At 35.6% G+C, this 57,671-nt stretch carries 46 protein-coding genes and 1 tRNA gene (1 of these 47 running past the window's edge); 16 read left to right on the top strand and 31 right to left on the bottom strand.

Annotated features, from left to right (window positions below; genetic code table 11):
* Positions 1-76: 76 nt before the first annotated feature.
* Positions 77-166: transfer RNA gene (locus NPX99_RS05635), tRNA-Ser, on the bottom strand.
* 658 nt (positions 167-824) lie between these two features.
* Between NPX99_RS05635 and NPX99_RS05640 the strand changes: the two genes are divergently transcribed.
* The 8 genes from NPX99_RS05640 (at position 825) to NPX99_RS05675 (ending at position 8,597) form a co-directional block, all read left to right on the top strand.
* Complete coding sequence (locus tag NPX99_RS05640) at positions 825-1,706, top strand: septal ring lytic transglycosylase RlpA family protein (RefSeq protein WP_269030912.1); 882 nt, start codon at positions 825-827, stop codon at positions 1,704-1,706.
* A gap of 322 nt (positions 1,707-2,028) precedes the next feature.
* Positions 2,029-3,192, top strand: a complete 1,164-nt coding sequence (locus NPX99_RS05645; RefSeq protein WP_269030913.1) for a D-alanyl-D-alanine carboxypeptidase family protein — start codon at positions 2,029-2,031, stop codon at positions 3,190-3,192.
* A 32-nt stretch (positions 3,193-3,224) separates the two neighbouring features.
* Positions 3,225-3,869, top strand: coding sequence for a dTMP kinase (gene tmk / locus NPX99_RS05650; RefSeq protein WP_269030914.1), 645 nt, complete (start codon positions 3,225-3,227; stop codon positions 3,867-3,869).
* Positions 3,866-4,921 (top strand): DNA polymerase III subunit delta', encoded by a 1,056-nt coding sequence (locus NPX99_RS05655; protein WP_269030915.1) that lies wholly within the window; start codon positions 3,866-3,868, stop codon positions 4,919-4,921. The genes tmk and NPX99_RS05655 overlap by 4 nt, the downstream gene beginning before the upstream one ends.
* A gap of 61 nt (positions 4,922-4,982) precedes the next feature.
* The gene (gene metG, locus NPX99_RS05660; RefSeq protein WP_269030916.1) at positions 4,983-6,542 is read left to right on the top strand and encodes a methionine--tRNA ligase; all 1,560 of its coding nucleotides are present in this window, start codon (positions 4,983-4,985) and stop codon (positions 6,540-6,542) included.
* Positions 6,532-7,305: a TatD family hydrolase gene (locus NPX99_RS05665; RefSeq protein ID WP_269030917.1), complete on the top strand. Its 774-nt coding sequence runs from the start codon at positions 6,532-6,534 to the stop codon at positions 7,303-7,305. Before metG ends, NPX99_RS05665 begins: the two co-directional genes overlap by 11 nt.
* A gap of 12 nt (positions 7,306-7,317) precedes the next feature.
* Positions 7,318-8,133: an MBL fold metallo-hydrolase gene (locus tag NPX99_RS05670; RefSeq protein ID WP_269030918.1), complete on the top strand. Its 816-nt coding sequence runs from the start codon at positions 7,318-7,320 to the stop codon at positions 8,131-8,133.
* Between the two features lie 104 nt (positions 8,134-8,237).
* Entirely contained in the window at positions 8,238-8,597 is a 360-nt protein-coding gene (locus tag NPX99_RS05675; protein ID WP_269030919.1) for a hypothetical protein, read from the top strand.
* A gap of 550 nt (positions 8,598-9,147) precedes the next feature.
* Here the strand turns inward: NPX99_RS05675 and NPX99_RS05680 are convergent.
* From NPX99_RS05680 to pcsA, 3 genes are read right to left on the bottom strand one after another with little or no spacing between them, the layout of a single operon-like run.
* A complete protein-coding gene (locus NPX99_RS05680; RefSeq protein ID WP_269030920.1) occupies positions 9,148-9,555 on the bottom strand; it encodes a DUF6163 family protein in 408 nt (135 codons plus the stop codon).
* Complete coding sequence (locus NPX99_RS05685; RefSeq protein ID WP_269030921.1) at positions 9,552-10,598, bottom strand: enoyl-CoA hydratase/isomerase family protein; 1,047 nt, start codon at positions 10,596-10,598, stop codon at positions 9,552-9,554. Before NPX99_RS05685 ends, NPX99_RS05680 begins: the two co-directional genes overlap by 4 nt.
* Before the next feature lie 21 nt (positions 10,599-10,619).
* Positions 10,620-11,429: a phosphatidylcholine synthase gene (gene pcsA, locus NPX99_RS05690; protein ID WP_269030974.1), complete on the bottom strand. Its 810-nt coding sequence runs from the start codon at positions 11,427-11,429 to the stop codon at positions 10,620-10,622.
* A 173-nt stretch (positions 11,430-11,602) separates the two neighbouring features.
* Here pcsA and NPX99_RS05695 point away from each other — a divergent pair, with 173 nt between their 5' ends.
* The 4 genes from NPX99_RS05695 (at position 11,603) to sodC (ending at position 14,721) form a co-directional block, all read left to right on the top strand.
* Complete coding sequence (locus NPX99_RS05695; protein WP_269030922.1) at positions 11,603-12,811, top strand: UbiH/UbiF family hydroxylase; 1,209 nt, start codon at positions 11,603-11,605, stop codon at positions 12,809-12,811.
* Between the two features lie 416 nt (positions 12,812-13,227).
* Complete coding sequence (locus NPX99_RS05700; protein ID WP_269030923.1) at positions 13,228-13,572, top strand: hypothetical protein; 345 nt, start codon at positions 13,228-13,230, stop codon at positions 13,570-13,572.
* On the top strand, positions 13,550-13,873 hold the full coding sequence (locus NPX99_RS05705; protein WP_269030924.1) for a hypothetical protein: 324 nt from the start codon (positions 13,550-13,552) through the stop codon (positions 13,871-13,873). Before NPX99_RS05700 ends, NPX99_RS05705 begins: the two co-directional genes overlap by 23 nt.
* Positions 13,874-14,193: 320 nt before the next feature.
* The gene (gene sodC / locus NPX99_RS05710) at positions 14,194-14,721 is read left to right on the top strand and encodes a superoxide dismutase [Cu-Zn] SodC (protein ID WP_269030925.1); all 528 of its coding nucleotides are present in this window, start codon (positions 14,194-14,196) and stop codon (positions 14,719-14,721) included.
* Positions 14,722-15,092: 371 nt separating this feature from the next.
* Here the strand turns inward: sodC and NPX99_RS05715 are convergent, their stop codons facing one another.
* The 11 genes from NPX99_RS05715 to NPX99_RS05765 all read right to left on the bottom strand — a co-directional run bounded on the left by NPX99_RS05715 (position 15,093) and on the right by NPX99_RS05765 (position 28,969).
* Positions 15,093-15,491: a hypothetical protein gene (locus NPX99_RS05715; RefSeq protein ID WP_269030926.1), complete on the bottom strand. Its 399-nt coding sequence runs from the start codon at positions 15,489-15,491 to the stop codon at positions 15,093-15,095.
* A gap of 216 nt (positions 15,492-15,707) precedes the next feature.
* The gene (locus NPX99_RS05720) at positions 15,708-16,040 is read right to left on the bottom strand and encodes a hypothetical protein (RefSeq protein WP_269030927.1); all 333 of its coding nucleotides are present in this window, start codon (positions 16,038-16,040) and stop codon (positions 15,708-15,710) included.
* A 186-nt stretch (positions 16,041-16,226) separates the two neighbouring features.
* Positions 16,227-19,010, bottom strand: a complete 2,784-nt coding sequence (locus tag NPX99_RS05725) for a DEAD/DEAH box helicase (protein WP_269030928.1) — start codon at positions 19,008-19,010, stop codon at positions 16,227-16,229.
* Between the two features lie 22 nt (positions 19,011-19,032).
* Complete coding sequence (locus NPX99_RS05730) at positions 19,033-20,673, bottom strand: site-specific DNA-methyltransferase (protein ID WP_269030929.1); 1,641 nt, start codon at positions 20,671-20,673, stop codon at positions 19,033-19,035.
* A gap of 22 nt (positions 20,674-20,695) precedes the next feature.
* On the bottom strand, positions 20,696-22,336 hold the full coding sequence (locus tag NPX99_RS05735) for a site-specific DNA-methyltransferase (RefSeq protein WP_269030930.1): 1,641 nt from the start codon (positions 22,334-22,336) through the stop codon (positions 20,696-20,698).
* A 74-nt stretch (positions 22,337-22,410) separates the two neighbouring features.
* Positions 22,411-22,812 carry an SUF system Fe-S cluster assembly protein gene (locus NPX99_RS05740; protein ID WP_269030931.1) on the bottom strand — a complete coding sequence of 134 codons (402 nt, stop codon included), beginning with the start codon at positions 22,810-22,812 and terminating at the stop codon, positions 22,411-22,413.
* Positions 22,805-24,049 carry a cysteine desulfurase gene (locus NPX99_RS05745; protein WP_269030932.1) on the bottom strand — a complete coding sequence of 415 codons (1,245 nt, stop codon included), beginning with the start codon at positions 24,047-24,049 and terminating at the stop codon, positions 22,805-22,807. The genes NPX99_RS05740 and NPX99_RS05745 overlap by 8 nt, the downstream gene beginning before the upstream one ends.
* A gap of 9 nt (positions 24,050-24,058) precedes the next feature.
* Positions 24,059-25,324: a Fe-S cluster assembly protein SufD gene (sufD, locus tag NPX99_RS05750; RefSeq protein WP_269030933.1), complete on the bottom strand. Its 1,266-nt coding sequence runs from the start codon at positions 25,322-25,324 to the stop codon at positions 24,059-24,061.
* Positions 25,325-25,335: 11 nt separating this feature from the next.
* Positions 25,336-26,091 (bottom strand): Fe-S cluster assembly ATPase SufC, encoded by a 756-nt coding sequence (gene sufC, locus NPX99_RS05755; RefSeq protein WP_269030934.1) that lies wholly within the window; start codon positions 26,089-26,091, stop codon positions 25,336-25,338.
* 54 nt (positions 26,092-26,145) lie between these two features.
* Positions 26,146-27,657 (bottom strand): Fe-S cluster assembly protein SufB, encoded by a 1,512-nt coding sequence (sufB, locus tag NPX99_RS05760; RefSeq protein ID WP_269030935.1) that lies wholly within the window; start codon positions 27,655-27,657, stop codon positions 26,146-26,148.
* A gap of 166 nt (positions 27,658-27,823) precedes the next feature.
* Positions 27,824-28,969, bottom strand: coding sequence for a cysteine desulfurase family protein (locus NPX99_RS05765; RefSeq protein WP_269030936.1), 1,146 nt, complete (start codon positions 28,967-28,969; stop codon positions 27,824-27,826).
* Positions 28,970-29,132: 163 nt separating this feature from the next.
* Between NPX99_RS05765 and NPX99_RS05770 the strand changes: the two genes are divergently transcribed.
* The 3 genes from NPX99_RS05770 (at position 29,133) to NPX99_RS05780 (ending at position 31,992) form a co-directional block, all read left to right on the top strand.
* Positions 29,133-29,822, top strand: coding sequence for an alpha/beta hydrolase (locus NPX99_RS05770; RefSeq protein WP_269030937.1), 690 nt, complete (start codon positions 29,133-29,135; stop codon positions 29,820-29,822).
* A gap of 266 nt (positions 29,823-30,088) precedes the next feature.
* Positions 30,089-31,342: a tyrosine--tRNA ligase gene (tyrS, locus tag NPX99_RS05775; RefSeq protein ID WP_269030938.1), complete on the top strand. Its 1,254-nt coding sequence runs from the start codon at positions 30,089-30,091 to the stop codon at positions 31,340-31,342.
* A gap of 167 nt (positions 31,343-31,509) precedes the next feature.
* Entirely contained in the window at positions 31,510-31,992 is a 483-nt protein-coding gene (locus NPX99_RS05780) for a peroxiredoxin (RefSeq protein WP_269030939.1), read from the top strand.
* A gap of 128 nt (positions 31,993-32,120) precedes the next feature.
* Here NPX99_RS05780 and prfB read toward each other — a convergent pair.
* The 3 genes from prfB to NPX99_RS05795 form a co-directional block, all read right to left on the bottom strand.
* Positions 32,121-33,249 (bottom strand): peptide chain release factor 2 gene (gene prfB / locus NPX99_RS05785; protein ID WP_269030940.1). Its coding sequence is split into 2 segments (ribosomal slippage): positions 32,121-33,179 and positions 33,181-33,249, totalling 1,128 coding nucleotides; the frame shifts between segments, so codons are not numbered across the junction.
* A 190-nt stretch (positions 33,250-33,439) separates the two neighbouring features.
* Positions 33,440-35,902 carry a penicillin-binding protein 1A gene (locus NPX99_RS05790; protein ID WP_269030975.1) on the bottom strand — a complete coding sequence of 821 codons (2,463 nt, stop codon included), beginning with the start codon at positions 35,900-35,902 and terminating at the stop codon, positions 33,440-33,442.
* 157 nt (positions 35,903-36,059) lie between these two features.
* Positions 36,060-37,289, bottom strand: a complete 1,230-nt coding sequence (locus tag NPX99_RS05795) for an N-acetylmuramoyl-L-alanine amidase (RefSeq protein ID WP_269030941.1) — start codon at positions 37,287-37,289, stop codon at positions 36,060-36,062.
* A gap of 595 nt (positions 37,290-37,884) precedes the next feature.
* Between NPX99_RS05795 and NPX99_RS05800 the strand changes: the two genes are divergently transcribed.
* Positions 37,885-40,515, top strand: coding sequence for an Rne/Rng family ribonuclease (locus NPX99_RS05800; protein WP_269030942.1), 2,631 nt, complete (start codon positions 37,885-37,887; stop codon positions 40,513-40,515).
* A 72-nt stretch (positions 40,516-40,587) separates the two neighbouring features.
* Here the strand turns inward: NPX99_RS05800 and NPX99_RS05805 are convergent, their stop codons facing one another.
* The 13 genes from NPX99_RS05805 to nuoL all read right to left on the bottom strand — a co-directional run.
* On the bottom strand, positions 40,588-41,199 hold the full coding sequence (locus NPX99_RS05805; RefSeq protein WP_269030943.1) for an invasion associated locus B family protein: 612 nt from the start codon (positions 41,197-41,199) through the stop codon (positions 40,588-40,590).
* Between the two features lie 1,215 nt (positions 41,200-42,414).
* Entirely contained in the window at positions 42,415-42,693 is a 279-nt protein-coding gene (locus tag NPX99_RS05810; protein WP_269030944.1) for a hypothetical protein, read from the bottom strand.
* Between the two features lie 206 nt (positions 42,694-42,899).
* Positions 42,900-43,292 carry a hypothetical protein gene (locus NPX99_RS05815; protein ID WP_269030945.1) on the bottom strand — a complete coding sequence of 131 codons (393 nt, stop codon included), beginning with the start codon at positions 43,290-43,292 and terminating at the stop codon, positions 42,900-42,902.
* 191 nt (positions 43,293-43,483) lie between these two features.
* Entirely contained in the window at positions 43,484-46,984 is a 3,501-nt protein-coding gene (gene mfd, locus NPX99_RS05820) for a transcription-repair coupling factor (protein WP_269030946.1), read from the bottom strand.
* Between the two features lie 5 nt (positions 46,985-46,989).
* The gene (locus NPX99_RS05825; protein ID WP_269030947.1) at positions 46,990-47,280 is read right to left on the bottom strand and encodes an FAD assembly factor SdhE; all 291 of its coding nucleotides are present in this window, start codon (positions 47,278-47,280) and stop codon (positions 46,990-46,992) included.
* Between the two features lie 74 nt (positions 47,281-47,354).
* Positions 47,355-48,035 (bottom strand): ABC transporter ATP-binding protein, encoded by a 681-nt coding sequence (locus tag NPX99_RS05830; protein ID WP_269030948.1) that lies wholly within the window; start codon positions 48,033-48,035, stop codon positions 47,355-47,357.
* A complete protein-coding gene (locus NPX99_RS05835) occupies positions 48,035-49,303 on the bottom strand; it encodes a lipoprotein-releasing ABC transporter permease subunit (RefSeq protein ID WP_269030949.1) in 1,269 nt (422 codons plus the stop codon). Before NPX99_RS05835 ends, NPX99_RS05830 begins: the two co-directional genes overlap by 1 nt.
* An 8-nt stretch (positions 49,304-49,311) precedes the next feature.
* Positions 49,312-50,640, bottom strand: coding sequence for a proline--tRNA ligase (gene proS / locus NPX99_RS05840; protein ID WP_269030950.1), 1,329 nt, complete (start codon positions 50,638-50,640; stop codon positions 49,312-49,314).
* A 223-nt stretch (positions 50,641-50,863) separates the two neighbouring features.
* Positions 50,864-52,540 carry a ribonuclease J gene (locus NPX99_RS05845; RefSeq protein ID WP_269030951.1) on the bottom strand — a complete coding sequence of 559 codons (1,677 nt, stop codon included), beginning with the start codon at positions 52,538-52,540 and terminating at the stop codon, positions 50,864-50,866.
* A 54-nt stretch (positions 52,541-52,594) separates the two neighbouring features.
* Positions 52,595-53,404, bottom strand: a complete 810-nt coding sequence (locus NPX99_RS05850) for a biotin--[acetyl-CoA-carboxylase] ligase (protein ID WP_269030976.1) — start codon at positions 53,402-53,404, stop codon at positions 52,595-52,597.
* A complete protein-coding gene (nuoN, locus tag NPX99_RS05855) occupies positions 53,404-54,858 on the bottom strand; it encodes an NADH-quinone oxidoreductase subunit NuoN (protein ID WP_269030952.1) in 1,455 nt (484 codons plus the stop codon). Before nuoN ends, NPX99_RS05850 begins: the two co-directional genes overlap by 1 nt.
* Positions 54,859-54,875: 17 nt before the next feature.
* Positions 54,876-56,345, bottom strand: a complete 1,470-nt coding sequence (locus NPX99_RS05860; RefSeq protein WP_269030977.1) for an NADH-quinone oxidoreductase subunit M — start codon at positions 56,343-56,345, stop codon at positions 54,876-54,878.
* A protein-coding gene (gene nuoL, locus NPX99_RS05865) for an NADH-quinone oxidoreductase subunit L (RefSeq protein ID WP_269030953.1) crosses the window boundary here: on the bottom strand, positions 56,345-57,671 show its 3' portion. The gene runs 638 nt beyond the window's last position; the window shows 1,327 of its 1,965 coding nt (coding positions 639-1,965); the start codon falls outside the window, past its right edge; its stop codon occupies positions 56,345-56,347. Before nuoL ends, NPX99_RS05860 begins: the two co-directional genes overlap by 1 nt.

Here is a 57,671-nt window from a genome sequence, read left to right on the forward strand (position 1 = left end):
GAACCTTTGTTTACACATCCCGAACCTTAAAAAAACATATGTGAAATCAATAAGTTATTGGTTAGAAAAAACTAAGTGGCGGAGGGGGTGGGATTCGAACCCACGGTACAGTCTCCTGCACGCCGGTTTTCAAGACCGGTGCCTTAAACCGCTCGGCCACCCCTCCAAACTAAATATGCCTTTTTACAAAGTTCTTGCAAAAGGTCAATCATTTAAATGGGATTCTAAACGTTTTTAATAAAACTGCTTGAATCTAAATCAAATAATTTTTAAGTTCGACGCTTTCTCAAAAGAGCACTAAAACCAGTAATCTTATTTTAAAGTGAATATTTTTCCGAAAGAAATGAAAAGTTGATATAATATCCAATGAAATGATTTATTTTAGAACTATCTTTCATTGAGGGCGACTTTTAGAAATTTCTGCGTATCACTCTATCTTGAAGTCTAGTTTCTCATATTATTTCAGAGCAGAATAGCTCACATATTAATATCTCAAAATTTAAAAAAACGATGTCTAATTATTGAGAGTCATTTAACATTTGTAATGTAGAATTATCTTACTTATTCACAATTTATATTACGAGATCATATCTTTTATTAAGATGTTGATTTACTTATTTTTTAATTCATTTACACTGCATTTTTTTCTTGCAAAAACTCACAAAATAGTTAATATTGTATTAATTTCTTGATTAAGGTTAATTTTTCGAGATAGCGTGGGCGCGCGAGGGGAATCATCTAAAATATGAATTTCCCTATCGCATACAGCAAGGTGGGGTGTGTTTTTTGCAGTATATACTCAATAGAAATAAGCGGGCTGACAGATGCTTTTAATTAGCAAAAAAAAATTTACTTCCATTCTTAATTCGGCATTTCAATTCGTTTCTGTAATAGCTGTTTCTCAGTTATTGGTGTCTTGTTGTGCAAGTGAAACAGCACATTTGGGAGTGAAAAGTTTTTATCATAATAATAAGCCAACGGATGTAAAAACTGCTGTTCTTTCTAAAAAAACTTCAAGTGGAAAAAATCAATCAAAAGAAAAGAAAAGCGGGCGCTTCATTATCGGTAAACCTTACCAAATCAAAGGAAAGTGGTATTATCCCCAACATGACTCAGCTTATAAACGTATTGGAGAAGCATCATGGTATGGTTCAGATTTTCATGGACGTTTAACTGCAAACGGTGAAATCTATGATATGAATCTCTTGACGGCCGCTCATCCCACAATGCCTTTACCCAGTTATGCTCGTGTTACTAATCTAAAAAATGGATCTTCTATTATTGTTAGAGTGAACGATCGTGGTCCTTTTATGAAAGAAAGAATCATTGATTTATCAAAACAAGCCGCGGAGATACTTGGTTATGCAAATGCAGGTGTGACAAATGTTAAAGTGGAATATATTTCTGAAGCACCAGTGGGATATTATGATGCTGCTTATTTAATGGCTTCTTATACGTCAGGAAATAACACTCCATCTTCATTAGTATTGGCAAATCTCCAGAAAGAAACAGAAAACATCATGCCAACAAAATTTGATGCAGTGCGACAAAAACGGCTAGACGAGATTGCAATTGAACAAAAAAAATTCAGCAAAACACTTTCAATAAAATTACCGGAAATTGGTCCTGTTTTGGTTGATAAGCCGATTTTACTTGATCAAGTAGCTTTTATGAATAAGCCGAGTAAAAAAATAACAATCAACTGATTAAAGCTATTATGAGTGAAAGAAATTTTATTTCTGGAATGTGTAATTTTCGAATTACAGACAATTAGTGAAAGTTGTTGTTTTTATTTTAAAGGTAGATGGGCTTGGAAAGCTTGTTACGCTTTACCTAACTAAAATTAAAAATAAATTCTACGTATTAAGTGAAAAAAGAAGTGTAGAATGTTGGTTTGTTTTGGGGCGGCTGAGTGAAAGGGCAACTGCTTCTAAGTTTGTGCTGTTTCTTAGCTTGTAGAAACAAAAAAATCTTTCCTTATATAAGAAGATTTTTTATGCTTCTCCTTTAGATATGGGAGAAGCGGTTATGCACGGTGCATTGAGGGTTTTATTTACGTTATTTTGGATGTTAATATTGGATGGGGGAGGGAGAGCACAAAATTTTCAAACTTCTGCATCGCAATTACTCCTATTAGATAGTGATACGGATACAATACTTTTTGAAAAACAGAGTGATATGACTTTTCCCCCTGCATCATTAGCAAAATTGATGACGGCTGAAGTCATATTTTATCAATTAAAAAAAGGATTATTAAACAGTACACAAACATTTATAGTAAGTGAAAATGCTTGGCGCAAGGGGGGGGCACCTTCTGGTACAACAACGATGTTTGCGAAAGTGAAGTCAGAAATTAGTGTTTCTGATCTTTTACGTGGTTTAATTGTTGTCAATGGAAATGATGCCGCGATTATCCTTGCTGAAGGAATAGCGGGAAGCGAAGCTGATTTTGCAAAACTCATGAATCAGAGAGCTAAAACACTCGGATTGTTGCATAGCCACTTTGTTAACGCAACGGGACTTCCTGAAGAAGGACAATTTGTGACATTGCGTGATATGATTACATTAGCGCGTCATATTGTTCATGAATATCCCGATTACTACGCGCTTTATCGTGAACCTGATTTTACTTGGAATAAGATTTTTCAACGGAACAAAAATCCTCTTATTTCTACGGAAATTGGTGTAGAAGGATTTGGGTTCGGTTATAGCAAAGAAGAAGGCTTTTCAATGGTTATTACCGCCTATAAAAATCATCAACGTCTTTTTTTAGCAATAAATGGTTTGCAAGATGGTAAAGAACACACAAAAGAAGTAGAACGCATTCTTCAATGGGGAATGACAGCTTTTGATCTAAAAACGATTTTCACAAAAGGAGAAAAAATTGGTTATGCTTCTGTTTATGGTGGAGTGCAAAATTCTGTTTCCCTTATTGTTAAAGAACCAATAAGATTTATGTTTTCGAATGAAAAAAAATTGAATGTTAAGGCAAGAATTAAATATCGTGGTCCTTTAAAAGCACCCATTGTTTTAGGGCAACAAGTTGGTGTTCTTCAAATTTTAGAAGATAAAAAAGTTCTTTTTGAAAAAAAGGTTTTTGCTGGAAACAATGTTCAGGAGGGAAGCTTTTTTACAAAAGCAAAAAATGCATTTTATGAAATAACAATTGGATGGTTACGAAAATATTTATAATATACGCTACATAATAAGATTAAGGTTTATACGTGTCAGGTTATTTTATTACATTCGAAGGAGGGGAGGGAGCGGGAAAAACAGTACAAGTTTTTTTGCTTTCTCAGTATCTTGCTAGCCAAGGTTATGATGTTGTTACAACACGAGAACCGGGAGGAACAGAGGGTGCAGAAGCAATCCGCTATATTCTATTATCTGGTCAAGCTCGACAGTACGGACTTTTAATGGAAACGCTTTTATTTACAGCAGCACGTGCTGATCATGTGAGTGAAGTTATTATACCTGCCTTGCAAAAAGGCAAAGTTGTTTTATGTGATCGTTTCATTGATTCTACACGCGTTTATCAAGGGCTCAATGATCAAGTAAGTTCTTCTACTCTCTCTACTTTAGAATGTGTTGCCCTCAATGGGATAATGCCTCATCTAACATTTCTGTTAGATATACCAGCAATATATGGTATGGAGCGTGCAAGTTTGCGAAGAAACAAAACAGTCACGATAGATTATTTTGAAAAAGATAATGTAGAGATACAAGAGCAAAGACGACAAGCCTTTCTGCAATTAGCTAAACAGGAACCTCATCGGTTTCGTGTGATTGATGCTACAGGTACAGTGGAAGTTATTGCACAACAAATAAAAGACATTTGTGATCAAACAATGTTGGAACAGTTTTCATGAGTGATGTAAATTTTTTGCGCCATTATGATGATATTGATACCGTTTTATCCCCTTCGCAGAATAACAGAATCTTTGGGCATAAAGATATTCGTCATTTTTTGGCACAAATGCTTAAAGAAGGGCGGTTGCATCACGCGTTATTATTTGAAGGAAAACAAGGAATTGGAAAAGCAACATTAGCCTTTCATCTTGCTTGGAATATCTTAAGCTCTCAAAGGGATGATTTTCTGCAACCAGAACATCATTCTATGACATGGCACCAAATTACGCAGGGAAGTCATCCTAATCTTTTATATATTTCACGTCGCTTTGATTTGAAAACGCAAAAATTTAAAACAGGTATACTCATTGATGATATCCGCGACATTATGCATTTTTTAAACCAAACATCACAAGATAATGGGTGGCGTATTGTTATTATTGATTCTGCGGATGATATGAATAGAAGTGCAGCAAATGCAATTCTTAAAACGCTTGAAGAGCCTCCTAAAAAGACTTTATTTCTTCTTATCACGCACTCTCTAGGAAAACTGCTCCCAACAATTCGTTCACGCTGTCAGCAAATTTCTTTGCGACCATTGTGTGATGATGACATGAAAAAGGTCATTGCACATATTTTTTCCAATCAGAATTTACCGGATGAAAAAACCATTGAAATGATTATTCAAAGATCTAAAGGAAATCCTCGAAAGGCGACTCTACTTCTTTGCGATGATGGTTTTGAAATTATAAAAACAATTGACACTCTCTTAGGGCAATCTGTTTGTAATCCAACTGTTGTACACACAGTTGCACAAAAACTTTCCTCTCTTTCTTCAGGGATTCAATTTCAACAATTTTGTGATGAAATTCTTGATAAAATTCAAAAAAAAGCTATTATGCTTGTTGAAAGGGGAAATTTAGATCTCTCAAAAAAATGTGCGCAAACATGGCAGGAAATTCATCAAGAGATAGGGGAAATACAAGCGTTTAATCTGGATAAAAAGCAATTTGTTATTAATCTGCTTTTTAGAATTCATAAGATCATTTGTGAAAATGCGCTTTTTCCGTGACAATGTGATTAACAGACGTTATGTCATTGTATCTTTTATTGTATTTTACAATGAGTCTGACATGTGTGACACATATTACATAACAACTCCAATTTTTTATCCTAATGGTACACCCCATATTGGGCATGCCTATAGTGCAATTGCAAGCGATGTTTTGGCCCGTTTCCAACGATTAGACGGCAAAAATGTATTTTTTCTCTCTGGTACAGATGAGCACGGTTTAAAGATGCAACAGACAGCAGCGGCATTAGGTATAACGCCTAAACAACTCGCAGAACGCAACAGTGCGGTATTTCAAAAAATGCTTACAGTATTAAATTGTTCTAATGACGATTTTATCCGCACGACGGAAGAGCGCCACTACCAAGCTTGTCAAGAAATTTGGAAAAAGATGGAAGAGAATGGTGATATTTATCTCGGCCGTTATAGTGGTTGGTACTCAGTTCGTCAGGAAGCTTATTATGATGAAAAGGATACTGTCGTTGGAGAAGATAATATCCGTCGCGAAAAGGAGCTAGGCTCTCCAGTAGAATGGAACGAAGAAGAAAGTTATTTTTTTAGACTTTCTCGTTATGAAAAAACGCTTCTTGAATATTATGAAAAACATCCTGATTTTATTGCTCCACTTGAACGACGTAATGAAATTATGAGTTTCGTTAAATCAGGTTTAAAAGATATTTCCATTTCACGAACGAATTTTAATTGGGGTGTTCCTGTTCCAGGTAATCCAAAACACGTGATGTATGTTTGGGTTGATGCACTAACAAATTATCTTTCAGCAATTGGCTTTTTCGATGAAAATTCAAACAAACGTGTTTTTTGGCCTGCAAATACGCATATTATTGGTAAAGATATTATTCGTTTTCATGCAGTCTATTGGCCAGCATTTTTAATGTCTGCTGGAATTGAATTGCCTAAGCATGTTTTTGCACATGGTTTTTTACTCAACCGTGGCGCAAAAATGTCAAAGTCCATTGGAAATGTTGTTGATCCGTTTGAAATGGTTGACCACTATGGTCTCGATCAGGTACGTTATTTTCTTCTTCGTGAAGTGCCATTTGGACAAGATGGTAGTTATAGTCACGATAGTTTTGTAAATCGCATTAATGCAGATCTTGCGAATGATCTTGGCAATTTAGCGCAACGCTCTTTGTCTATGATTGCCAAGAATTGTAATGCAAAAGTTCCTATACCAGCTACATTTTTAGTTCAAGATGAACAGCTTCTAGAACAATCTCTTCAAGCGCTTGAGAGTGTACACCAAGCTATATCTTCTCATGAGATGCATGTAGCACTCTCAGCTATTTTTTCAGTTGTGACAGATGCTAATCGCTATTTTGCTAACGAACAACCTTGGAGTTTACGGAAAAATAATCCAGAAAGATTTTCTACAATTCTCTACATAACATTGGAAATTCTGCGGCGGATAGGAATTATGCTCTTGCCTTTCATTCCACAATCAGCGGCTAAGCTTCTTGATAGTCTAGCCATCGCTGAAGAGAACCGGCTATTGCATCATATCAGTCATTCAAAAATTCAAGAAGGTCTTGATCTTCCACCACCAGAACCCATTTTCCCTCGTTATGTTCTTAAGAAAGACGATACTTATCATGTTGATTGATACCCATTGTCATCTTGATTTTGAAGATTTTTCAAAAGATTTGGATGATGTCATCCAACGAGCTTTAGATGCCGACGTTAAACGTATGATAACAATTTCAACACATGTTCATAAGTTAGATAAACTTTTAGCAATTGCGCAAACCTATGAGCAAGTCTTTTGTTCCGTTGGTACACATCCCAATTATGCCCATGAAGAACAAAATATTACAGCTGAAAGGCTTATTCATCTCTCCAAGCATCCCAAAATCGTTGCATTTGGGGAAGTTGGTCTTGATTATCATTATGATTATTCTTCACCAGAAGAGCAAAAGAAAGTTTTTCGAGAACATATCATCGCTTCTCAAGAAACACAACTTCCTCTTGTCATACATTCACGTAATGCCGATTTGGATATGGAGAAAATATTACGTGAACAGGTAAAAGAAGGTACTTTTCCATTTGTCCTTCATTGTTATTCGTCTGGGATGCAACTTGCCTGTGCTGGACTTGAACTTGGTGGTTATATTTCTTTTTCAGGTATTCTTACTTTTAAAAATGCAAGTGAAATCCGTGAAATAGCAAAAATTGTGCCTCATGAGAATTTATTAGTAGAAACAGATGCACCATTTTTAGCTCCCATTCCTCATAGAGGTAAAACAAATGAGCCATCTTTTGTACGCTATACAGCAGCTATTTTGGCTGAAACGGTTGGCTTAACTACTGAAGAAATAGCGCAGATAACAACGCACAATGCTTTTCGTTTATTTAGCAAAATGAAATAAGGCAAAAAGATTATGTGTGATAAGTACCGATTTACAATATTAGGCTGTGGTCCCTCTCCAGGAGTGCCTCGCCCTAATGGTGATTGGGGAGCTTGTGATCCTCATAACCCTAAAAATAAACGTTACAGAAGTTCTTTATTAGTCGAACGCATTCATACATCAGGAAAGAAAACAACAGTCGTTATTGATACGGGTCCAGATTTTAGATCACAAATGATTGATGCCCATGTGAACCATCTTGATGCTGCACTTTATACACATTCTCATGCAGATCATATTCACGGTATTGATGACTTGCGCAGTTATGCACTTGCACAAAGATGTTTAATAGACATTTATGCCGATATGTTCACGCTAAAGCATTTGAAAAATGCTTTCGGATATTGTTTTCAAAAACCAAAAGGTTCTTCTTATTCCCCCATTTTAAAAGAGCATCTCATCAATGAAGATAGCCAATTTATCATTCAGGGGCAGGGCGGAGCAATAACCGTTAATACGCATTTGCAATATCATGGGAATATCCATTCTTTAGGTTTTCGTATTGGCAATGTTGCTTACTGTACAGATGTTAGTAAATTTCCTGAGAAAACATTACCGAAATTAATGAATTTAGATGTATTGGTTATTGAAGCCCTTCAATTTGAATTTCATCCAAGTCATCTTTCCGTTGATCGAGCATTACAATGGATAAAATACTTAAAACCAAAACAAGCCATACTTACACATATGGATAGATCGCTTGATTATGATGACGTTGTAAACTATGTCCCATCCCATGTTAAGCCTGCATATCAAGGACTTATTTTTGAAACAGAAGCACAAGCTTAGTATTAAATATTTCTGTTAACTAAAAGATTCTTGAAAATTCTGGCCTTTATTTTGTTTCACTTTCGTACTAATTGTGTCCTTTTTTATGTTAAAGTGAGGTTTTTATGTATAGGTATTTAAAGCGGGTAACATGCACTATGATTTTAGCGATTTCCTTATCAGCATGTGGGGGACGTGTAGAAAAAAACATTTCAGTCACAACATTACATGATGGAGCAATGAGTTGCGCTGATATTCAACGAGAATTTTTTGCTAATAAACGTCAAATTAATGACACTCTTATAGAGCGATCTAAGGCAAGAAACAAAAATGTAGCTTTAACAGCGGCAAGTGTTGTATTTATTCCTGCTTTATTTTTTCTAGATGTAAAGTCAAGCGAGAGCAACGAGATCTCAGCTTTAAACAACCGTAATGCTGTTTTAAGTGATCTTGCATATATGAAACGTTGTAAATTACCACAATAATAATTTTTTTATTATTATAGCATATTTGTTTTTTGGCTTTAAGTAATATTACTTAAAGCCAAGTTTTTTAAATATAGTATTTAAATTATTATTATTTAAATACTTATCGAATTATTTTTAATATTTAACAAATTTTCGCCATAATCTTGTTTAAAAGATGAAAAGTGCGATTTAAATATGACAAATATGTCTAAAGTGGGTTTTCTGTTTCTATTGCAGATTTAGATTATACCCTTTTATTTTTTTTATATCATATTATCGCATAATATATATTATGGAACTTTTTTGAAAATTTGAAAACAAGAGGGGTATATTTTATGGCAGCAGCACTCTGGGGAACGATAGCAACATTATTATGGATATTTTCAACAAAAGCCACTAGTATTTGGGACTTGTGGTGGGTACCTTTTTCTTTATGAGCTTTAATGGGTACCTTTTTCTTTATGAGCTTTAAAATGAGAAAAAATTAAAAAAATGGGCCAGTTTATTCTGGCCCATTTATTCTGTCCCAAAAATTTAAATCGCAACAGTAGTAATTTTTATTTTTAAACTAGTAATCTTTTATATGATTTCTTTTCAAAAAGGTCATTGTGATTTGTATTATGATAAAAGTTAAAAATAATATTCCATGAAATATTGCAAATGACTGATAAATGGAAGTGGCATAATACATCGTTAGTGTTTCGATAATTGCTGCGATACACCATAAGACAATTCCCCAAAATGAAAACATCCAAAGTCCAATTAAGGCAATAGGATAAACAATAGCCAATGTAGCTGAGATGAATTGCCACTGCCATGGCATAAGATCAAAACACCATAGAGTGCCTGGGAATACGCCAACAAGACGTACCCAATAAAAAATACTTAAACCTAGGCAAATAAGCGCTAAAAATCGCAAATAACAGTTATAAATTAAATTAATTTTTGAAATCTTTTTTTGAGAATCTTTTTTCAAAATAATAATTCTTTTTCAACAGGTTGAAAGTAAGCGTCTATCATTTCATTTGTGACAGAGGAAAGTTTATTCGGTTGCCATTTAGGTGTTTTGTCTTTATCAATTAACATTGCACGCACACCTTCACGAAAGTCATGAGAACTGACCATATGATGCGCGATACGATTTTCAACTTTTATACAATCTTCCAAATTTTGAGATAGATTCTGCTTCATTTGTTTCCAAGTAATTTTTAAACTTGTTGGGGAACGCGACTGCAAAATATCATAACATTCTTTGGCAAATAAGATGCCTTCTTTGCCTTTTTTATAAAGCAATTCAATACATTCCTCTAACGTATCCACACTAAAACAAGCATCAATAAGACAGCGCATTTCATAATTTGTTTCATAGTCTTTTGTAACTGCGTGTTTTTCTAAAGCTAAATTAGGATTCCCTTGCTCAATAATAGCTTTTCTAATGTACTCTAATTTAATTTCAGGAACAGCATGTGTTGCTAACCCTAAATTTAAGCAATCGCCCCATTTTATGCGTGCTCCGGTCAATGCAAGATAAATACCAAAATGATCAGGAAGAGAGGGTAAGAAAAAGCTTGCACCAACATCTGGAAAAAATCCAATAGCCCCTTCTGGCATAGCAAAAAGTGCATTTTCTGAAACAATTCTATATGAACCATATATAGAAATACCTACTCCTCCTCCCATCCAAATACCATTTAAAAAAGAAATGTAGGGTTTTGGAAAACGTTTAATATAAGCATTTAAGCGATATTCGTCACTAAAATATTGGTAAGAAGAAGGTTTTTCCCCCATATGGTAGATTTCTACCACGTCCCCACCAGCACAAAAAGCACGCCCCTCTCCTTCAACCAAGATGCAAGAAACATTATCATCTGTTTCCCATGTTTTGAGAGCTTTTTTAAAAGCGAAAACCATTCGATGATTAAGAGCGTTTAATGCGAGAGGACGTGTGAGCTTTATAATGCCAGCATGTCCCTCCTTTGTAAAAAGAATATCATCACCCGCTCCAAAATCAATTTGCATCTCATCTCCTTTTCACAATGCCTATATTATTGTTTTTTTTAAACCAAATTGAGGAAAGAGTTGCATAATAGCACCAATACAATACATATAAATACCTGTTATTGAAATTCCTATCTTAACCCAATGGGGAGTCTCAAGTTGGTAAAAAAATGCTGCAACACCAAAGGAACACCATAAAAGAAAAATTGGAAAATTAAGCCACCGCAAACGGATAACTCTTATTGGATGAATAAAATAAATTGGTAAAAAAGATATGACTGCCGATAAGGCAATAATGATAAAAGTAATCCACTCCCCTGGTTTTACTACAAAAATCGTAAAAACCATCATATTCCAAACGACAGGAAACCCTTTAAAAAAGTTTTCTTTGGTTTTCATCCCAGTATCTGCATAATAGATAGCTGATGAAATGACAATAATAGCACTCAATAGAAACGACAGCCCTGAACCTATTAAACCACTTTGATAAAGAGCAAAAGCTGGAATTAAAACATAAGTTACATAATCAATAATATTATCTAACAATTCTCCAGACCAAGTTGGTAATATATATTTAACATCAAGTTTGCGCGCAATTGGTCCATCAATCCCATCAACGAGAAGTGCAAGTCCAAGCCAACAAAACATAGCAGTCCATTCTTTTTGAGATGCCGATATAAGAGAAAGAAATGCTAAAAACGAACCGGAAGCTGTGAGTAAATGGACCGAAAAGGCTTTTGCTTGTGGCATTGTCACTTTTTTATGGCGCAATAGATCGGCATTCGTTTTGATTTTTTTTGTTAGATTACGTTTCAAAGTTTTCTTATCCTCGTTTCTAAAGTTTTTATCCATGTACCAATCTGCCATTTCTACTGATGGTTTCATCTACTGTAAAAAAAATCATAAAAAGGTTACTTTTTTATATCGCTTTATTATTACATAATATAATAGAAAATCTTCATACAATAAAAAGAGATTGTTCATTTGGAAACACTAAAATTAAATGAAAAAAGGCTCAACGAGCAGTGACATTTAAAAGAACGCATAAAGATATTGCTGTCATTGGTGCGGGACCAGTGGGTATGGTAGCAGCCCTTAATCTTGCGTATAAGGGCTATTCTGTTTGTCTTATTGGCCCCCCTACGCATGCAGATGAATTACGAACAACGGCTCTTATGATGCCTGCAATATATATGCTTCAAGGTCTCAACATTTGGAGTATTCTAAAACATCATGCAGCACCTTTATCATGCATGAGAATTATAGATATAACTTCTAGAGTTATGCATGCCCCTACTGTCAATTTTTCTTCTGCTGAAATTGGTGAAGAAGCTTTTGGTTATAATATCCCTAATATAGAGTTAAACAATGCGTTAGTCTCTAAAATTGCGCAGACACCCAATATTACAAGGTTTACTTCTTTAGCAAAATTTTTTCATCATCAAAAGAAGCATGTCTATATTACTCTTGCAGATGGTAGGGATATTCAAACGTCGCTTATTGTAGCAGCTGATGGACGCCACTCTTCAGCACGAGAAGCAGCGGGTATCGGAGTGAAGCAGTGGAATTATCCGCAAAAAGCACTTGTTCTCAATTTTTCTCATGAATTTTCTCATCAAAATACATCAACCGAATTTCATACAGAAAATGGTCCATTTACACAGGTTCCACTACCAGGGAAAAGATCGAGTCTTGTATGGGTCGTTAGTCCTTCTCATGCTGAAAAATTGTTAAACATAGAATCAAAGGAATTTGAAAAAATAATAGAAAATCAAATGCAAACAATGCTTGGAAAACTGATATTAGAAACTCCCATTCAAGTATGGCCGCTTTCTGGGCTTATCTCTCATTGTTTTGCGGCCAATCGAACAATTTTAGTAGGTGAAGCAGCACATGTTTTTCCTCCTATTGGGGCACAAGGATTGAATTTAGGAATTCGTGATATTCAAACTTTGATTGATATTTTACCCAACAAAATATCCGAATCTAATTCTGAAATGATTATTACACACTATAATAGGTGCCGAAAACCTGATATATTAGTCAGAAGTGGAGCCGTTCATATGCTTAACGCTTCTTTACTTTCTGGTCTGTTGCCTGTTCATATTATGCGCAGTGTTGGGCTTGGATTATTACGTCATTGCTCACCATTACGGAATTTATTTATGCGTGAAGGAATGTATCCCGGTCAAGGATTCGAAACAATTATGCAAAAATTCCAAAAAAAATCTTAAAAGCAGTTTCATTTGAATTTTTGAATAAAAACAAACATATAGTAATCAAAGGCGAAAAACGATCGCTGATATCTGTGCGGGTAAGAAAAGTTTTTTTGGCATTCAAATTATTATTCAATATTTAAACTTGAAATGCTCTTTTATGATAAAGCATGTAAAAAATGAGAGTGCGTGCAGTCTATTATCATAAGCCTTTTTGATATCAGTTATTTGCGGATATAAGCACTGTAAAACAAAAAATGTTGTTATATGAACAGAAATGTGCGTTATTTTTATCTCATAAGATGATTTTGATTAATCAATATAAATTTAAAAAAATTTCTTCGTTAAATATACCATTGAAAATAAAAGACCTTTGGGAACCTGTTCGCAATACAGATGTTAATAAACTATTATTTTAACAGAATGGTGAAAAGATGAGATTAAGTAAAATTTTGCAATTGGCTATTCTTTTTATGGCGATGATCTGTCTCTCATCTATAGTTATAGTTTTGATAAATAAGATTTTTTATACTCCTTATTGCCAAGCTTTTTCTTATAATTTTACCAAAGATATTACAAAACAAGGCCAAAATTCATTTACGGCTTCACAAATTAAAAATTGTCTCATGCAAAATGGTTTCATGGATATTAAACGATTGCGTTTAGATGATAAAGGTATTTGGCGCGCTTTAGTGGAATTTGAAAATCACCATTTTCTCGTATCAGTTGATTACTCTGGCACAGTTGGCATTCAAAATGAAAGAAAACAATATGATTAATTTTAAGCCCGATAGCAATAGTAATCCTATTAGCTGTGAGAGAACTTTTTTAAAAAAAGTTTATTATTCTATTAAAGAACCTGCTTTTATAGGAGGATTAAATGGTAGTGTATCAGGAGCAATTGCATCAATTCTCGCAACTTATGGGTATATTTCTCTGCCAGGATTTGGCCCAATCATCGCAATGGGTATAAGTATAGCATTTTTTACTGGAACGATAATTGGAGTAATAATAGGATCAATAATGGGTATTTTTGTTGGTACATTTTGTACTTTTTTAGGAAACAAATACACATTATAATAGGTTAAATTTTATAATAAATGAGGAGTTTTTGTAATTTAATCACTCTTAAAAACAGAAATGTTTTATAAAATTATGAAATCCATTTTAGAAGTATTTTCTAAAAAATAAGATAAAATGCCTATAAAAGCCACATTATCCATTTAAGGGATAAGATCGTTTTAATTTACATTAAAAACATTTAAAGAGAGATCTTTCAAGGAAATATGATTTATCAATGGTGTGTAAATTATAAAAAATATTTTTATCATTACGTTGTTTATTTTGTATTCCATTAACAAAATTTATTTTAAATTTAAATAAGTATAAAAAGGTGTTCTATGAATAAAGTTTTCTTTCTCTTATTAACCTTGTTTATGTCTTTATCTCATTACTCTACGGCATTAGCAGAATCTATACAGGTAAAGGTTTATGAGCTAGAAAATACCAATACAAAAAAACCTATTGGTACAATTGAAATTGAGGAAAGTATATATGGTTTGATTTTTGTACCGAATTTATCTGCCTTACCAGAAGGTTTGCACGGTTTTCATATCCATGAAAATCCTTCATGTGATACGAAAGAGGGTGTCATTGGTGGTGCTGCTGGTGGACATTATGATCCGCAGCATAGCAACAAACATCTTGGACCTTATAATATCAATGGTCACTTGGGTGATTTACCTGCACTGTATGTTGATGATAAAGGGAAATCAACAATGAGTGTTCTCGCCCCACGTCTTAAAAAACTTTCTGAAGTTAAAGGACGTTCATTAATAATTCATTTAGGAGGAGATAACCACTCTGATAAACCATTACCACTTGGTGGAGGTGGAGTGCGTTTGGCATGTGGCATTATCGAAGAATAAACTTAAAATCGTAATGAACTATGAAAATATGCACTTTTTTATAGTTCATCAATTTTGTATTTTATATCTACAATTTCTCCATGTGATTTCTTATTAAGAGATTATAAAAGTTTACTTTTTTAGGATATTTTTTATATTCACTTACTTTGTCAATGCGATAAATAAGGGTAGATTTTTTTATTGATCGTTGATTGTCTCCAATTTCTTTTAAGACAATCACGTGGGGAAATAATATTTTTTTAATTAAAAGAAACACAAACAAAGAGTTTTTCAAGCTACAATTGACAGCTTTATATTGATAGCGAGTATTTAAGAACAATAAAAATAAACTAAAAATTTGAAAATGAGGAACAATTTTAAAACAATAATGCTCATGGAGTTATCTGATCCCAATCAGATGGGCGAATCTCACCAGTCTGGTAGAATTGACGAATGAGTTTAATATAATCAAAGAAGTCCTTGTTTTCTTGTGTTAATCTATTAGCAGTATTCCAATCAATTTCACTGCGTTCTTTAGCAGGAATGATAATCTGACTCTCAGATGTGTTTTCCTTATCCAATCTTATAAATCCAATTCCATGTAAACTTGAAAGTATCCGAAGTTCTTTTAAAGTATCAATGCCTTCAATTTCACTCGCAACTAAATAACTAAAATTAGCCCATGAGGAGTTGCTAACTGTTTGAAAAAAAGCTTGTCGCAGATTTGAACGGTTGATAAGAATTTTAACTTCAAAAGACCAAAGTTTTGTTTTTTTATCAAAATATTGCAAAACACAATCTTTGATTTCAGGATGCCATTCATTACTTAAATCTTGTAGTCCTACAACATCTGGATAAAGCCATTTATTACCACCATTACCATGTTTGTTATGAGAACGTTTTTCGTCAATACGCGTGCTGTATACTTCAAGCTCTGACCATAAAAATTGAGATAATAATGGATACAGATCATGCTCTCTAACAGAAAAATCATTTATCTTAGAAGTTTAATACACGACACTTTTTTCTAGTTCGTCAATTTCATCTTTATCTGTTAATTGTGTAAAATAATATTGTCGTGGTCGACCCTCCGTGGTTTTAATTTCCGGATAACGTTTTTGCAATTGAGGACGCCTAGATCCTATTTCAGCAACAATTTGCTGAATAAGAGCAGCTTCACTGTTAAGGGGAGCAACTGTCGCAGTTGAACGCTTTTGCTTTTTATGACACTCCTCTGGGTAATTTTCGAATATCCATTGAGCGATTTCTCTAGCTGTAAATTTTTTTGTCGGGTTTTGCTTTAAAAAGCTAAAAGTCGTTTTCGTTAAATTTAGGAACATATGTCAAGTCATCCATTTTTACAGTCTGCTATGGTTCAACCACTCTAGTCATTTTTCACAAAAGGGAACAATAAATAGTTTTATTTTTTGAGAAGAGCTTATTCCTTTTCATTGTTCAACCAAATGTTTTTTTTCTGAAGAGATGTCTTTTTCTGTTATTGAGGTTATTATTGTTTGGGAAAAGAGCTATTCCGCATTAAGTTCAGCACTCGAAATTGTGAACTCTGTACACAAACCTTCAAAACTACGATTGGCCTTAATAGTATCATGTGGAATAAGAACATAATGCCATGGTTTTCCATCATGCGTAACAGCATAACTCGTTGCATGATAGCACCACTGAACGGCTGCATTTCTCTTTTTCAAAACAATAGGATTGTGTATTTCAGATGCTTTTTTAGGTTCACAAAGATATTTAGCATCTTTCGTTTCTACAACAAAATCCGGTTCATAAATCAATCCTTTGCCATATTCTATTTTGAAAAAACCTCGAGCGGGTTTCATCCATTTTAATACTTTTACATCATCCTCTAATATTTGAGCAAATCGCAACTCCCCCTCCACTGAATCAAATTTTTGTAAAGGATAACAGCATTTTTTAAATCCCTTGAATACAAGTGTTTTAATATCGCTTTTATTGGAAGGAATAAAACGAAAATCAAGAGGAGATGTACCTTGTGGTAGTGTGTAATGCATAGCTGTTAAAATTGTAAACCCCCGCGTAATTTTAACTTCATAATCTCGCTGTGTTTCCCACTGGTGTGATTTTAATTGAGCAACGATAAAATTGTTAAGTTGATGCTGATAGTGAATCAATACATTCTCAACAGCATCATCATTTGGTAAATAAGATTGAAAATGTTGTACCAACTGCCGCGCTAATTTTCGTAATAGTGGCGTATGGTTGTCATAATCAATAAAATCATTATCAATTAAAGCACGAATGATATAATTTTCAAGATGAGGCTCTTTAAGATACTCATTTTCAGAGATAAGAAAAGTACTTTTATGTGTGCGTAATTCTCGAATTAAAAGCTCTTCACTCACAGGTTGCAAATTTAAACTTTCTAGGTTTTGTAAATCAAAGTCAGAAAAACCATAAGTAACCTCACCAGAGGGAATAAGCACAATATTAGGAATATCTATTATACGTTTTGCTAAATTTTGTGTTAGATCTGCAACCACTTTTGACACCAAAGCTTCAGCCTCTCCTTTTATGCGATCAGAAATAAGGGCATCCTTTGACACGTGCATGGTTTCTATAACTTCATTACTGATTTTTTTTTGTATTACAGTGGAGCAAAGTGCCTGAGAATTCGGCAATTTCTCATATCCTTTGATAATATTCCACGTGATATCAGCAATTTTTTTCTCTTCGGAAGTAAAAGATGGAGCCGTATTATGCAACGTGATATCTTGTAAATCAGATGCTCCGTTTATATTGGAGTAGCGTGTCACCGTTGTCTTTGTTGATTCTGTTTCTGCACAACTTGGTACTGTGAGTATATCTGATTTTTCAATTGATATATCCCCCCCTATTCCAATCTCAATATGCTTTTTAATAATTGAGTTTGGCTCATTAGCACGATCAATAATATCTTGGAAACGGTCATGTGCAATGATTGTTAAACGATCAATCGATTCTATGCCGGTTTTTCTACCATAAGGCAAACGTAACCCACGACCTATCGTTTGTTCAGTTAAGATCTCTGAAGTAGATGCACGCAAAGGCACAATGGTATAGAGATTGGTGACATCCCATCCTTCTTTCAATTTGTTAACATGAATAACAATTTCCGTTTGCTCACTTGGATCTTCAATTGCAATCAGCTTTTGAATATTCTTATCTTCTTCTGTATTCGATTGTTTTGAATGAATTTCTATAACCTTTCCCTTATAAGCTCCGGAAAAAAAATCATCCGCTTCTAACAAATCACGCAATTTCTGTGCATGCTCTGTATCTTGAGCTACAACTAACACAAAAGGCTTAACGCATTTTTTTTTATAATCGCTAGCATAAATAATTAAATCTGCTTTTACTTTTTCGTGCGCATGAATTGCATCTTGTAGTTTAATATACTCTAATTGTTCAGGCGTATAGTTTTTCGGTTGAAAGTCTTTACGCGTAGCGACAGCTGGCTCTTTTACAAACCCATCTCTCATAGCTTCTGCAAGTGAATAGCCATAAACGACGTTTTTAAAATCTACCGGTTTTGCTCCTATTGTTTTCGGTGTCGCTGTAAGTTCTATACCTAAAACAGGTTTTAATTCATTGATCGCTGAAGCACCGGCAGAAGCACGATAACGATGTGCTTCATCCATTAACAGTACTAGATCAGGAAGATTTGCGAGATAATCAAAATAACTTTCGCCAATAGTTTCTTGTAGGCGTTTAATACGCGGAACACTCGATTTTGCAGCGCTTTTTTTATTATCTGTTGTGTTAATTTTTGAGATATTAAAAACATTGATAAAGATTGTATCGCTATTTTCAAACAAACGTGTTTGCCCACGAAACTTCTGTTCATGAGAATGGATTCCTCTACCAGTTTCATAATCTTCACCTGTCACAATTACTGGTCTATTTGTAACAAATTCATTAATTCCATTGAATACATATTTAGAACTTTGAGGATTGAAATCCTGTTTTAATTTTTCATAAATAGTTAAATTGGGTGCTAAAATAAAGAAGTGACGACTGCGACCTGTTAAATAAAGATAGCTAATAAAAGCACCCATCAGTCGTGTTTTTCCAACTCCAGTTGCCAAAGCAAAACAAAAAGAAGGAAAATCGCGTTCAAAATCTTGTATAGAAGGATAGAGATTTTTTATTGCTTCTAGATCCGCAACCAAATCAGTATTTTTAGAAAGTTCAATGTTCTCTAAGATGTGTGCCAAAACATTTAAGGCTTCATGTTGAGGATAGCGCAACGATAAGCGAGCAGAAATCCTTTTTTCAACAGTGTTCATGCGAAACTCCGCTTTTTATTCTTTATCCGAATAGATTTAATTCTTCTTGTACAATTTTTTTATCTTTTTGAGGTTCTTTTACGACAACCATCGGTTCAAGATTTGCCACATTTAAACTGTAATCATCCCTCCCCCATTCACATTTTTCTAATATAGCACGAGGTATTTTGGTAAGTGTGAGATTTTCAAAAGATTCCGGTTTTGTATCAAAGGCTGAGCAACAAATAAGCAAAGTGCGATGAGGACCAACTTCTTCACTGATAACGCGTAGTTGTTCATGTGTCATAGCATTAGTCGTGACATAAATATAATCCGTTTCAGTTGAATATCCTTGCATCCAATAATGGTTTTCATCAGGGGCATAAGTAAATCCCATATGTTTGCACATGGCTTCTGAAAGCATAGCAGCATTATACTCACGACTAATAATCCACTGTCCCCAAGGATCTTTTTGCAATAGAGAAGGTGCAAGACGGTAATAGCGGAATCCTCCTCCACCTTGCCAATTTACATTTTTAGAAATACCACCTTGATCAGTGCCATCGATCACTTGTTTCAAACGAGGAATGATATGGGTATGACAATGTTCCCCAAGTTCAATCATAATCCATTTGCGCCCCATTTTGTGAGAAACCGCTCCGGTGGTACCAGAACCCGCAAAGGAATCCAATACAAGATCACCAGGATTGGTGGCGAGTTGAATAATGCGTTCTATAAGCCGTTCAGGTTTGGGAGTTGCAAATACATTATCGGAATTAAAGACCTTAACTTCTTTTTTGGCATCTTGATTGTGTCCAACTTCCTCATAAAGCCAAATAGTCATTGAAACTATACCATTTTTTACTTCTGATAAAAAACGTTTCAGAGAAGGTACATTGCTTCCTGTTGGTCCGAACCAAATACGGTTATCTTCTAATAGCTCATAAAATTTACTTTTACTAATTGCCCAACTTCTGCCATTTGGCGGCATCACCCTACGTCCAGAAGGTGTGGTGATTTCATAAATATCCTTAGGTGTCACCCTTTTCACGGATAAGTCTCCTGATTTCCAGGAACCACGAGGATCATTATCAGGGTTTTTATAGCGCGCATCCATATCAGATGAACGAGGAAGTAAATTAGGATGCCAAATGGTTTTATCTTTGGCATAAACCATTACAAAATCATGATTATCTGAAAGCCATTTTGCATCATTTTGTGGAGCATATTTCTTTTGCCAAATGACATTGTTTACAAAATTTTGTCGACCAAAAATTTCGTCCATCATAACTTTAAGATAAGCTTGTTCATCATCATCAATGGATATCCAAATACTTCCATTATCTGCAAGCAAACGATGTAACAATTCTAATCTATCTCTCATAAGGCTTAGCCATATAGAGTGTTCTAAACCATCTTCATAATGTTCGAATGCGTTTCCTGTGTTATAAGGTGGATCGATATAGATACATTTCACCTTACCCATATATTCTTGTTCAAGTGCTTTGAGTGCGAGCAAATTATCACCAAAAATAAGTTTATTATCAAAAATATCCTGAGCGGACATTTGATGCGCCGCATGATAAGATTTTTCAAGATCTTCCAATAAAATACGGGGTTCGAGTTTGGGACGCCTTTCTTTTCCAATCCAAGTAAGTTCTAATTTTTGTTTATTGTGTCTCATTTGTAATCTATTTCTTTACTTTTTATCCGAATAGATTTAATTCTTCTTGTACAATTTTTTTATCTTTTTGAGGTTCTTTTACGACAACCATCGGTTCAAGATTTGCCACATTTAAACTGTAATCATCCCTCCCCCATTCACATTTTTCTAATATAGCACGAGGTATTTTGGTAAGTGTGAGATTTTCAAAAGATTCCGGTTTTGTATCAAAGGCTGAGCAACAAATAAGCAAAGTGCGATGAGGACCAACTTCTTCACTGATAACGCGTAGTTGTTCATGTGTCATAGCATTAGTCGTGACATAAATATAATCCGTTTCAGTTGAATATCCTTGCATCCAATAATGGTTTTCATCAGGGGCATAAGTAAATCCCATATGTTTGCACATGGCTTCTGAAAGCATAGCAGCATTATACTCACGACTAATAATCCACTGTCCCCAAGGATCTTTTTGCAATAGAGAAGGTGCAAGACGGTAATAGCGGAATCCTCCTCCACCTTGCCAATTTACATTTTTAGAAATACCACCTTGATCAGTGCCATCGATCACTTGTTTCAAACGAGGAATGATATGGGTATGACAATGTTCCCCAAGTTCAATCATAATCCATTTGCGCCCCATTTTGTGAGAAACCGCTCCGGTGGTACCAGAACCCGCAAAGGAATCCAATACAAGATCACCAGGATTGGTGGCGAGTTGAATAATGCGTTCTATAAGCCGTTCAGGTTTGGGAGTTGCAAATACATTATCGGAATTAAAGACCTTAACTTCTTTTTTGGCATCTTGATTGTGTCCAACTTCCTCATAAAGCCAAATAGTCATTGAAACTATACCATTTTTTACTTCTGATAAAAAACGTTTCAGAGAAGGTACATTGCTTCCTGTTGGTCCGAACCAAATACGGTTATCTTCTAATAGCTCATAAAATTTACTTTTACTAATTGCCCAACTTCTGCCATTTGGCGGCATCACCCTACGTCCAGAAGGTGTGGTGATTTCATAAATATCCTTAGGTGTCACCCTTTTCACGGATAAGTCTCCTGATTTCCAGGAACCACGAGGATCATTATCAGGGTTTTTATAGCGCGCATCCATATCAGATGAACGAGGAAGTAAATTAGGATGCCAAATGGTTTTATCTTTGGCATAAACCATTACAAAATCATGATTATCTGAAAGCCATTTTGCATCATTTTGTGGAGCATATTTCTTTTGCCAAATGACATTGTTTACAAAATTTTGTCGACCAAAAATTTCGTCCATCATAACTTTAAGATAAGCTTGTTCATCATCATCAATGGATATCCAAATACTTCCATTATCTGCAAGCAAACGATGTAACAATTCTAATCTATCTCTCATAAGGCTTAGCCATATAGAGTGTTCTAAACCATCTTCATAATGTTCGAATGCGTTTCCTGTGTTATAAGGTGGATCGATATAGATACATTTCACCTTACCCATATATTCTTGTTCAAGTGCTTTGAGTGCGAGCAAATTATCACCAAAAATAAGTTTATTATCAAAAATATCCTGAGCGGACATTTGATGCGCCGCATGATAAGATTTTTCAAGATCTTCCAATAAAATACGGGGTTCGAGTTTGGGACGCCTTTCTTTTCCAATCCAAGTAAGTTCTAATTTTTGTTTATGATACCCCATTCGATGTCCTCAATTTATATGCTTGCAAAAAATAAAAAGCTCACTTATGAGTAAATTAAACTCCCTTAAATTTTTTAGTACCATCCAACAGCAATTTGCGCTTCTTCTGACATACAATCAGGTGTCCATGGCGGATCAAATGTCATGGTGACTTCAACGTGCGAAACCCCCTCAACTGCGCTTACAGCATTTTCTACCCAACCTGGCATTTCACCGGCAACCGGACATCCCGGTGCTGTAAGCGTCATTTCAATTTTTACTGAACGATCATCTTCAATATCAATACGATAAATCAATCCTAGCTCATAAATATCAGCAGGAATCTCCGGATCATAAACCGTTTTCAAAGCGGAAATGATATCATTTGTCATACGATCAATCTCATCAGCTGGAATTGCTGATATATAAGGCTTTTCATTTTCACTTACAGTTTCAACAGATCCTGTAGAATGATGTTCTTCAATTGTTTTAGCCATTAAAAAACGTCCTTGCTTTTTCTAATGCTTCCACTAACTGGTCAATATCTTCATGGGTATTATACATAGCAAACGAAGCACGACAAATAGATGTTAAACCAAAGCGTTGTAATAAAGGCTGTGCACAATGTGTTCCCGCACGTATAGCAACCCCTCTTCTATCAATAAACATAGCAATATCATGTGCGTGGATACCGTCCATTTCAAAAGATATAATAGCTCCTTTATGAGGAGAACGTCCATAAATACGCAATGACTTAACCATTTCAAGCTTTTCATGTGCATAGGCTAACAGTGCTGATTCATGGGCATGAATAGCGTTTCTGTCTTTTTCTTGTACATAATTAATAGCTGCTGCCAATCCAACAGCTTGAACGATGGGAGGCGTTCCTGCTTCAAAGCGGTAGGGAGGAGCATTGTAAGAAACTTTATCAGTTGTTACATCCTCAACCATTTCCCCTCCTCCTTGAAAAGGATGCATTTCCTCTAGCCGATCTTTTTTACCATAAAGAACACCAATACCTGTAGGACCATAAAGCTTATGACCTGTAAACACGTACCAATCACAATCAAGATTTTGTACATTAACTGTTAAATGGACAGCTCCTTGAGAACCGTCAACAAGAACAGGAATGGCATTTTGATGTGCTAGCTTAACAATCTCTTTAACAGGAGGAATAGTTCCCAATATATTCGACATATGCGTAATAGCGACCAGTTTTGTCCGTTTACTTAAAGCTTTTTGGAAATCCTCAATATGTAAAATACCATTTTCATCAATCGGAACAAAAATGAGCTTAACACCTTTTTGTTCACGAAGAAAATGCCAAGGGATAATATTTGAATGATGCTCCATAATAGTGAGAACAATTTCATCCCCTTCTTTTAACTTGGACATAGCCCAACCATAAGCAACAGTATTAATGGCTTCTGTTGCATTTTTTGTAAAAACAATTTCCTCAGCAGTTTGAGCATTTACAAAAGCACGAACTGTTTCACGAGCATTTTCATAAGCTTGTGTTGCTGTATTTGCTAAAAAATACATTCCCCTATGCACATTCGCATAGTTATTTTGATAGAAATTATCCATTGCATTGAGCACTGATTGTGGTTTTTGAGCAGAGGCGCCATTATCAAGATAAACTAACCGCTTACCATAAACACTACGCTGTAAAAGAGGAAAATCACGCCGAATTTTTTCTACATCATAACTGAATGTTTGTACGTCATTTCCCATTTTTTTACCTTAAACATTTTTTTCTAACCATCTGCTAATAATATTTTTTAAAATAGTTTGAATATCATCTTGTTTGATGTCTTCAATAAGCTCAAAGACAAATCCTTTAATTAAAAGTCCGCGAGCAGTTTTAAAAGGAATGCCACGTGCCATGAGATAGAAAAGATGGTCATGGTTAATATTAGCAACTGTTGCACCGTGTCCACATACAACATCATCAGCAAAAATTTCTAGTTCAGGTTTTGCATTAAATTCCGCAGTATCTGAAAGTACGAGGCTATTACAAGCCATACGCGCATCTGTTTTTTGCGCTTTTTGAGCAACACTTATTTTTCCTTGAAAAACACCAACAGCCTTATCCGTGACAACGTTGCGTATAATTTCAGTTGAGGTTGATTTTTCTTCAACATGACCGACGGTCATCGTAAGATCGTTATGCGTTTGTCCTGATAATAAATTGATGACTCGTAATTGAAAATTCGATTCCTCTTCTTGTAACGCAACATCAATTTCCTGACGATTAAGTTCGCTGCCTATATTAACTACGTAAAGGGATAGTTTTGCTCCTCGCCCAAGAATAGTACGAAATCGGCTAAACTGTGTAGAGTTGAAACCACGATTGCAAATGATGATCCATGTAATATCACTATAAGCAGCAATATGTAAGGAAGATATCGAACTGACAAAGGTATCTTTATCATTACCAATCTGATGTTCAATAAATACGGCTTGACAGTTTTTCTCAATTTTTATGTCTGAAAAAATATGAGATTGCCCTCCCATTTGAATATTTTGTAATTCAATGGGAACATTTAATTTTGTATTTTCAGGAATATGAAAAAGCCAACCGTCCGTAACAAAAGCTGTATTTAATTGTCCAATAAAATCATCATCAGAAATAATTTGGTCTATCTTGACAAAATTTTCTTTTAATAATGCCTCTGCAAGACGTTTTACTGTAATATTTGTTATCTGTGATTGCGTAACTGTTTTTCCATTTCTAATAGAAAAGAGAGCATTTTCTGAAAGTAAAGGTTCAATAAATTTCTCATCACTTATTTCTAAAAAATGACTAACAGATTTCAATAATGTACGCAGATTCGTATAATGCCAATTTTCAATTTTACGTGAAGGGAGTTGTGTTTTTTGAAACAGTTCAATCGCTTTCTTGCGAATTGCTTGTACAGCTCTATCACCAGGTAAATTGTCTACACATTGGTTGAAATTATTAAGTATATCTTTTTCAACTGCTAACAATTCTTGCTGTGCATTCATATCCAATGACCTCAAGCAGCTTCGCTGATGAGATCAGCATATCCATTTTGTTCTAAATAAAGCGCTAATGATTTATCGCCACTTTTAATAATTCGTCCTTTATAGAGAACATGTACCGTATCAGGAATAATATAATTAAGCAGGCGCTGGTAATGCGTAATCACCAAAAATGAACGCTTTGAATCCCGAAGTTTATTCACACCATCCGCTACAATTTTTAAAGCATCAATATCTAAGCCAGAATCTGTTTCATCTAAGATGCAGAGTTTAGGTTCAAGAAGCGCCATTTGTAAAATTTCAGCACGTTTTTTTTCTCCACCTGAAAAACCTACATTCAATGGACGTTTTAACATATTCATATCTATTTCAAGTTTTGAAGAAACTTCTTTAACATATTTTATAAATTCAGGAATTTTAAGTTCTGCATCACCACGCGCTCTGCGTTGAGAATTCATTGCAACTTTTAGAAATTCCATTGTTGCTACTCCAGGGATTTCCATTGGATATTGAAAGGCAAGAAAAACACCATAGGTAGCACGTTCTGCGGGATCCATTTCTAAAAGTGATTGTCCATTATAAAGGATATCACCTTCTATCACTTCATAATCATCACGACCAGCAAGCAAATAAGATAAAGTTGATTTTCCGGCTCCATTTTGTCCCATGATAGCAGCAACTTCACCATCTTGGACAGTCAAGTTTAAACCACGAATAACTTCTGTATCGGTTCCAACAATACGGGCACGCAAATTTTTTATCTCCAACATAATTTAATCCTGCTCTGGCTATTTTATATCTAAGTGTGCTCTTTATTTAAATAATTATCCCACACTACCTTCAAGGCTAATACCAATGAGTTTTTGTGCTTCGACAGCAAATTCCATTGGAAGTTTTTGAATGACTTCTTTGACAAAACCATTCACGATTAACGCGATTGCTTCCTCTTCAGGAATCCCTCGTTGCATAACATAAAAAAGCTGATCATCAGAAATTTTTGATGTCGTTGCTTCATGTTCAAATTGCGCTGTCGCATTCTTTGCTTCAATATAAGGAACTGTATGAGCACCACAATCATTACCAATTAACAAACTATCACATTGTGTAAAATTGCGTGCATTCTGTGCCTTTCTATGTGCTGTCACTTGCCCTCGATAGGTGTTATTTGAAAAACCAGCTGAAATACCTTTCGAAACAATACGGCTTGATGTATTATTTCCTAAATGAATCATTTTTGTACCGGAATCAATTTGTTGATGGCCATTTGCAACGGCAATAGAATAAAATTCTCCACGTGAGTTATCACCACGCAATAAGCAAGAGGGATATTTCCAAGTAATGGCCGAACCCGTCTCAACTTGTGTCCATGAAATCTTTGCGTTATCGCCTCGACAGTCCCCGCGCTTTGTCACGAAATTGTAAATACCACCTTTACCATCCTTATCACCAGGATACCAATTTTGTACTGTAGAATATTTAATTTCTGCATTTTTAAGCGCAACAAGCTCTACAACAGCAGCATGGAGTTGATTTTCATCTCGTTGGGGGGCAGTACATCCCTCAAGATAAGAAACGTAAGAATCTTCATCCGCAATAATTAATGTCCGCTCAAATTGGCCTGTATTGCGTTCATTAATCCTGAAATAGGTTGAAAGCTCCATAGGACAACGAACGCCTTTGGGAATATAGACAAATGAACCATCTGTAAAAACAGCTGCATTTAAGGCAGCATAATAATTATCACCAACAGGCACAACGGTTCCTAAATATTCTTTAATGAGAACAGGATGTTCAGTAATTGCTTCTGAAATGGAGCAAAAAATAACACCAGCACGTGCCAATTCTTTTTTAAATGTCGTTACAACAGAAACAGAATCAAAGACCGCATCAACGGCTACCTGCCCCGATTCATAAATGCTATCATCAAAAGTGGAGGGATCAGACTGTTTTCTTACCCCGGCTAAAATTTCTTGTTCTTTGAGAGGAATACCAAGTTTTTCATAAGTTGCCAATAACTCAGGATCCACTTCGTCCAAAGATTTTGGCCCTGTATGATTTTTAGGAGCAGCATAATAATAGAGCTCTTGGAAATCAATTTTTGGGTATTTAATGCGCGCCCAATCAGGCTCTTGCATTGTTAACCAACGACGAAAAGCTTGTAAACGCCATGTCAGCATCCATTCAGGTTCATGTTTTTTAGCAGAAATAAATCTGATAATATCTTCATTTAAACCTTTTGGGGCTTTATCTGTCTCAATATTGGTTTCAAAACCATATTTATATTGATCAACATCTATTTCACGCACTTGGCGTATTGTTTCTTGTACTGCCGGCATAAACTTTCTCCATTTTTGGTATCAAGAACCGGTAACTAAAAGTCTTGTTTTTACAGAATTAGAATGACTAGCTCACTTTCTAGGCTATATATAAAGTGAAGAAATTTCAATCAAACTTATTTGTTTTTTACAATAATTCTAATTTATAAATATAAATAAATAAGTTCTACCTTTTTTTATTACTGATCATTTGAGAAAAAAATAATAAAAAATCATCAATATCTTGAGACATTGTGCTCTGTCCTATTGAAATGCGAATCGCTCCATTAGGGACATGATGTCCCATTGCTGTCAAAACTTTACTTTGTGTTACTTTTCCTGAGGAACAAGCAGAACCTGCTGAGACAGAAAAACCTGCTAAATCAAAACCAATTTGCATAGTTTCAGCTTTTATATCGCATACAGTAAAATAAGTTGTGTTTGGCAAACGTTGAACTCTTTTACCAAAAATTTCAACATTATGAGATATTGTCTGTATTCCATCTTCTAATTTATTACGTAAAGATATTAACTGTTCTCTCTCTTGTTGTGTGAAACAATCAGCTATCGCTGCCCCAAAAGCAGCAATAAGTGGCACAGCTCCTGTTCCTCCACGCAAACCCTTTTCTTGCCCTCCTCCTATAATAAGGGGATATGGCATCAGAAGGTTCCCACATGAAACAAAAGCACCAATTCCTTTTGGTCCACCAATTTTATGCGCAGATAGTATAAAAAAATCTCCTCCCATTTGATGAATATCAACAAAGTTTTTTCCTACATATTGTGTCAAATCAACGATAAGAATGCCTCCAAAGTTCCGAACAATAGCAGCTATTTCTTTTATTGGTTGAATAACACCGGTTTCACCATTAGCAGCTTGAATAGCAACAAGAGGAAGTCCTTTTATGTTGTTGTGAACGGCTAAGAGAGAAATTAATTTATCTTGTTGAATGAGCCCATCTTGATCAACAGCAACGACACTAATGGATTCTTTAGAAAAACGTCCTCCTTCTGCAATAGATGGATGTTCAGTCGCTCCAATATACAGATGAGAAAATTGAACTTTAGAGCTTCCCATATCATAAAGGGGTGTTAAGAGCGTCATTGCTGCTTCAGTTGCACCAGATGTAAAGACAACATGATCTGGATGGCTGTTAAGATTTTCAGCAATTTGTCTGCGTGCTTTTTCTAATAAAGCTTTAGCAGCACGTCCTTCTGCATGAACAGATGATGGGTTACCAAATATCTCTAAAGCTTCCAGTAATGCTACGCGCGCCGTTTTTTTGAGCGGTGTTGTCGCATTATGATCAAAATATCGACGTTTTACAGCCATTTTACATCGCAATCATCAAGCAATATCAGTTGATTTTAAAAAAATAGTGCAATTTTCTTGAAAAATGCACTTAAATAAAGAATATCTAGTAATTAAATAGAGATTCTATGGTAAAAGTCGGCAAAGGTCAATGAGGGCCTTTAGAGCATTTAAGGAGCATTTAATGCCAGAAATTATTTTTAATGGTCCCGCAGGTCGACTTGAAGGCCGTTATCAACCTTCACAACAAAGAAATGCACCAATTGCCATTATTTTACATCCTCACCCTCAATTTGGTGGCACAATGAACAATAAAATTGTTTATGATCTCTTCTACATGTTCCAACAACGCGGTTTTACTACATTGCGTTTTAATTTTCGTGGTATAGGGCGTAGCCAAGGTGAATTTGATTATGGAATAGGAGAACTTTCAGATGCTGCAGCTGCACTCGATTGGGTGCAAACACAACATCCTGATTCTAAAAATTGCTGGGTTGCTGGATATTCATTTGGTGCTTGGATTGGGATGCAACTTTTAATGCGTCGACCAGAAATCGAAGGCTTTATATCCGTTGCTCCTCAACCTAATGTTTATGATTTTTCATTTCTTGCCCCCTGCCCCTCCTCTGGACTTATCATTCACGGTGACATTGATAAAGTTGCTCCCCAAAAAGATGTACAAACACTTGTAGATAAACTAAAAACACAAAAAGGTATCACAATTACACAAGAAATAATGGAAGGTGCTAACCACTTTTTTAGTGGATGCAATAAAGAGCTTATTGAACGATGTGCACAATATTTGGATAATCATATTACAGGTGAATTTCTCTCTCCTCCTCCTGAAATACTTTCACTTGCTTACAAAAGCTAAGATTTACAAAAATGAAAAAAGTTATTCCGATAATAACAGGAAAGTTTATTTTTTAGTATTCTCTAGCTCTCTTATATCCACTTGCGTTTAAAGATAAAAATAATTTCTTTTCTCTCAATGAAAAGCATTTCTTCTTAAGGTATAAAACATTTGTTTTCATGACTAAATCTCTCGTTCTCTTGTGAGAACTGTATTATTTATGCTAGGGAGAATGGATGAATAATCCATTGTATAAACGAATATAATTTAATTAGGATACAAAAACTGTGCTTGCCTTTAAATCTGATTTTTTACACATCATGAGTGAACGTGGTTTTATTCACCAAATTTCGGATGAAAAAGGTTTAGATGATCTTTTTTCAAAAGAAGTTGTAAGTGCTTATATTGGATTTGATCCTACCGCATCAAGTTTACATGCTGGAAGTCTTCTGCAAATTATGATGCTTTATTGGTTACAAAAAACCGGTCATCGTCCCATTGCTTTGATAGGTGGAGGAACAGGATTGATTGGTGATCCTTCCTTTAAAGATGAGGCACGGCGCCTTTTGACACAAGATGATATTGCTAAAAACATCGCTAGTATTAAAAAGGTATTTGCGAACTATTTAACATTTGGTGATAGAAAAACCGATGCATGCATTGTTAATAATGCTGAATGGTTATGTAACTTGAACTATTTAGAGTTTTTACGTGATGTAGGAAAACATTTTTCTGTTAACCGCATGTTATCATTTGACTCTGTTAGATTGAGACTTGAACGTGAACATTCTTTGTCATTTCTTGAGTTCAATTATATGATCCTACAAGCTTATGATTTTGTTGAACTTTATAAGCGTTATGGGTTACGCATGCAAATGGGAGGCTCTGATCAATGGGGCAATATTATCAATGGCATTGAGTTGGGACATCGTTTAGGAACAGTACAGTTATATGCATTAACTTCACCATTATTGACAACATCTTCCGGTGCCAAAATGGGTAAATCATTAAATGGTGCTGTATGGCTTAATGCAGATATGCTTTCACCTTATCAATTTTGGCAATATTGGCGCAATACAGAAGATGCTGATGTTACAAGATTTTTAAAGCTTTATACGACATTACCAATGGACGAGATTCTTAAATTTTCTACATTACAAGGAACTGAAATTAACGAAGCTAAAAAGATTCTTGCAACAGAAGTTACAGCAATGCTGCATGGGCGCAGTGTTGCTAATGAAGCTGCCGAAACTGCTCGTAAAACTTTTGAAGAAAAAACACTCGGAGAAAACCTTCCAACTGTTAAAATTAACGCTACAGAATTAATAACAGGTGTGGGATTATTAACTCTTTTAGTACAAGCAGGATTAGCCAAATCTAACAGTGAGGCACGTAGACATGTTCAAGGTGGGGGTGTCCGTATCAATGATAAAACCATTGAGAATGAAACGCATCTTATTTTTGAGGAAGACATCAATGCTGAAGGAACAATTAAACTTTCTTTTGGTAAGAAAAAACATGTTTTGATAAAACCACTATAATTGATTTATAATTTTCTCTCTCATTTTCTCGGTTTCATTCTTATGATATAAGGTATTCTTTAAGGAAAAAAACATTCTTAAAAAAATGACGAGAGAATTGTATCTTTACTCCTTCTATGTATTCTCTTGCTTCATATTTACTATACAGAAAAGAAAGAGCAAAATAAATGACAAAACCGATAAAAGGCACTCTTGCTCCTGATTTTAATTTACCACGCGACGGTGAAAAAAATTTACGTCTTTCTGATCTTCAGGAAAAAATTATTGTTTTATATTTTTATCCAAAGGACGATACGAGTGGATGCACACGTGAAGCAATTGATTTTACGCGATTGAAGACAAAATTTGATGAAATTGGAGCTGTTATTATTGGAATATCTCCAGACAGTGTTAAAAAACATGACAAATTTAAAACAAAACACGAGCTTGATATCATCCTTGTTTCCGATGAAGAAAAAGCGACACTTGAAGCTTATGGTGTTTGGGTTGAGAAAAGTATGTATGGACGAAAATATATGGGTGTTGAGCGCAGCACTTTTCTGATTGATTCAACTGGAAAAATAATAGAAGAATGGCGTAAAGTTAACGTACCTGGACACGCAGATGAAGTATTTGCTGCTGCTGCACTTTTACATCGCAATAGCTTGTAAACTTTGATTCAAGCGCCTATAGGATGTGAAATCCCCTCTCCTATTAGCTTTCGTAAATTGAGCTTGAAAAGCTGAAATAAAAGAGCCAAGAAATAAATCTGTAACTTTTGGGAAAATATTATTTCTGATTAATCAATATCTTCAATTTCTTGGGCTTTTCCATAAACGCGTTGAGCAAGTGCTGCCTCTATAAATGCATCTAAATTTCCATTAAGTACGGATTGCGGATCCGTGTTTTCAGTACCTGTGCGTAAATCTTTGACAAGTTGATAGGGTTGAAGAACATAAGATCTAATCTGATGTCCCCATCCGATTTCTGTCTTAGAAGATTCAATGGCATTTGTTTCTTCTTCTCTTTTTTTGAGCTCTTCTTCATAAAGTCTTGCACGCAACATAGACCAAGCAGTTGCTCGATTTTTGTGCTGAGAACGCTCGGTTTGACATTGAACAACAATACCTGTTTTGATATGTGTAATGCGGACTGCAGAATCTGTCGTATTCACATGCTGTCCTCCTGCTCCTGAAGCACGATATGTATCAATACGAACATCTGCCTCTGAAACATCAACTTCAATATTATCATCAATAACTGGGTAAACCCAAATGCTAGCGAAAGAAGTGTGGCGCTTTGCATTTGAATCAAATGGGGAAATACGTACCAAACGATGAACGCCTGATTCTGTTTTCAACATACCGTAAGCATTATGCCCTTTTACAAGAAGAGTCGCTGATTTTATTCCTGCTTCTTCTCCATCGTGAATTTCTAATAAGTCAACTTTCATTTTATGCTGTTCAGCCCAGCGTGTATACATGCGTAACAGCATAGAAGCCCAATCTTGGCTTTCCGTTCCTCCTGCACCAGCATGAACTTCTAAATAAGTATCATTCGGATCGGCTTCTCCTGAAAGGAGCACATCAATTTGCCTCTTATCTATCTCATTTTTAAGATGACGTATTGAGTTTTCTGCATCAGTGATAATTTCCATATCACTTTCTTCTTCGCCCATTTCGATTAATTCAATGCATTCTTCGAGTATTTTTGTAAATGATCGAATACCATTGATTGAATCGTCAAGACGCTGACGTTCACGCATCATCTCTTGCGCTTGTTGTGCATTTTCCCAAAGTGCTGGATCTTCTGCTTTTTGATTGAGATATTCGAGACGTTTTAGTGACTGATCCCAGTCAAAGATGCCCCCTTAGCAACTTAATTGCTTTTTGGATTTCATCAACCAATGCTTCTATTTCAGCTCGCATAATTTCACACCACAGTTTTCATTTTTTAAGACTCTTGTTGATTATATTTTTTCGTATTTTATACAAATTCAATGAATTTAGTAAAGCAATGGCATGGCTTCATCAACCCATTTATTACGGTTCTATTACAGAAATAAATAAAAACTATTTCACTTCCTCAATCATATGAAAACAGAAAAAGGGATTCCAATTAATATAAACCACCTGTACCACTTTCAAGAGCTTTGTTGACTTGTGGAGAAGTGGTTGTTGCAGGAATTCCTTCTTGAAAAGAATTTGTACTACCAATGACCTGATAGATATCAGCAGGTCCAGTTCCTGGTTTAAATGCTTCTATAATAACATCACGATCTCCTGCTTCAGCAAGCATCCCTGTTTTACGATTAATCGGCATTAAAATCATTCCTTCTGGCATTTTAAATGGCACATCGGGTTTTCCTTTCAGAGCTTTTTCCATAAATTCACCAAAAACAGGTGCTGCCAATGAACTTCCCGTTCCATTATATCCCAATGGCGCTGGTTGATCGTAGCCGATAAAGATACCAACGACAATGTCAGGAGTAAATCCCATAAACCACACATCTTTAGAATCATTTGTCGTTCCTGTTTTTGCAGCGATATGTCGATTAAGATAGTTTAAACGCACCGCTGTACCACGCTGAACAACCCCTTCCATCATTGACGTAATTTGATAAGCTGTCATAGGATCAAGAACTTGATCTCTCTCATCAATTAATGTGGGTTCATTTTGGTTATCCCAAGACGGAGCATTACAATTTTCACAGAGACGATCATCATGGCGGTAAATTGTTTTTCCATAACGATCTTGAATTCTGTCTATCAGAGAGGGATGAATAGAGCGTCCCCCATTGGCAATAACTGAATAAGCTGTAACCATTCGCAAAACTGTTGTTTCGGCAGCTCCTAAAGCCATGGGAAGATAAGGCTGTAATTTATCTACAATACCAAAACGCTCTGCATATTCAGCGACAAGAGGCATCCCCATATCATAAGCAAGCCGTATCGTCATAAGATTGCGAGAATGTTCAATGCCATAGCGCAGTGTTGAAGGACCTGCAAATGTACCACCATAATTCTTAGGTTGCCAAATTTCACCATTATATTGGCGAATTTCAATAGGACCATCTAAAATAACCGATGCTGGTGTATACCCATTATCAAGTGCTGCTGCATAGACAAAAGGCTTAAAAGCAGAACCGGGTTGACGATAGGCTTGAGTTGCACGATTGAATTCAGAAGCTGCAAAAGAAAATCCTCCTACCATAGCAAGAACACGTCCTGTATGAGGTTCCATAGCAACAATCGCACCTTCAACCTTTGGAATTTGTTGTAAACGATAAATATTACCTGTATTTGATGTTTTTTCGACAAAAATGACATCTCCAACTTTCAAAACATGAGATAAATCCCGAACAGTTTTTCGAGTGCCATTTTCTTTGATAACATTTAACGCCCATTTTGAATCGGTTTCAGACAAAATGGCTGTTTCGCGCTTTGTTGACAATAAACCTGAATCTTCATGTTGTGGTTGTAAACCAATCTCTATTTTATTAGCGTTAGTTGAAAGAACAACAGCTAAACGCCATTCAGGAACATCACTTAATCCTATAATATCCGCAAGTTCTATGCCCCAATCATCACTCTTATCAATATGTTTATAAGCACCGCGCCACCCTTGCGAATGATCAAATTTAATTAATCCATTATGTAAAGCACGCCGAGCAATAAGCTGTAAAGATGGATCAAGTGTTGTCCGAATTGAAAGTCCTCCTTCGTAAAGTGTTTTTGCTCCATAGCGATGCATTAAACGGCGACGCACTTCTTCAGTAAAATAGTCAGCAGCAAAAACATAGCTATCGCTACCGCGCAGTGTTGTTCCTAAAGGTTTTGCTTTAGCCTTTTCAGCTTGTTCACGTGTTACATATCCATTTGCAACCATCCGATCTATAACCCAATTGCGTCGATTAAGAGCGCGTTGTGTATTTTTGAAAGGGTCATAATTCCCTGGTCCTTTGGGAAGAGCAGCCAAATAAGCACATTGCTCTAAAGTAAGATCATTAACAGATTTATTGAAATAAGTTAAAGATGCTGCTGCGATACCATAAGTGCTACGACCAAGATAAATTTCATTGAGATAAAGCTCAAGAATATGATCTTTTGAATAGGTCTTCTCAATACGCATTGCTAGAATAGCTTCTTTTAATTTACGTTCTAACGTCGCGTCTGAACTTAAAAGAAAATTTTTAGCAACTTGTTGTGTAATAGTTGATGCACCCTCTGGACGTTTTCCAGAACCAATATTACGGATATTATTGATCAAAGCTCTAGAAAGTCCTTCAGGATCTAAACCAAAATGATAATAAAAATTCTTATCTTCAGCTGAAACAAAGGCATCTTTAAGAAGCTTTGGTATTGACTGAATTGGTAAATAAAGACGACGTTTTGTAGCAAATTCTGCCATAAGGCTACCATCAGAAGCGTGAACACGAGTCATCACAGGCGGTTCATAGAGCGAAAGAACTTCATAATCAGGAAGTTCATTGGTTGCCTCCTTTGCTATCGCCCCTTGTATTACTACTGCCCAAAAACCAATAGTCATAACAAGACTAAGAAGATATCTAAAAAAAATCATTATCAAAATGGCTATCGCTTTCTTTAGAATTGATCAAATAAAATATGTTATCTCATCATCAATATCACAAGGATATCAGCACTAAACTGAGATAAAGAAAAATATTTTCTGCTTTTATACATAGAGAAAAAGATTGATACTCTATTTTATCACAAATTTAAAGAGGCTGCATAACTTTCTGCCTATACTCAGCAAATTGCCTAATAGAATGAGCAATAGAATATGCCATTTGTTTCCTCCATTGGGGATTGTTTAATAATTCTTCATCCTCTTTATTGGATAAATAACCTATCTCTATTAAGACTGAGGGTATATCCGAAGCCCTTAAAACTTGAAAATCAGCATATCGATGAGGATTATTTATAAGATTGATGTTATTTTTTGATAAGCTTGAAACAACACTGTTCGCAAAATTCACTGAAAAAGCATGGGTTTCACGTCGAGTAAGATCAATCAAAATATCTGTAACTTCATGCGATTCATCTGCAGGTAAACCATCAAGGAGATCAACTTTGTTTTCATTTTCGGCTAAAGATTTTGCAATTGCATCAGATGCTTTATCGGATATCGTATATACTGTAGCACCACGAAGAGAATGCGTATTAATGGTATCTGCATGAATAGATATAAAAAGATCAGCACCAAATTCTTGCGCTTTTTTAACTCTTTCACTTAATCTTAAAAAGACATCGGAATCACGTGTTAAAGCAACAGTAATATGAGAATCTTTTCTTAATTCATCTCGCAATACATGTGCAAAAGCTAATGTCACATCTTTTTCTAAAATTCCAGTAATACCTCGCGCACCACCATCAATTCCACCATGACCAGGGTCAAGAATGACGCGGAAATTACGTGTTGGCATTAAGTTTTGTTGTACATTGAGATGCGTTTTTTGTTGTTTTTCAAATATTTCATTAAATTTTTCTTGTGTGCTTTTGCTCATATCAATCAACAGTTGCCATAAACCATTATCTAATTTTTGTACTGTAGTTTTTTCAATAATAAAAGTAACTTTGCTTGTCAAAATAATGCGTGAAGTCTGTATATCAGAAAAACTGTAACGTACATCTAATAACATACTTGATAATGTATTCTGTTTCTTTAAAGATGTATTTTGTGCGGAAAAATCAACTATAGGTAAATTGATAACTAAACGTGCAGGTTTATCCAAAATCTGCAAACGAACATTTGGCTTAGCATTAAAAACTGCAATAATACGCGTGTGAGTATTATCACCAATAGTTCGCAAATTAACAAGTTTTAAGGCATCTGCAGCTTGGATACTTGGTTGGAATACTAAAAAAAACAATAAAAAATATGGGACAAACAGAATAACATCGAAATAGGTTATTTTTAGCTTTTGGGTAATTTTTTTTTTTATCATTAAATAAAATACTCTAACATTAGTCATGATTGATCTCAATTGCATAAAAGCAATATTCCAAATTTACTCCATAGTTTTCAACAAATGATAAATCTTTGAATTTTTATATCTCTAAAAAACTAAATTAAAGCAATTCAAAGACATTATAATAGGATGCATTATATTGTTACTTGCCAAAACCATGATATCAACATAAAAGAACACTTATGCTTTCTAGCTGATAGACCATCTAAATTATCTGTAGTCCATATTAAGTTGTTTTTAGAAGATTTATTGCATATTACACATTTAGGCTTTTTATGGATAAAAATTCTTTATGTCACAAAAGCTAGGATTGCGTTATTTAAGATTCGCTGGTTCGGATGTCCGAACTTTTTAAAGATTGTTTTGCCGGAGACTTACAAAATTATGAGTCATACAAAACAGATGGAGATGATGTTGAGAAATGCTGTAAATACAGTTATGCATTTGCACGTAATATCCCATCCTGTTTTTCTGGTACCTCCCTTTTATGGCAGACAACCCTTTACCTTTGCGAACAGTTATACTGTTCGTTTGAGTAAAGTTGTATATGTCGCCTTTAGGATTTTAACTTATGTCAAACAAAATGCTTATAGATGCCTCCCATCCGGAGGAAACTCGTGTTGTTGTTGTTCACGGCAACAAAATTGAAGAACTTGATTTTGAATCAGAACATAAAAAGCAGCTTAAGGGGAATATTTATTTAGCACGTATTACGCGTGTAGAACCGTCTCTTCAAGCAGCTTTTGTAGAATATGGTGGCAATCGCCATGGTTTCTTAACATTTTCTGAAATTCATCCCGATTATTATCAAATTCCTATTGCTGATCGTCTTGCTCTTCTTGAAGAGGAAGAAAAAACGGCTGTAGGAGAAAATTATGCAGAGAATCCTCCTGAAGAAATAAACAAAAGTAAAAAACGCTCCAGAAAAACAAAAAAAGATGAGCGTAATAGTACCATGGCAGCGAATGTTGAAAATGATATAACATCTGAAGCAATAACACTTGATGATACAGAAGAAGTATTCAATGCAAATGTTTCTCATGATGATATCGAAATGGTTGGTGCAGAAGATGTACGTGAAGAACTCCCTACCTATCAGCGAAAACAAGGACGTCAGTATAAAATTCAAGAAGTGATTAAACGACGTCAAATTTTGCTAGTACAAGTTATTAAAGAAGAACGTGGTAATAAAGGTGCTGCACTCACAACATATTTATCTTTGGCGGGTCGTTACTCTGTTTTAATGCCTAATACAGCACGTGGTGGTGGTATTTCACGCAAAATCACGAATATACAAGACCGTAAACGTCTTAAAGAGATTGTAAAAGAATTAGCAGTTCCTAAGGGCATGGGTGTCATCTTACGAACTGCTGGAGCAAATAGAACAAAAGCTGAGATTAAACGCGATTATGAGTATCTCACGCGATTATGGGATACTGTTCGCACATTGACGTTAAAATCTACAGCACCATGTCTTGTCCATGAAGAAAGCAATCTTATCAAGCGCTCTATACGCGATCTTTACAATAAGAATATCAATGAAATTCTTGTTTCTGGTGATCAAGGATATCGTGAGGCGAAAGACTTCATGCGTATGCTCATGCCAAGTCATGCAAAAGTTGTGCAACCCTATCGCGATCCTATCCCTATTTTTGCACGCAACAATATCGAAATACAACTTGATAAAATGTTGCACCCACAAGTTTCTCTAAAATCTGGTGGTTATCTTGTTATTAATCAAACAGAAGCGCTTGTTGCTATTGATGTAAACTCTGGCCGCTCTACAAAAGAATTGTCTGTCGAAAAAACAGCTATACAAACTAATCTTGAAGCTGCAGAAGAAATAGCGCGTCAATTACGTTTACGTGATCTTGCTGGTTTGATTGTTATTGATTTCATTGATATGCTTGAAGAGCGCAATGTAAGACTGGTCGAAAAGAAGTTGAAAGAGTGCTTAAAAAGCGATCGTGCCCGTATTCAAGTTGGTCACATTTCACACTTTGGTCTTTTAGAAATGAGTCGTCAACGTATTCGCGTATCGGTTTTAGAAAGTACAACACAACCTTGCCCACATTGTGCAGGAACAGGAAATGTGCGTTCTGAATCATCGATTGCTTTACATGTCATGCGCTCAATTGAAGAATATCTTCTTCGTAATCCGCAACATAATATTACTGTGCGTACACCTGTCACAACAGCGCTCTATGTATTAAACCACAAACGTAATATTCTTGTTAATTTAGAAGCGCGCTTTAAATTGAATATCAGTATTGAAGCAGATGATAGCATTGGAACGCAACATCTCATTATTTCTAAGGGTACAATAGCGGAGCCAATTTCTCAACCACCGTTAATTGTTGAAGATGATGATAAAGAGGAAGCTAAAGATACAATTTTAATAGACAGCGCATCTATCGAAGATAAAATCCCTGTTGAAATGAACCAGAAACATCGGCGTAAAAAACGTCAAGATGAGATTAATGACGATTCTTTTTCCAGCATTCATAAAAAAGACAATACGCTAAATGAAGATTCTCGTCGTCGGGGACGTCGTCGCGGACGTCGCGGTGGTCGTCGGAATCAAGAAAATGGTTTTTATCAGCTTCGTATTCCTTATGCAGAACCAGTAGGAGATTTTGCTAAGCGGGCGTTAGAAGAAATTAAAACAGCACATCGTAAACGCCGCGCTTCAGCGACTAAATCTGTTCAATTTGAGGAAGCCAAAAGTGATACACAACATTTAAATATAGAACAAAATGAAGTTGTAGAAATTGAGATGGTTGTAAAACCTCAAAAACGTAAAACACGTTCTTCAAAAACAATTCAAAATCAACAAATCCTTGAGAACGATCAGAATGTAAAAGCACCAGAAATTTTGGAAGAAAAATCTACAACAAGCTCGATACATAAAGCTAAAACAAAAAAAATAGATAAATCTTCTAATGAAATGATGGAAAAAGAATCTACAGAAGTTAAAAAATCTACACCACATAAAACACGTAAAAAATCACTTTCTCAAAAATCAACACCAAAAGAAGAAACATCAGAACAAAAAATTCTAGAAGAGGAAACTGTTAAAGTAGATTCCTCTAAAATTGAAGAGAAAGTTAGTCATCCTGTTGTCATATCATCAGTTCCTGACGATGCTCCTAAAACTGGACGTGTTGGTTGGTGGAAACGCAGAAATTCTTCTAAAAGTTAAGGTATAAGAAAACCGCCACAAAATATTTGTGGCGGTTTTGGTAAGTAAATATAGAAAATTTTACATTTATTATTATTTTTGTTTAGCTTTTTCCTGTTCGGCACGCATACGATCTTCAATTTCTTTTTGATTTGATTGAATAGCTTGCTGCAATTTTATTTGCTCTTGTTGAAAATCTTTTTCTTCCATACCAGGTCCTGTGTATGCCGCTGTGAATCCACTAAGAGAAAATTCAATAGGATTAGCTGAGCCTCGGAAATTAATTGTGGTTACAACCATTTTCGAACCGCTTTTCATAGCAGTAATAAGCTTATCATCTAAGACATCATTGGCAATACAGCTTGGCCCATTGCAAATAATATAAGGAATTTTTTTAGAGAAATTATCTCCTATTTGAATATGAACACCTTCTGGCAAAAAGCGACCTGTAGGTACTTGAATGCCTATGCGTTTTTCGTTTTGTTTTCCTTTTATTTCAACGAGATTAAAAGCCGTCAAAGGCTGTCCAGTATTTGATACAACCGTATTCATTGTATTACAAACATCAACATCATGCTGTTTACTACAAACCTTATACCAACCTTGAGATAAAGTTTGCGCACCCGCAGAACTATGGGTTGTAAGAAAAAGGGCAGCAGCTCCAGCTAATACTGAAACAACGGAAAAAATATTTTTGTGCGACATGGTTAAGTTAGTCCTTTCAACGCGCTTGTACAATAATCCCAATATTAGGAATATTAAATATGATTTTAATCAAGTATATTAAATTCAACCAATGAAATGATATCCACTTTATGCTTCTTACTGCAAGATAAAGAAAAAAGTCAAATCTGTAGAAAAAAGTTACAAATAGAAAATGAAACTCTTATGCACTCATATACAGCATCCCCCCCTTTTATGGTATTAGTCTTTTATAAAATTTATCCATAAAATACCTTAGTGCGAAGGAATAAAGTAAGATCGCATAAACAAATCAATATTGCAATATAATTAAAGTAAACTCCTATGTTATTTTACAACTATTATTACTTTAACTTTCATTATATTTATAGTTCTTTTTTTAAGCTATGGAGCTCTAGTAGTAGGCATTGCAATGCATGGAGCTCTCAAATTATGAGATATATTTGAATATCCCCCTTATGTATCCTCCTGATGCAAATCAAAAAGGTTAAGCTCCTTATAGTGTTGTTGGAATATTTGATGAATCAAATCCATTTGTCATCCACAGTTTTAGAACAATCACAAAGGGACTTTTCTCTGATGAAAAATTTTTTAGTCTTGTTTATGAAACAATGAGGATATGTTCTCGTGATGAAGCTTTTACATTTATAGCCTTTTGGCAGAAAAAGTTGAATTAAACAATGAGCGCATTGAAATTATCTTTTTTCTTAATCCAAAGGTGTGCTTTTCAGATGGAAAACCTATAATAGTTGAGACGTTTTACTCACAATAAAGCTTCTTGAAGATAAAGGAAGCCCCCATGTGATGGCTATATGAAACAGATAGAATTCGTTGTAAAAGTTGGATTATGGTATTAAAATGCATTTTACACTCAAAAGATCGTGAATTTCCACTTCTTTTGGCAAGCGTCATGATTAACTACCCTAACATGCTGTTAATATTGATGATTTTGAAAAAAATGGGGTGAAATAAAATTCCAAGAAGCAGTCTCTCTATTATTGAGCATGTTAATCCAAGTGAACGAATTATCTATAAATGCAATACTTTTTCCGATTTTACCTTTTCATTTTGAAATAAGAATCGTTGATAATAGCCGATATACTCTATCACTTACCTGAACAATGGGGAGCGCATTGGTTATAATTAATATCCCACATATAATACATCGCCTTATAGGTATAGTCTTCCAACTTGGGGACGTGAATAAATGAGCTACCTTTAGTGGAACCATTCTTCAATATGAGAACCTATGCGGTTTATAATATTCTTTCTTCTATTGGGAAGCATGATATCATGTAGTTTTTTGACAGCTTTACACATTGAAGGAATCTTTTTCACATCTGAAGGATTACGTATTATCGTATCCCTTATAGCATTCATTACGTCTTTTTCAAAATCAGAAAAATTTTCAAAATTATATTTAAAATGATTTACCATCATAACTTCTTTCATGCCCTCGATAAACTCTTGATCTATGAATTTAATTGCATCGTTCACCCAGCTAAAATTTTCTTTTTTTCCAACCAAAATCTTTACGTAACAAAGGACCTACGTCTGTGTACAACATATTTTCATGAATTTTACACATGAGAATAAATTGCGGATAAGTTCTTAATATCTCATTAATCTCTTTTTCCTTAAAATATCCCTCCTCATCCAATCCGAGTGCATATAAACCTTGTGATCTCAGATGTTTCTGTGCTTTAAATTAACTTCTCTTCATACTCCCCTGCTTCATAAGCTCTTGCCCTATGTGCTCTGTCTATTAAATCCTCTCGTTCTTCAACTAAAGCACGTAATTTCGAATTAAGATTATCACTCTTGCTAATAAGATCTCTTTGTTCCTGTATAAGTTTATGATATTCTGTCTTAGGAACTCGAATTTGTGAAAGCGTCCAATCAGCAAATGTGTTTTTAATAAACTTTATTCTGTTTTCAATAACTTGCAATCTTTCTTTAAGTCGCTTGCACTTTTCATTAAAAGTTAAACCAGAAAGAGATAACTCTGTTAAACTAAACTCAGCATGTGCGTTTTTAAATCCACAGATTGAAATTAATAATAAAAAGGCATTCCATTCTATGTTGGAGTCTCTCATTATGGCTGTGCTATTTAATTTATTTCTTTTATTGTATCAATATGTATTATATTGGAAGGCTTAAAATGAATATTTCAAGAGTCTTTTTATTTGCAAACTAAAAGTTTCTTTTTATAAAAACTTAACAACAAAATATTTTATGAATATGCTTTAATGAAATGATTTATCACTTTGAATTATAAAAAGAAATTTTAAACAGTATGTTTCTCTACCATTTCTACAAGCTGTGTCATAATAGTTGCTGCTCCAACAAGTCTCTCATCCACTGTAGTCCAATCACGAACAAGAACAATACTCTGATCTGGTCGGATTTTTGCCATCGCGCCTTGTTTTCCAATCCACTGAACAAGAGCAACACTATTCGCAAAATAATTATTGCGAAATTGTATAACCATCCCTTTTGGTCCAGCATCTACTTTTTCTACATGGGCTTTTCGACACAGTGTTTTGATATAAAAGACTTTAAGGAGGTGCTGAACTTCAAGTGGTAAAGGACCAAAACGATCTATTAACTCAGCCGCAAATTCATCAATTTGTTCTAAATTATCAAATTCTGTCAAACGACGATAAAGTCCCATACGGAGTGATAAATCAGGTACAAAACCTTCTGGTATCATAACAGTTGTACCAAGTGAAATCTGAGGAGACCATTGCTTGTCTTCCTTATGCCCACCATCTTTTAATTCAATAACAGCTTCTTCAAGCATTTTTTGATAGAGCTCAAATCCAACTTCTTTAATATGCCCAGATTGCTCTTCACCTAAAAAATTACCTGAACCGCGAATATCCATGTCATGACTCGCCAATTGAAAACCAGCCCCCAATGTATCAAGAGATTGTAAAACTTTAAGGCGACGATCAGCAGCAGGTGTTAAAACTTTACCAGAAGGATAGGTAAAGAGTGCATAAGCACGTTGTTTTGAACGCCCTACCCTACCACGCAATTGATAGAGAGCGGCAAGACCAAACATCTCAGCACGATGCACAATTAATGTATTAGCTGTTGGAATATCAAGGCCTGATTCAATAATAGTTGTAGATAGCAGAACATCATATTGCCCATCATAAAATGCATTCATAATATCATCAAGCTGTCCAGCGGGCATTTGCCCATGAGCAACGACGAATTTGAGTTCGGCAACATGCGTTTTGAGATATTCTTCTATAAAACCAAGATCAGAAATGCGAGGACAAACATAAAAACTTTGTCCACCACGGTAATATTCTCGAAGCAATGTTTCGCGTATAACAAGTGAATCAAAAGGTGCAATAAAGGTACGAACTGCCATTCTATCAATGGGAGGCGTTGTTATCAGTGAAAGTTCACGTATCCCTGATAATGCTAACCCTAAAGTACGTGGTATGGGGGTTGCTGAAAGTGTGAGAACATGAATATCACTTTTAAGCTCTTTTAAACGCTCTTTATGCTTGACACCAAAATGTTGCTCTTCATCAATGATAAGAAGGCCTAGCCGTAGAAAATTAACTGCATCACTCAATAAGGCATGCGTTCCAATAACAATATCAATCGTACCATCTGAAATCCCTTTTTTGACTTGCGCAAGTTCTTTAGTTTTCACAAGCCTTGAAGCGTGGCCAATTTTAATGGGTAGTCCTTGAAAACGTGAAATAAAAGTTTTGTAATGTTGTCGCGAAAGCAAAGTTGTTGGCACAACAACAGCAACCTGATAACCATTTAATGCTGCAACAAAAGCACTTCGAATAGCGACTTCCGTTTTTCCAAAACCAACATCACCACATATCAAACGATCCATCGGTTTTCCTGAAGCTAAATCATCTAAAACAGCATCAATCGCATCCATCTGATCTTCCGTTTCCTCATAAGGAAAACATGCAACAAATTCATCAAATGGTCCAATTGGTGGAACTAAAGCAGGTGCCGAACACAGAGCACGCTCTGCTGCTATATGTATCAACTGACCAGCCATTTCCAATAAATGTTTTTTCAGTCGTGTTTTTCGTGCTTGCCAACCAACCCCACCTAATTTATCTAACGCGACATCCGTTCTTTCCGATCCATAACGTGAAAGAAGTTCAATATTTTCAATGGGTAAAAAAAGCCGATCCCCTCCAGCATACTGAATTTCCAGACAATCTTGCAAAACTCCTGTTGTCTTAATGGTTTTAAGACCAATAAATTGTCCAATACCATGATCAATATGCACAACAAGATCGCCAGAATTTAAAGCCGCAATCTCAGAAATAAAATTTTTATTGTTTTTACGCCGTTTTGGTGATCTTATTAGTCGATCGCCAAGGATATCTTGCTCTGTTATGATAGCAAAATCTTCCACTTCAAAGCCGTGCTCTATCATTATAACAGCTGCTGTTATATGATCGCGTGGTGTTGCTTTAACAGTTTGTAACGATTTTACAATATCTATTTTTTGTAACCCATGCTCTTCAAGAACTTGTAACAAACGGTTTAGAGATCCTTCACTCCAACACGCTAAAAGCACCTTTTTGCCCGCAGCACGCAATGAGGCGATATGATGAACAACACTTGAGAAAACATTCTTTTCATGCGCATTACGCTCTTTTACAAAATCATATCCCTGTTTAACATTTGCGTGAACAATGGTTTGTTCTGAATTTTGTGGAACATTAAAAGGTGTAAAATCAATATGCTGTCCAGAGTGTTGTGCACGCTCTAAAATATGTTTTGGTGTTAAATAGAGAAGGCTAGGTTCTATCGGATGATAAGAAGTAGAATTTTCTTTATCACTTTCACGCTCCTTGCGTGCATTATAATAATCTTCAATAAGGCGATAACGCTCAACGAGCACTTCTTCTATGAGATGTTCAAAAACAAGAGGAAAATTATCACAATAGTCAAAAAAACTGTCAAGCTTCTCATAAAAAAAAGGCAACCAATGTTCCATACCGGAAAAGCGTCGCCCTTGAGAAAGCGCTTCATAAAGCATATTGTTTTTTTGAGATACACCGAATGTACGAATATAATTGCTTTTAAAACGGTTTACATATTCTGGTGCAAGAACAACTTCACTCATCGAGTGTAAGAAAAACTCAGTTTTTTGCTTTGTCGTTCTTTGTGTTTCTGAATCAAATATGCGAATAGTTTCTAAGGTATCACTAAAAAAATCAAGCCGCAAAGGTTCAGCATCAACGGGAGAAAAAATATCAAGAATCCCTCCTCTTACAGCAAATTCACCAACATCTCGAACAACGGTAACACGCTCAAAACCATTGCATTCTAGAGATTGAATTAAATGCCTCATATGAATACGTTGTCCAACCCGTGCGTGAATTATCTGAGTTTTAATCATTTCACGTGGGGGTAATTTTTGTATAATTGCATTTGCTGTTGTTAATATAATTGCGGCACGTGGTTTCTGACGCAAATTTGCTATATGGGTTAAAGTTGACAAGCGACGTGCTGTAATAGCAACTCCAGGGGACACACGATCATAGGGTAAACAATCCCATGCTGGGAATTGAAATACAGGCAAATTTGGTTCAATAAAATTTAAAACTTGCTGCAAATGAGCAATCTTTGTTCCATCACGGACAACGTAGACGAGGGGTTTATCCTGTGCCATTGTAGAACACAATTTAACCAGTGCAAAGGCTTCAAATCCGTCAATGACACCATCAAAGATCATATGGGAAGAAAGATGTTGGGGAATAACTATTTTTTTGAACATAGACACAGAGATCAATTTAAATTTATGCAAATATGATAGTTTATAATGTCACGAAAAAGTGGGCTATCAACTTCAAAGGGGGGCAAAATTTCTCCAGTAACCCATGTAAGTAAATCACGATCATCAAAAGATAGTATATACTCAAGTTCAGAAAGCATCTTATCACTCATTCCAGCAATATGAGCATTGACATAATGTCCAAAAATAAGATCCATTTCACGAATGCCGCGGTGCCACGCACGAAAAACCAACCGACGACGACGTGCGTCTAGTTGATTTCCATCGACGTCAAAATCTGTCATAAAAGATCTCCTTGAATTAAAAAAAGTGATATAGGTAAGCTTTTCAATTTATGGAATAAATTTGTACCTTACTTTTAAGGAAGTTCTATAATCTTTTGTTCTTTAAGTGTAATACGACGATGCATTTGTTTTGCTAAAGCGTAATTGTGTGTTGCAATAAGAGCAGAAAGACCAGACTGACGAACAAGGATAGATAAAGCTTGAAAGACATAAGCTGAAGTTATTGGATCAAGATTTCCTGTAGGTTCATCAGCTAAAAGAACCGAAGGGCCGTTTGCTACTGCTCGTGCAATAGCAACACGTTGTTGTTCTCCTCCCGATAACTCTGAGGGACGATGGTTAGCACGATGAGAAACACGCAAATACGTCAATAATTTGCGTGCACGGTCTTCTGCTATGGATTTTTTTAATCCTGCTATCATTTGCGGTATCATGACATTTTCTAATGCTGTAAATTCTGGAAGTAAATGATGAAATTGATAGACAAAACCGATATCATGTCTTCTGATGGCTGTTCGCTCACTATCAGAACGCTTCGCACAAGAAATTCCTCGTAATATCACATCACCAGCGGTTGGTTTTTCCAATAACCCAGCAATATGAAGAAGTGTTGATTTCCCAGCACCAGATGGTGCAACAAGTGCAACAAGTTCTCCACGATTAAGAACAAAATTCGCTTTATCCAAAATAACGAGAGGTTTATGACTCTCAAAAAAATGTTGCTCAATCTCTACAAGCTCTAAAATTGCTGTCATTACTCATACCTTAAAGCTTGTACAGGATCTAGCTTAGCAGCGCGCCATGCTGGAATGAGTGCAGCAAGAAATGACAAAAACAAAGCCATTACAGCAACTAAGACTGTCTGCCTCCAATCAATTTCTGCAGGCAATTTTGTTAAAAAATAAAGTTGAGGATTAAAAACATCTACATTAAATAACCAAGAGACAAAATCTTGAATATGATTGATATTCGTACTGGCTATGATACCAAAAATTAAGCCCAATATTGTTCCAATCAATCCAATCATCATACCAGTGACAATAAATATACGCATGACCGCACTTTGTTGTGCTCCCATCGTGCGTAAAATTGCAATATCATGGCTTTTATCTTTTACAAGCATAATCAATCCTGAAATAATATTCAAAGCAGCAACAAGAACGATTAGAGAAAGAATGAAAAACATAACATTTCGTTCAATCTGTAAGGCAGAAAAAAAAGCCTGATTGCGTTCCCGCCAATCAATTAAATAGATCTGTTGATCAACGACTTTCTCTATAATTGGTTTTATTCGATCAACAGCATCAGGATTATTGAGAAAGAGTTCTAGAGACTGAATCTTATCTCCTAAATTAAAAAACATTTGTGCTTCATGAAGAGGCATAAAAACAAAGATTGAATCATATTCAGACATACCAACTTCAAAAATAGCAGCGACTTTATAAGCTTTCACCCGCGGAGTAACCCCAAAAGGAGTTTCATCACCATCTGGAGTAATAATACGAAGATAACGCCCAACGGTAAGCCCCAATTTTGTAGCCAAACCACTTCCAATTGCCACACCCTCTTCTTTATCAAATTGAGCAAGTGAACCCAACTTAATATTTTGAGAGATTGTTTTAAGCTTTTCTAAATCTTGTTTACGCATACCACGAACTAACGCACCAGAACCTCCTTCAAGTTCACCTTGAACAAGTGCTTGGCCTTCAATAACAGGCAAAGAAAATTTTACACCATTTACAGATTCTAAAGAAGAAATAAGCGTTTTATAATCAGAAAAGCCAGAATGCACTGCCTGAACAATAAGATGCCCATTCATACCAAGAATACGATTGAGAAGCTCTGTTCGGAAACCATTCATCACCGCCATAACAACAACCAGAGCAAATACACCCAACATAATCCCAATAAGAGAAATGATTGAAATAACAGATGCAACAACGTGTTTTTTATTGGGAATCATATAACGAAAAGCAATCATCCATTCATAAGACAAAAACCATTTGCTACTCAACCTCTTCATAATATTGCCTATAAACTGACAGAAAATTGTTTGAGTATATCTTCAACCGTTAAAGATTTTTTTACACCTGTTTTTCGATCTTTCATTTCAACTTCATTTTTTGCGATGCTTTTAGGTCCAACAATGATTTGTATTGGTAAACCAATTAAATCCATTGTTGCAAATTTTGTTCCAGGACGCTCATTTCTATCATCCAATAATGGATCAAAACCAGCATGTTTTAACCCCTGATAGAGCGTTTCACAGGAATGCGTACATTTCTCATCTTCTGGTTTCATATTGATAATACCAAAATCAAATGGTGCCATAGAGCTTGGCCAAATAATACCATTTTCATCATGGAAAGCTTCAATAGCAGCCGCAACAAGACGTGAAGGCCCAATGCCATAAGATCCCATCGAGACAACATGCTCTTTTCCATCTTGCCCCATAACTTTTGCTCCCATTGGAGCGGAATATTTCGTACCAAAGTGGAAAATATGCCCTACTTCAATACCACGTGCGGAAAGACGGTTCTTTTCAGGAACTTTAGACCACTCTTCGTCATTATGCATTTCCTCTGTCGCTGCATAAAAAGATGTCCACTGTTTAACAATATCAGCTAAAACAGCTTTATCATTAAAATCAATTGAGCTATCTGGAACAGTAAGTTCAAGAAATTGTTTATCACAGAATATAGCACTCTCCCCTGTTTCCGCCAAAATAATAAATTCATGACTGAGTTCACCACCAATCGGGCCTGTATCAGCACGCATGGGAATTGCTTTTAAGCCAAGACGAGAAAAAGTACGTAAATAAGCAATAAACATACGATTATAAGATGTTTGAGAACCTTCATAATCAAGATCAAAAGAATAAGAATCTTTCATTAAAAACTCTCGCGAACGCATCACTCCAAAACGAGGACGGATTTCATCACGAAATTTCCATTGAATATGGTACAAGTTGAGCGGAAGATCTTTGTAAGAACGAATATAGGAACGGAAAATATCTGTTACCATCTCTTCATTTGTTGGACCATAAAGTAAATTACGCTTTTGACGATCTTTAATGCGGAGCATTTCCAAACCATAATCATCATAACGACCACTTTCACGCCAAAGATCAGCAGATTGAATTGTCGGCATTAATATTTCTATAGCACCAGCACGTTCTTGTTCTTCTCGAATAATTTTACAGACTTTATCTAGCACTTTTTTACCTAAAGGAAGCCAAGAATAAATTCCTGAAGTTTGTTGTCGAATCATACCAGCACGCAACATCAATCGATGAGAAACAATCTCTGCTTCCTTAGGATTCTCTTTTAAAAGTGGAAGAAAATATTGAGAAAGACGCATTGAAATAATTAACTCCTAATCAGTCCTATCACATTGGAACAATTTAAATAGTGTGTATGCACGTCTATAGCTTTGTTCCGAATGCTTGTAACCATAACAATCATATTGTTGAAAATTTATGTATTCCATTCTCTATTAAGTTTATTTTTTGCAATAAAATAATTGTATAATTCTTTTTCCTCTTTCTTTCATTAAAAAGAAAATAACATAATACTAAAATGTTTCATTTTGACTGATGTAAAAAAACTGTACAAACAGGCTTTTTTTGCCAAGCTTCATTGACAGCAGCTCTTACTGCACACCGTGTTGCTTCTCGAATAAGTTCATTATTTTTTCGTTTAATGCGTGGAATACTATAAAATGTATTTTCCACAACATTTAAGAGAATATTTTTTAAACTCTCCCCTTTTCCATTATTTTCAGGTAATCCGAAAGTATTTAAACCAATATCGCCCAATAATTCATGTTTACTATTCATATGGAGAGAAACAGCAACATAACCGGCATAACTTAATTTACGACGTTCGCGGATTCCTAATTCATCTTCATCTCCAATAAGACAACCATCCTTATAGATACGACCAACAGGAACTTGATCAATAACCTCTACAGGTTCTGGTGCAAGGCGTAACATACTACCATTTCTAATATTCGAAACAATTTCAATTCCAGCTTGACGCGCTAAAGCTGCCTGAGCAGTAAGATGGATTGCTTCTCCATGGACAGGAACAAGTATCTGTGGTTTTACCCAATCATACATCTGTATAAGTTCTAAACGACGAGGATGACCTGAAACATGAACAAGAGCATCCTCATTCGTAATAACTTTAACTCCCATATCAATGAAACGGTTTTGTATTTCAAGAATAGCTTTTTCATTTCCTGGTATACTTCGTGATGAATAAATAACGGTATCACCAGCAGAAAGTGCAATATTTCTCATGCCATTGCGTGACAATTTTGCTAAGGCAGCACACGGCTCTCCTTGGCTACCTGTTACGATTAAAACGATCTCTTTGCGTGGGATATAACCATAATCATCTTCCGTAATAAATGGAGCTAAACCATCCATATAACCAAGCTCTTGCGCGACCATAATACTGCGCTTTAACGAACGTCCAACAACAAGAACTTGGCGCCCAGCAGATTCAGCAGCAAGAGCAATTGAACGTATTCGACCAACATTAGAGGAAAAAGTAACGATTGCCACTTGCCCCTCAGCTTTCGAAAAAATTTCAGAAAGATTTGTCTGAACTTGCTGTTCCGATGGTGTTATACCATCTCGACATGCATTCGTGGAATCGCAAAGCAGTGCTAATACACCTTTATTGCCTAAAGTGCGAAATCTCTTTTCATCTGTCATAGCGCCAAGAGAGGGCGTATGATCAATTTTCCAATCGCCAGTGTGGATAACAGTGCCTAAAGACGTTGTAATCGCTAAAGATACAGATTCTGGAATTGAATGATTAACGGCAAGAGCTTCAATGGCAAAGGGGCCAACCTGAAAACAATCACCAGATTGAAAAATATTGAGTGGAATTTTATAAGATTCAAAATCTGATTGCTTTTTACTTTCCAATAAGCCTGCCGTAAAAGGCGTACAATAAAGTGGAACTTGTAACTTTGGCCATAAATCAAGGACAGCACCATAATGGTCTTCGTGAGCATGTGTTAAAATAAGTCCACGCACATTGTGTTTTTCACTCTCTAGAAACCGAATATCAGGTAAAATAAGATCTACTCCTGGTAATTCAGGACCAGAAAAACTCACTCCCATATCAACAATGAGCCATTCACGAGAACTCTGTAGTCCAAATCCATAAGCAGCGAGATTCATCCCTATTTCACCTACCCCTCCTAAAGGTAAAAAAACAAATTCGCTCCCATTGGTTGCAACCATAAATATCTCCTAAGTTATTAAAATAATCTGATGGTGAAATAAAATTTCCATAAATTAATAACGACCCGCATGAGCAGAAGCAGCTAAACCAAAATGAACATCTCCAGCTGTTATAATGGCTGGCTGACTATTTTTTTGTTTTATGATACAGTTAAAATCACTATCAAGACCATCAAAAATACCCTCAATGATTTTTTCATCATTGATTATTTTAACATGCTGTCCAAGATGAACAGAATAGGAAAGCCATTTTTTGCGGATTATATCAACTCCTTCTGATTGTTTCCAAAGAAGATAATTTTTAGAAAAACACTCCGCCAAAACTGTAAATAACAGTTCTTCTTCAACATGCAAACCAATATTACTTAAACTTGAAGTAGGATACGGTGCGTCTTTATAATGATGTTTTACATTGATTCCAATACCAATAACCAATGCATAGCATTGTGATGGCAATTTAAAAATCTCAAGTAAAATTCCAGAGCTTTTAGCTCCTCCTAGCAAAATATCATTTGGCCATTTTAAAAGAACAATATTATTCGCTTTCTTTTCATCCTTTATAAAATGTTTTATTGCTTCTACTACACTCACTCCAGCAACAAAACCAAGTTGAGCAGCAGTTTGATGAACAATATCGTCAATTAACAAAAGACTAGAATAAAGGTTCCCTTTCGGACTAAACCATGTTCGACCTCTTCGCGCTCTTCCTTGTGATTGTTCTTGTGCAACAACCCAAAGATAACCCTGATGACCAGCTTGCGCTTTTCGTTGTGCAACAAGATTCGTTGAATCAACGCTTTCATATGATTCAACAGTGTATCCTTGTTTTTGTGTAAAATCTGATAAAATATAAACCATATCTATTAAAACAATGCGACTGCCGCTTTTTCTGCTAATTCAGCAAACCAAACTCCAAAAAGCGTATAAAATAAAATGAATAATGCAGAAAGACCGAGACAAAATTGAAGCTCATTCGATAAAACAATAAAATGTGCCTTTGCTTCATCAAACCACATAATCTTGATGACTCGCAAATAGTAGAAAGCTCCAACAACAGACGCTATCATCCCAACGACAGCAAGTGGAATAAGTCCAGCATGAACAGCAGCAGAAAATGTATACCATTTTCCAAAAAAACCGGCCATGGGTGGAATACTAGCTAAAGAAAAAAGCTGTAGTGTCATCACAACAGCCATAAACGGATGTGTCTTTACTAACCCTGAGAGATCATAAATATTTTCAACATTTCCACCCTTAGAGCGCATCCCAAGAATAAAAGCAAATGAGCCAAGCGTCATGCCAAGATAAATAGTCATATACAGAATAACACTTTTTATTCCAAGCATATCTCCAGCAGCTAAACCAACAAGCGCATACCCCATATGACCAATTGATGAATAAGCCATTAAACGTTTAATATTGTTCTGACCAATTGCTGCGAATGCACCAAGTATCATTGATGCAATTGCCATGAATATCAAAATTTGCTGCCATGCAGGCATAGAGCCGTCAGAATTACTGAGTGGCATAAAAGTCATAACAATAACACGAATAATGAGTGCCATCGCAGCAACTTTAGGAGCACTAGCAAAAAATGCTGTAATAGGTGTTGGTGCTCCTTCATAAACATCAGGTGTCCACATATGAAAGGGAACGGCAGAAATTTTGAAAGCCAAACCAGCTAAAATAAAAACAATTCCCAAAATAATTCCCAATTGTAAATTTTCACCTTTTAAAGCAAGAGAAATTTCGTGAAAACCAATTTGACCAGTAAAACCATAAAGCAAAGAAATACCATAGAGCAATAATCCTGAAGATAACGCTCCTAAAACAAAGTATTTTATCCCAGCTTCAGAAGATTTTACGTTATCACGATTGATGGCAGCTAAAACATATAAAGATAAAGATTGTAATTCTAATCCCATATAAAGTGAAAGCATATTACCAGCTGAAATCATCAGCATCATACCAAGAGTCGCTAAAAGAACGAGTATAGGAAATTCAAATACATCGAATTTTTGAGAGTTCGTAAAACCAACAGACATAATAAGAGAAAAAAGTGCCCCAATGAGCGTCAAAATTTTCATATAACGACCGAAAGAATCGATAATGAGTGCATTAGTTTGAAATAAGCCGCTTTTCGGAAAAACGGCAATAATCACAATGGTTGCAATAAGAAGGGCAATGGTCAAACCCGTTACAGTTAAAGAGGAACGTGTATTAGAATAAACACCAATCAAAAGTAAGACTACTGCTCCTAATGCTATTAAAATTTCTGGAAGAATTAAGACCAATTGAGCTATGATTTCAGTTTGCATGAGCATTCTTCCCTTATCTAGTGCAGTTTATTGATGAGGGCTTCTACGGAAAACGCCGTTGCTTTAAGTATAGGCGTTGGATAGATACCAAAAAATATTGTAAGAACAACCATTGGATAAAGAATAAATTTCTCTCTTACAGAAAGATCCATCAGAACCTTTAAATTCTCTTTATCTAAAGAACCAAAAACCACACGCCGGTAAAGATAAAGTGCATAAGCAGCAGACAAAATAACACCCGTCGTCGCAAAAACAACAATCAATTTATTGACTTGAAAAACACCTATTAAGGTTAAAAATTCACCTAAAAATCCTGAGCTTCCAGGCAAACCAACATTTGCCATAGTGAAGATTAAGAAAACAACAGCATATTTAGGCATATTATTAACAAGACCACCAAAAGCTGAAATTTCACGTGTATGAAGACGATCATAAATAACCCCGACACAGAGAAATAAAGCCGCGGAAACAATTCCATGCGAGAGCATCTGATAAATAGCACCTTGGATACCCTGTTCATTCGCAGCAAAAATACCCATTGTTACATATCCCATATGCGCTATTGAAGAATAAGCAATAAGTTTTTTTATGTCATTTTGAACAAGTGCAACCAGCGATGTATAAATAATAGCGATAAGCGATAATGTGAAAACGAGCGGAGCAAGATCAGCTGAAGCGATAGGAAACATCGGTAAAGAAAAACGGAGAAAACCATATCCACCTAATTTGAGTAAGACACCGGCTAAAATAACTGAACCAGCCGTGGGCGCTTCTACGTGAGCATCAGGCAACCATGTATGGACCGGCCACATGGGCATTTTAACCGCAAAAGAAGCAAAGAAGGCAAGCCATAACCAAATTTGCATATGCGCAGGAAATTGATAAGTTAATAAAGTCGGTATATCAAGTGTTCCAGCTTGCCAATACATCAGCATAAGAGCAACCAGCATAAGCACTGAACCAAGTAAAGTGTAAAGGAAAAACTTTATACTTGCATAAACACGTCGTGGGCCGCCCCAAACACCTATGATAATAAACATTGGAATAAGACTGCCTTCAAAAAAAACATAAAACAACATTGCATCAAGAGCACAAAAGACTCCAATAATTGCAACTTCAAGAAGAAGAAAAGCAATCATATAGGCTTTTAATCTATCTTTAATATTTTCCCAACTTGCTAAAATACAGAAAGGCAAAAGAAACGCTGAAAGAACGACAAAGAGGATAGAAATACCATCAACCCCCATATGGTAACTGATCCCTCCTCCTAACCAATTGGTTTTCTCAACCATTTGAAAATGAGCATCTGTATGATCAAAACCCGCCCAAATAATTAAGGAAATAATAAAAACAAACACAGTCGTAAAAAATGCTACATTGCGTATATTATGTCGCGCTGCTTCGCTATCGTCTTTAATAAACAAAATCAGAAGCACACCAACAAGCGGCAAAAATGTAACTGTAGAAAGAATAGGCCAATCGGTCATCAGTTTACGCCCCCGATCATCATCCATGTGATCAACAATGCAACACCTATAAGCATCGCAAATGCATAGTGATAAAGATAACCTGTCTGCATCCGAACCACTCTATTTGTAATATCAACAACACGTGCTGCAATACCATTCGGACCAAGACCATCAATAATCTTACCGTCTCCCACTTTCCAAAGAAAGAAACTCACTTTGAAAGCAGAACGAACAAATAAAAAGTTATAGAATTGATCAAAATACCATTTTTGGTAAAGAAAATTATACACTCTCGGCATAACTCTAGCTATTTTTTTAGGAAGAGAGGGGAAAGAAATGTAAAATAAATAGGCTACTATAAAACCAAGAATCATTGCTATGAATGGAGACCATTTCACCAAATTGGACACATTATGAGCCTCATGAAGAATGTGATTATGGTCGCTTGTAAACAATGCACTCTTCCAAAAAGAATCATACAGATCACCAAAAAAATAAGGTTGAAAAACGAAACCAGCAAATATTGCTCCAATAGATAAAATCAAGAGTGGAATCAACATAACGGGAGGGGATTCATGAACATGATGCATCACATCGACCGTCGCTCGTGGTTTGCCGTGAAATGTCATAAAGATAAGCCGCCAAGAATAAAAACTTGTCAATAAGGCAGCAAAAACAAGAAGAGAAAAAGCATATCCTGAAGCGATATTATGTGAAGCAAAAGCAGACTCTATAATTGCATCCTTGGAAAAAAAACCGGCAGTCCCAAAAACTGTTCCTGGAATTCCAACACCCGTCAATGCAACGGTTCCGATCATCATCATCCAATAAGTTGTCTTTATATGTTTGCGTAACCCACCCATTTTTCGCATATCTTGTTCATCAGAGACGGCATGAATAACAGAGCCCGCCCCAAGAAATAATAAAGCTTTAAAAAAAGCATGCGTAAAAAGATGGAAAACAGCTGCTCCATAAGCTCCAACACCTAATGCAACAAACATATAACCAAGTTGTGAACATGTAGAGTAAGCAATCACACGTTTAATATCATTTTGAACCAATCCTACAGTTGCCGCAAAAAATGCCGTCGTTGCTCCAATAATAATAATGACTGTCAAAGCAATGGAAGAAAGTTCAAAAATTGGCGACATACGCGCAACCATAAAGACACCAGCTGTTACCATTGTTGCTGCATGAATAAGCGCCGATACAGGCGTTGGTCCTTCCATTGCGTCAGGAAGCCATGTATGTAAAAGAAATTGCGCTGACTTTCCCATTGCGCCAATAAACAATAAAAGACAAGTAACGGTAATTGCTTTTTGTCCATCAAGCTGCCAACCTAAA

This window comes from Bartonella sp. 220B (assembly GCF_026930205.1).
In the GTDB taxonomy this organism is placed as follows: domain Bacteria; phylum Pseudomonadota; class Alphaproteobacteria; order Rhizobiales; family Rhizobiaceae; genus Bartonella.

What these genes read in the sequence shown, in the direction of transcription:
- NPX99_RS05735 (WP_269030930.1), bottom strand. Translation starts at nt 22,336, where the DNA reads ATGGGGTATCATAAACAAAAATTAGAACTTACTTGGATTGGAAAAGAA.
- NPX99_RS05740 (WP_269030931.1), bottom strand. Translation starts at nt 22,812, where the DNA reads ATGGCTAAAACAATTGAAGAACATCATTCTACAGGATCTGTTGAAACT.
- NPX99_RS05805 (WP_269030943.1), bottom strand. Translation starts at nt 41,199, where the DNA reads ATGTCGCACAAAAATATTTTTTCCGTTGTTTCAGTATTAGCTGGAGCT.
- NPX99_RS05845 (WP_269030951.1), bottom strand. Translation starts at nt 52,540, where the DNA reads ATGGTTGCAACCAATGGGAGCGAATTTGTTTTTTTACCTTTAGGAGGG.
- pcsA (WP_269030974.1), bottom strand. Translation starts at nt 11,429, where the DNA reads ATGGATAAAAACTTTAGAAACGAGGATAAGAAAACTTTGAAACGTAAT.
- NPX99_RS05745 (WP_269030932.1), bottom strand. Translation starts at nt 24,049, where the DNA reads ATGGGAAATGACGTACAAACATTCAGTTATGATGTAGAAAAAATTCGG.
- metG (WP_269030916.1), top strand. Translation starts at nt 4,983, where the DNA reads ATGTGTGACACATATTACATAACAACTCCAATTTTTTATCCTAATGGT.
- NPX99_RS05665 (WP_269030917.1), top strand. Translation starts at nt 6,532, where the DNA reads ATGTTGATTGATACCCATTGTCATCTTGATTTTGAAGATTTTTCAAAA.
- NPX99_RS05780 (WP_269030939.1), top strand. Translation starts at nt 31,510, where the DNA reads ATGACAAAACCGATAAAAGGCACTCTTGCTCCTGATTTTAATTTACCA.
- NPX99_RS05770 (WP_269030937.1), top strand. Translation starts at nt 29,133, where the DNA reads ATGCCAGAAATTATTTTTAATGGTCCCGCAGGTCGACTTGAAGGCCGT.
- NPX99_RS05825 (WP_269030947.1), bottom strand. Translation starts at nt 47,280, where the DNA reads ATGACAGATTTTGACGTCGATGGAAATCAACTAGACGCACGTCGTCGT.
- NPX99_RS05685 (WP_269030921.1), bottom strand. Translation starts at nt 10,598, where the DNA reads ATGCAAATTGATTTTGGAGCGGGTGATGATATTCTTTTTACAAAGGAG.
- NPX99_RS05835 (WP_269030949.1), bottom strand. Translation starts at nt 49,303, where the DNA reads ATGAAGAGGTTGAGTAGCAAATGGTTTTTGTCTTATGAATGGATGATT.
- NPX99_RS05830 (WP_269030948.1), bottom strand. Translation starts at nt 48,035, where the DNA reads ATGACAGCAATTTTAGAGCTTGTAGAGATTGAGCAACATTTTTTTGAG.
- sufD (WP_269030933.1), bottom strand. Translation starts at nt 25,324, where the DNA reads ATGAATGCACAGCAAGAATTGTTAGCAGTTGAAAAAGATATACTTAAT.
- NPX99_RS05790 (WP_269030975.1), bottom strand. Translation starts at nt 35,902, where the DNA reads ATGATTTTTTTTAGATATCTTCTTAGTCTTGTTATGACTATTGGTTTT.
- NPX99_RS05860 (WP_269030977.1), bottom strand. Translation starts at nt 56,345, where the DNA reads ATGACCGATTGGCCTATTCTTTCTACAGTTACATTTTTGCCGCTTGTT.
- NPX99_RS05815 (WP_269030945.1), bottom strand. Translation starts at nt 43,292, where the DNA reads ATGAGAGACTCCAACATAGAATGGAATGCCTTTTTATTATTAATTTCA.
- NPX99_RS05725 (WP_269030928.1), bottom strand. Translation starts at nt 19,010, where the DNA reads ATGAACACTGTTGAAAAAAGGATTTCTGCTCGCTTATCGTTGCGCTAT.
- sufB (WP_269030935.1), bottom strand. Translation starts at nt 27,657, where the DNA reads ATGCCGGCAGTACAAGAAACAATACGCCAAGTGCGTGAAATAGATGTT.
- NPX99_RS05765 (WP_269030936.1), bottom strand. Translation starts at nt 28,969, where the DNA reads ATGGCTGTAAAACGTCGATATTTTGATCATAATGCGACAACACCGCTC.
- NPX99_RS05640 (WP_269030912.1), top strand. Translation starts at nt 825, where the DNA reads ATGCTTTTAATTAGCAAAAAAAAATTTACTTCCATTCTTAATTCGGCA.
- NPX99_RS05645 (WP_269030913.1), top strand. Translation starts at nt 2,029, where the DNA reads ATGCACGGTGCATTGAGGGTTTTATTTACGTTATTTTGGATGTTAATA.
- NPX99_RS05730 (WP_269030929.1), bottom strand. Translation starts at nt 20,673, where the DNA reads ATGAGACACAATAAACAAAAATTAGAACTTACTTGGATTGGAAAAGAA.
- NPX99_RS05800 (WP_269030942.1), top strand. Translation starts at nt 37,885, where the DNA reads ATGTCAAACAAAATGCTTATAGATGCCTCCCATCCGGAGGAAACTCGT.
- sufC (WP_269030934.1), bottom strand. Translation starts at nt 26,091, where the DNA reads ATGTTGGAGATAAAAAATTTGCGTGCCCGTATTGTTGGAACCGATACA.
- NPX99_RS05705 (WP_269030924.1), top strand. Translation starts at nt 13,550, where the DNA reads ATGAAAGAAAACAATATGATTAATTTTAAGCCCGATAGCAATAGTAAT.
- NPX99_RS05655 (WP_269030915.1), top strand. Translation starts at nt 3,866, where the DNA reads ATGAGTGATGTAAATTTTTTGCGCCATTATGATGATATTGATACCGTT.
- NPX99_RS05670 (WP_269030918.1), top strand. Translation starts at nt 7,318, where the DNA reads ATGTGTGATAAGTACCGATTTACAATATTAGGCTGTGGTCCCTCTCCA.
- NPX99_RS05720 (WP_269030927.1), bottom strand. Translation starts at nt 16,040, where the DNA reads ATGTTCCTAAATTTAACGAAAACGACTTTTAGCTTTTTAAAGCAAAAC.
- sodC (WP_269030925.1), top strand. Translation starts at nt 14,194, where the DNA reads ATGAATAAAGTTTTCTTTCTCTTATTAACCTTGTTTATGTCTTTATCT.
- nuoN (WP_269030952.1), bottom strand. Translation starts at nt 54,858, where the DNA reads ATGCAAACTGAAATCATAGCTCAATTGGTCTTAATTCTTCCAGAAATT.
- NPX99_RS05795 (WP_269030941.1), bottom strand. Translation starts at nt 37,289, where the DNA reads ATGATAAAAAAAAAAATTACCCAAAAGCTAAAAATAACCTATTTCGAT.
- NPX99_RS05675 (WP_269030919.1), top strand. Translation starts at nt 8,238, where the DNA reads ATGTATAGGTATTTAAAGCGGGTAACATGCACTATGATTTTAGCGATT.
- proS (WP_269030950.1), bottom strand. Translation starts at nt 50,640, where the DNA reads ATGCGTCTTTCTCAATATTTTCTTCCACTTTTAAAAGAGAATCCTAAG.
- NPX99_RS05700 (WP_269030923.1), top strand. Translation starts at nt 13,228, where the DNA reads ATGAGATTAAGTAAAATTTTGCAATTGGCTATTCTTTTTATGGCGATG.